The sequence below is a fragment of the Streptomyces sp. NPDC002676 genome, from assembly GCF_053592455.1.
Genome location: NZ_JBSFVT010000025.1, coordinates 1 through 54,152 on the forward strand (window position 1 = coordinate 1; position 54,152 = coordinate 54,152).

A 54,152-nucleotide genomic window follows, 5' to 3' on the forward strand; every position below is an offset into this window, starting at 1 on the left:
AGCGGACGAACCACGCCCATCTCTCCCGCCACGAAAGGGAGTTCATGCCCACCCACCCGAACTAAACGATCACGTTCGGAAAGCGGATGGCATCTATCTCAGCGCCGCCCTCTACTACCAAGCCGTAACCATCCGACCTGATCAACCCCAACAAGCTGCACAAGCCATGGCCAACCGCGTCAAGCTCTATGAACGCCTCGCCCAGATCGACCCGGCCAAATACCAGGGCGTGCTCGTACAGGCGATGGCGCAGGCGGCGGAGTTCGGGTCCAGGGCAGGGTGCCCCGGAGTTCCTTGACGCCGTTGATCCAGGCCGAGCGCAGGGGCGGCGCGGGTCCCCGGCCAGTTGTCGTCCATGATGCGTGCGACGAGGAACTCCACAAGATCGTCCATGTGCTCATGTTCGCGTGCCACGCTGCTGCGCAACGATTACCGCCGCTTCGTCGCCGAAACCTCCTGGGGACCCGCCACCGCGGACACCGCCACTGACGTTGCGGGAAGCGGTGGCTGACATCGGCCCGTGACACCGACGCTCCAAGGTGGGCCACCCCGACCCGGGGTGGCCCACCTCGTGTGCGGGACCGCGAGCGCGTACACGGTCCTCCTGAGCTGACCGCCCGACGTGCGAAGGACAGGCCGATGACGACAGACGCGGGGCCTGGCTCGCCCATCTGCGCGGGTCAACTCTCCGGCAACACGAGCGTGCACGTCTCTCCAGGCGCGATGGTCACGGCACGGTCGGCCAGCACCACGCGGATCGGGGTCTCCTCCGAGGCGGGCACACGCATCTCCAACTGCCCGCTCCTGCGCCGTACGCCGATACCCCAGTGGCCGCGGTAGCGGAGGGAGAACCCGTACTCGGAGAGCGCTGGGAGAGGCACTGGGTCCAGCCACAGGGCGTCTTCGCGGGGCTCCAGTCCCGTCAGGCCGCGTTGGACCAGGTCGAGGGTCCCGGCCATGGCTCCGAGATGGATGCCCTCGCCGGTCGTTCCGCCCTGGATGTCGGCGATGTCTGCCTCCAGGGCCTCGTGGACGTACTGCCATGCCTCGGCTCGTCTGGCTCTGGCGAGGACGAGGCCGTGGACGAGTTCGCTGAGTGTGGAGCCGTGGCTGGTGCGCTGGAGGTAGTAGTCGACGGTTCTGCGCCAGATGTCGTCGTCCAGGTCGTAGCCGAGACGCCGGAACAGGTGCCGCAGCTCGGCGGGCGAGAACAGATAGCCGAGCATGAGGACGTCGGCCTGCTTGGACGCCTTGTAGCGGTTGACCGTGTCGCCCTCGGCCTCGAGGATCCGGTCCAGTCGCCGGATGGTGCCGTAGCGCGCACGGTAGGCGTCCCAGTCGAGCTCGACGAGGCTGTCGTAGCCCTCGAACTGGCTGATCACGCCCTGGTGGAAGGGCACCCGCAGCTGCCGGGAGATCTCCTCCCACTTCGGGAGTTCGTCGCTGTCCAGCCGGACGCGTTCGATGAGTTCCTGTCGGCGCCAGACCGGAAGGTGCCGTAGGAGGTCCAGGACGCGGGTGAGGACCCAGGCCGCCATGACGTTGGTGTACGCGTTGTCGTCCAGCCCGGGCTGGACGGCACTGGGGTAGGCGTCGTGGTATTCGTCGGGGCCGACGACGCCGCGGATGCGGTATCGGCCCGTGTCGGCGTCGAAGGCCGCGAGGTTCGCCCAGAAGCGGGCGATCTGCAGCATCATCTCCGCGCCCTTGGTGTGCAGGAACTCGGTGTCCCCGGTGGCTTCGCAGTACTGCCACACGTTGTAGGCGATGGCGGAGCCAACGTGGTGCTGGAGGCGGGAGTAGTCGGGCAGCCAGCGCCCCGAGTGCGGGTTGAGATGCCACTCCTGGGCCTCCTCCCGACCGTCGCTCCCGCTCTGCCACGGGTACATCGCCCCAGCTCGGCCGGTCGCCGCGGCCGCCCGGCAGGCCCGCGGGAGGCGCCGATAGCGATAGTTCAGCAGCGCCCGGGAGACCTCGGGCAAGTGCAGGTTGAGATACGGCAGGACGAACAGCTCGTCCCAGAAGACATGACCCCTATACGCCTCGCCGTGCAGGCCTCGGGCGGGCACACCCACGTCCAGATCCGCGGTGTTCGGTGACAGCGTCTGCAGGACGTGGAAGAGATGGAGGCGCAGGATGCGGCCGGCTCCGCCGGGCACCTGGATGTCCGTGCGCCGCCACAGCCGTTCCCACGCGGAGACATGGGAGTCCAGCAGGGCGAGGAAGTCCGCCGCCGTGGACACCCGGTCGACCGCTTCGCCGAGCGGGTCGCTGATCGCCGTGTCCCGTGAGGTGTGCAGCGCCACCGTCTTCTCCACCGTGACGGGCCGGCCGGGGGAGATCGGGACCACCAGGCGGTGGACCGCGCGGTGACGGGCCGGACGAAGCACCGATGAGGCCGGTGCCCCTTCGGCGACGACCGTCGTCCGGGCAGCCAGGGCGACGGCGATGTCCGATGTGCTGGTCCGGCAGCTCAGCCATACCGTGCTGGGTTCCGCTGCCCCAGTGCGCACATGGGCCACATGGCGGCGGTTCAGGGCGCGGTAACGATGCACATTGCCGTTGATCACCTCCCCGTCGAGGCAGGACTCGATCTCGATCTCTCCCGACCAGTCCTCGGCCGTGAAGACCGTCCGCAGCGCGGCCAGGTGAGGATCCCCCATGTGCACCAGGCGGGTCTGCTCGACGCCGAGCACACCTGCCTCGTCGTCCCGGTGGTGGAACGTCCGGGTGAGCGTGCCGCGGCGCAGATCCAGCGTGTGCCGGTGGTCCAGGAGAGCATGCGTGTCGGGGGAGAACCACGGGCCCCGCTCTCCGTCGGCGCGGCGCCGACGGAAGCGGAGAACCAGCCAGTTCGGGAGGTTGACCAGGTCCTCGGTCACCACCTGCCGCCCGGCCACGGTCGACTCCAGGCGGTTGTAGCACCCGGCCGCGTAGGTTCCCGGGCAGTGCGCCAGGCCCGCCCGGCACTCGGGCACCGCGCCGCGCGTGGCGAAGTAGCCGTTGCCGAGTGTGCAGAGCGCTTCACGCAGTTGTTCGGCTGCGGGGTCATAGCCCGTCCACTCCCATGTCCACTCCGACATCCGCCGCTCCTCCCCCTCCTTCGAAGGCCGCTGGGACCGGGCCCGCGGTGAGTTTCAGACCGGTTGGGGGACGACGGCGACCGGGCATTCCGAGTGGTGCAGCAGGGCGTGGGCGACTCTGCCGAGCTGCAAGCCGAAGTGACCGTGCCGGCGCTGAGCGCCGACGACGATCAGGTCGGCTTCGACCGATGCCTCCAGCAGGACCCGGTGGGCGGGGCCTTCGACCGGTCGGCGCTGGATGTCGACCCGAGGGTGTTCCCGTGCGGCCTCGCACAGCGCGTCGTCGAGGCCGGCCGAGGCCCGCTCCTCGCGCAGGCGGGCGGCGTCGTCAGCAATCAGCATGTGGTCCACGGGCTCTTGGGCCGGGTTGCGCCACGCCCGTACGGCGGTCAGGGCGCAGCCGCGCACCTCGGCTTCGCGGACGGCGAACCGTACGGCGCCCGCGCCACCGGTCGGGTCCCCGACCCCCACCACGACCCGGCCGAAGGTTCCCTGACGGATCGGATCTCCGCTCCGGACCACGATGACCGGACACACGGCGCGAGCCGCCACCGCAAGGCTGACCGACCCCAGCAGCAGCCCCGCGACTTCGCCGCGCCCACGAACGCCCGTGACCAGGGCGAACGCCTCGGGGCCCGCCCGCAGCAACACAGACACGGCATCGTCGGGCAGTACCTCGCCCGACGCCTTCACCTCGGGGTTGCGAAGCCGGGCACGTTCCACGCAGGAAGCGATGATGTGTTGTGCCATGACCGCCTCAGCTGGACGGTTGGCGCTGAAGGACGGTTGGGCGAACTCGTATCGCTCCCACAGGGAGGCGTGGACCAGGCGCAGCGGCAGCCCGTGCCGTGCCGCCTCGTCCACCGCCCAGTCGACCGCCAGCAGACTGGAGTCCGATCCGTCGACGCCCACGACCAGCGGGAGCTCCATCACCGTCACCGCCTTCTCCGTCCGGCTGCCGAGAGACCCCTGTGAATACCGTCGCACCGTCCAAGTACCGCCGCGACACACCGACCGGGTCTGGGATCGGGCGGCCTCCGGCCGGATTGCGGCCCGAGAGGTCGCGGTGATGCTGGAGTCATACGGCCTGACCGACTCCTCCGGCACGCCCCTGCAAGGACGTAGGACATGCCTGACGCTCCGCACATCGTGAGCGATGTGATGACCCTGCCCGTGGTGGCCGTCGGACGCGATGCCCGGTTCAAGGAGATCGTGCGGGCCATGGAACAGCGGCAGGTCAGTGCAGTTCCGGTCCTGGAGGGTGAGGGGCGGGTCGTCGGTGTGGTCTCCGAGGCCGACCTGCTGCCCAAGGAGGAGTTCCGGGACCGCGACCTCACCCGCCCCGAACGGATCCGTCGCCAGTCCGACCTGGCCAAGGCGGAGGCGCTGACCGCCGAGGAGCTCATGAGCACGCCCGCTGTCACGGTCCGCTCCGACGTCACCCTGGCCCAGGCGGCCCGGATCATGGCTGTGAAACACGTCAAACGGCTGCCCGTGGTCGATGACGAGGGCAGGCTGCGGGGCATCGTCAGCCGCGGCGACCTGCTGAAAGTCTTCCTGCGGTCGGACGAGGACATTGAGGAGGAAGTCCGTCGCACCGTGGTGGCCTACCTGTTCCCCACGCTCGGTCACGCCATCCACGTGTCCGTGCAGGACGGGGTCGTCACGCTTCGTGGCCCGGCCCAGGACACCGCGCTCAACTGGGTCACCGAGCGCCTTGTTCGTGCCCTGGAGGGCGTGGTGGGCGTCGAGTCCCTGCTTGGCGGCGAGGATGCCGGCTCGGACGGAGCCGAGACCACGCGGTGACCCGCACACGCGCGGCGCCTGCGGCGGTCCCCGGGCGGGGCAGGGCTGGACGGCGAGTACTTCCGCCTTCGTAAGGATTCGGCGACCTTCAAGCGCAACAAGGCGGCACCGCAGCCGAGGCGATGAGTGCCGCCCCGAACCATCCACACTGGAAGCGCCGAGGCTGCGCGCTGTGCATCGACGGGGCGGCCGCAGCGTCATGGGCCAGGGCCGCGCCCGCTCGTCGGAAGGTATGCGCCACCAGACTCCGCTCGCGGGTCGGCGGCACCCTGGGGAGCGGTGTCTCTTCGGAGGCCCGTGGCCGCCTACCGATCGGCCGGGGTTATGCGACGGCCCGTGAGGCTCGTGGGCCGGATCGACACCCACATCTCGCGTTCACCGCCCGCCCATGGCGTGGTGTGGGCACGTTGGGCGAGCCTGCGCACGGCCTCGGGATCAGTCACGACGCTCGCGGGGCCGACGGCGAGCACGCTCCAGCCCTGGCTCAGAGCCTCGTCCACGTGATCGACCTCGAAGGCGACGTCCGTTTCCGCGGCCGCTGCGGCCACGGAGTCGGGCGCGGTCCGGAAGACGATGGCGTCATCGACGACCTCGTAGTTGACCGGGACGACCGCCGGGCGGCCGTCGGACGTCGTCACCGCGATGCGCCCCACCCCATGCGTGGAGAGCAGGGAGCGGCACTCCTCCGGGTCGAGGTCCCGCAGTTGAGGGTGTAGCAGTGCGTGGCCCTGACCGGGTGGGAGATCCATGCCGCCGCCGCGCAGAGCGGTGACCGTGGTGCCCAGCGCGTCGGCCAGCCTGATGAGAGTCGCCAGCGTGGGTTCGGCGGGCCGTTCCTCCAGGTACGCAAGGTAGTCGGGCGATATCCGGGCGCGGCGGGCGGTTTCCTCCCGGCTGATCCCCTGTCTCCGGCGTTCGACGGCCACGCGTCGGCCGATGTCGCCGGGATCGGGTGTCCGGGTAGGTGGGGCAGCTGCGGACACGGCGTCCGCCTCGCCCATGTCCGGTTGTGACTCGTGGGTGGTCCCGGGCCGGCCGTGCTCGAGATGGCGGATGTGTGCGTCGGGCCCTGGGAACACGAGCGTGACTTCGTCCGTGTCTGACCAGCGCACGTCGTACGGAGGTGTTCCGTCCTCGTGGTGGAGTCCGATGATCTCGCCGTCGCGCCTGGCGGTGCCGGTCCTCGGACTTTCGATGACCAGTTGGTCGCCGAGGTGAGCTCGCATGATCGCCGCCCTCTCCTCAGAATGGTGCTGTATCCAACCTGCCACGCGGGACAGACCGCCGCATGAGGGCGAGAGCCCCGTGCCCGCGAGGCGGGCGGCCCGTCTACGGGAGGCACCATGCACCACCGAACGGTCGAGGAGCTCATGACCCGGGACGTCGTCCGGGCACGGCGTGACACACCGTTCAAGGAGCTCGTCAGGCTGATGGCGGAGAACGACGTCACCGCCGTACCCGTGGTGGACGATCTGGACCGGCCCATCGGTGTGGTGTCCGAGGCCGACCTGCTGCGCAAGAGCGCCGACCAGGCCGATCCGTCTGGCAGGGCTCCGGTCCCGAACCTGGAGGACTGGGAGCGGGCCAAGGCGGAAGGTTCCCGAGCCGAGGAACTGATGTCGGCTCCTGCTGTGTGCGCGCGTCCGGAGTGGACTGTGGTCGAGGCCGCGCGCCTCATGGAGGCCCAGCACGTCAAGCGGCTGCCCGTGGTGGACGAGGCGGACCGGCTCCTGGGCATCGTCAGCCGTGGTGACCTGCTGCGGATCTTCCTGCGCCGTGACGATGCCATCCGTGAGGAGATCACGGGGGACGTGTTGCGACGCACAATGGGCCTCGAACCGTCGGATGTGACGGTTGAGGTGCGCGACGGGCGGGTCGCCCTCGGTGGTTCCGTGGAGTACAGGAGCCTGATCCCCGTCATCGAGCAGCTGTGCCGTGGCGTCGACGGCGTGGTCTCGGTCGCCGCTGACATCGCGTACCGAACGGACGACGCCCGCCGTTCCCCCACCGGGCCCGGCACCTGACCGGGACCGCCGACGCGGCTGCTGGGAGGCGCGAGGAAGCCCTGGTTCCATCGGCCCTCGATACGAGCCTGCTCCAAGGGGTGGTCAGAACCCATCTCTGAACCTCTGGCGATCTCGTTCTCGCGCCTCGTTGGACGGCCTGGTGCGCATCGGCCCCTCCAGACAGTGGGGTCTCAGCGGTGTGGCAGAGGGCTTTGCGGAGAGCTTTCCGATGCTCCACGCGCCGTGGTGGCACGCCTTTCGGGTGGGGGATGGCGGGCGGATTCTGCCCAGTAACCGGGCGGGCCGGAGTTCCCCTTTTACGGCCACGGATACCAGTTCACCGCCGACCCGGATGACCTGGAGGCCTACGAGACAGCCCGGGTGCACGTGCTGCTCACCGAGGTCCGCCGCCTGATCACCGGCACCATCGCCCCGCACGCCGCCCTGGCCCCGGACGACAAACGCCTGCGCCACATCGTCGCCCAGCTCAACCCCGTCGAGTCCACCCTCGACCTGATCGCCTGACGCAACGGGGGAGGCAGACTGCAATGCGGCAGCGCCGCTACCCCTCGGACACCACCGATCTCGAATGGGCTCTCATCGAGCCGCTGCTGCCGGTACCGGCCTGCCAGACACCGCGCGGGAGGCCGCCCGGAGGCACATCCCCGACGCGAGATCGTCGACGCCCTGCGCTACATCGTCGACGCCGGCTGCAAGTGGAGCGCCCTGCCGCAGGACTACCCGCCCTTCAAGACCGTGTTCGGGTTCTTCACCCGCTGGTCCGCGGCCGGGGTCTTCAACCTCATCCGCGACCAGTTGCGGCGCCGGATCCGGCGGACCATGGGGACGTCCCCGCACCCGGTGGCAGTGGTGATCGACTCCCAGTCCGGTCAAGGTCGCCGCCACCGTCCCGCGCTCCACGTCCGGGTATGACGCAGGGAAGAAGATCCCGGGGAGGAAGCGCCATATTGTCGTGGACATCCACCTGACGATCAAGACCGTGAGCAGGCCCAAGGACGCGAAGGGATTCGTGCTCCTACCACGCAGGTGGGTGGTGGAGAGGTCGCTCGCATGGCTGCTTCCCGTCCGCCGGAACGCGCGGGACTACGAGACGCTGCCGCAGCACTCCGAGGCGATGCTCACCCTCGCGGCCATCACCCTGATGACCCGCCGGCTCACCCGGCACCCCGTCCACCCCAATGCCGCGGCGCCACGTCCAGAGACCGCACTTCGAGCCGCTTGACCCCGTAACCCTCACCATGCCAACGACGAGGGGTCCTGCCGCGTCACCACCCCCGCTCACCACGCCATTTCACTCTCGCGGCACAGGACGGAGCTACGCCGGGAATCCCCGACCAGAACCGCACGATCTTCTCCACGCCGACCGCCTGAATGTGGCTCTCCACGCCTCTGCCCTCTTGCAGACGAGACGAAGCCCCGTCGGAAGCATGGGCCCGACGGGGGCTCCTCTCACGCTGCGAGACGTTCCAGGACCCAGGTGACCGCTAGAGACGCCAGCTCCTGCGCCTGCTCCTCACCGAAGTTCTCCGGCAGCGGCTCCCGCTCGTCGGCGACGTCGCCGATCTCGAATGCCGTCTCCCAGCGTCGGCCGACCGCCGAGAAAGCGACCTGGATCGGCCAGCAGGTTCCATCGGCCTCGACGTCGGTGACGATGACAACGCCCCACGTCGGATCGACCACACTGCGGCCTTCCAGGGCGACGGCAGTACGCCGGGCTGCGTCCGCGCTGGAGAACGTCATGCTTCGTGATCGGGGTCGAGCACCACCATGAACCTGTTGCCTTCCGGATCCGCCATCAGGGCGTGCATGCAATCGTGAGGTTCCACCAGAGAGGCGCCTTTGCCGATCAGTAGCTGAACCTGTTCGGCGATCGTTCCGACAAGGACGGTGACGACCGGCAGCACGGCCGGAGATTCCGCTTGGCCGACGCTGTACGCACCATGACCCGGGATGTTGCCCCAGAACCTGATCATTTTCTCTGTGTCTACTGCTTCAAAATGAACGTGCACGCTGTTGTCCCACTTTCATCTGTACGACAGAAACCGAAAACGGCCTGCCGAGTCCATCCGGCAGGCCGTTACGGGTGAACGGACTTCAGCAGTCGATCACGGTGTTGTGCGTGTCTGCGATGCCAGGCGTGCTGAAACGTCCGTGGTACTCGACCTGCAACGTCACCTGCGTGTTGTACGTCTCCTGGTGCCCATCATGCACGCAGCTGAGCGGCGGAGTGGTGTAGTGCCCGCTGCACTTCGTCCAGCCGCTGTCCTTGTGCTTCACCGCGTGCCAGTGCCCGTCGTACGCTTCGAGCCGCTGAAGATCGACCTGAGCCCGGCACCTGTCGGGCGCCGGAGTCGAGCAACCCGTGTAGTGGCCCTGGGCGAACAGCGGGCCGTTATGGGTGACCTGGAACGGCTTCTCGCCCTGTGGGGGCGGCTACCGAGCTTGGAGTACGCCTGCGTCGGGAGCGATGTCCCGCGCGACCTGGGCGAGGAGCATGCCGCCCTGGAAGGCAGCGAGGAGCAGATTGGCCAGTTGCGAGGGATCTGCCTCAGCGCTGAGGCGGCCGAGTTGCTGCATGCGCTCGATTCCCTCGCGGAAGATGTTCCTCCACTGCTCGAACGCGGCCGCGAGCTGTCCGTGGACGTCGAGGTCGGTCTTGATGATCTCGTTCGCGAGGGAGCCGAGGGTGCAGCCTTCCTGGTAGGCGCGCTCGTAGGCGACGTAGTAATCCGCCCGCTCCCGCAACGCGTGGAGGCTGTCGAAGCGGGCGAACCGCTCGCTTCGATGGAACGCGAGGACACGGTCGGCCTGCCACGCGATGACGGCCAGGACGAGACTCTCCTTGTTCGGGAAACAGTGGTTGAGCTGCGACCCGCTGACACCGGCGGCGCGGCGCAGCTGCTCGTTGTTCGTCGCGTGGACGCCCTTCGTGTAAATCAGCTCAGCGGCCTGCTCCAGGATGCGGGCACGCGTCGCCTGCCCTTTGGACGTGAGCTTGTCGGGCGCCGGGGCTGCCGCGGTGGTGGTCATGCTCCAGGGCCACGAGCCCGGCCCGGACCCGACACCCACCCACTGGAGGCTGATCCGCCATGTCGCGACTGAACGTTCCCGCTGCCGACGATGTCCCCGCCGCCGCGCAGAGCACCCTCGACACCATCGGCGCGCAGCTCGGCTTCGTCCCGAACATGTTCAAGACCCTCGCATCGAACCCGGCCGTCCTCGACGTCGTGACCGGCCTGCAGACCGCCCTGAGCCCCAGCGCAGGAACCTCAGCAGTTGCTGAAGGGTTTCCTCCGGAATGGTCTTGCTTGGGTCGAAGTACCTGGTGAGGTGCTTGTTCAAGAGCTTGTCGAGGTCCATGGCGGTCTGCTTTCTGCTTGCGGTCGGCGGGTGAGGAGCGGTGGTTGGCGGGCGGCGGTCAGCCGAGCGTGCCCGCCGGGCTGTCGCCAGGGATGTCGATGTCCGTCTGGTTGACGTTGTTGATGTAGTTGGTGAGCAGGAACTGCACGGTGACGGTGACGATGGCCAGGATCTGCGGGTCGGTGTACCCGGCGCCTCGCACGGCCGCGGCGCGCTGGGGTCGGTGGAGCTGCCGGTGCGGGCCAGGTCGATGTCGTCGTGTGACATGCTGCCGAGTTCGGACGACACGTAGGTGTGCATGGCCAGGCAGTAGCTGCAGCCGTTGGTCTGCGACACGGCGAGCGCGATGGTGTGTCCTCGCCACGGACGGAGGCAAAGGGCGGCTCGCGGCCAACCCGGGCGAACGATTCAAGGACAACGGCGAGAAGATCCTGAGCGCATCGCACGTCATCATCCTCACCACCCGGGCAGACGTGCCGGACAGCCACCTCGAGGCGGTGTTCACGAAGGAGAGGGCCGACGGCCGCTTCCCCGACCCGTCCAAGCAGCAGCTGTGGGAATCCATGACCCGCGACTTCCTCAACCTGCGCACCTACAGCCACAAGGACCTGAACCACTGAATGGAGAAGCAGACCTACCTGGCAGTGGGCCTGCCCATGATGGCCGCCGCCGAACTCGGCGTCGAGGCCACGCCGCTCGAGGGATTCGACCCCACCGGCGTCGACAATGCATTCAAGATCCGCGAGACCGGACACAGCACAACGCTGCTGCTGGCCCTCGGCTACCCCGACCCGGACAAGCAGTACACCAGCCCGATCTCACGATTCGACGCCGACCAGCTGTTCACCTACGCCTGAACACCCACTCGGAAACCAAAACCCACAACACATACGAGGAAGTGGACAATCTCCATGAGAGCCATTGTGGTAACCGACCAGGCCGCGGGAACGGCCGGGATGACGCTGACGGAGCGGCCTGCGCCGGCCGCAGCGATCAACGACGTCATCGTTCAGATTCATGCATCGGGCTTCGTCCCGACTGAGATGGAGTGGCCATCGACCTGGACCGATCGCGCCGGCCGTGACAAGACACCGTCGATCCCCGGCCACGAGCTGGCCGGAGTGGTCACCGCCCTCGGCTACGGCACGACGGGGCTGTCGGTCGGGCAGCGGGTGTTCGGCCTCGCCGACTGGCACCGCGACGGCACTCTGGCGGAGTACGTGGCGATCGAAGCACGCAACCTCGCACCGCTGCCCGGCGACGTCGACTTCACGGTAGGCGCGTCCCTGCCCATCTCAGGACTGACCGCGTGGCAGGGGCTGTTCCAGCACGGCCGCCTTCAGGCCGGCCAGACCGTCCTCGCCCATGGCGCGGCCGGGGCAGTCGGGACGATGGTGACCCAGCTCGCACGTGAGGCCGGCGCTTACGTCATCGGCACCGGACGCGCCGCCGACCGTGCGAAGGCACTCGACTTCGGCGCGCATGAGTTCGTCGACCTCGAGAACGACGCGCTGAAAGACGTCGGCGGCGTCGATCTGGTCTTCGATGTCATCGGTGGCGACGTTCAGAAGCGGTCCGCCGCCCTGATCAGGGCCGGAGGAACGCTGGTGTCCATCGTCGGCCCGGTCGAGGCCCGGCCCGCTGATGGCCTGGCGGTGGACTTCGTTGTCGAGGCCGACCGTGCCGAACTGGGTGAGATCGTGCAGCGGGTGCGGGACGGACGGCTACGGACAAACATCGGTGACATCGCGAGCCTCGACGATGCCGTCGATGCCCTCAACCCGACCACGCGACGCAGCGGGAAGACAGTCATCCGCGTACGCCCGTAGGGAGTGACAGCCACAGCCCGGCCGGCGGGGTCGAACAGCGGGTCACGCGGTTCGTCGAGGCAAGCACCGTCGGGTCTGCTGTCCGAACGGGTGCACTCACCCGCCGGAACCGGGGCTGCGGTGGCCGAGGCGGCGCAGGGTCGGCTCAACGCCGCGCCTTGCGCCCGTTCACCGGAGGTCACAAGGCGCGAGGATGCAGGTTCGCCGTCGCGTCAGCGAGGCGAGCCAGATCCGCGAGGTCGCCAGTCCGATCCTCCCGACCGTGTCGTCAGCGTCCTCCGACCGTGACGACACGGTCTTGTGGGAGGTTCAAAGATGGTTTCTCAGATCTGGGGAACGACCGCGACGGGGCATGGCGCGTGATGCAGTACCGCGTGATTGATCAGGCCCAGTTGCAGACCTCGATGCATGAGGCGCGGGCGGGCGCCGACGACCAGAAGGTCCGCCCCTGACGCGGCCTTCAGCAGTGCCTGGCGTGCCGGTGCCTCGATCGGGCGCAGCTCGACGAGGGTGTCGCGGTACCGCTCGGGCAGGCCGCGCAGGGCGTCGTCGAGTACCTGCGCCGGCGGGCGCTGGTGGGCCTGAGGGGGCCACGACGGGGCCTGAGATGTGGCAAAAGCTCCGAACGGCGCGCTCCAGGCGTGCACTGCCATCAGCCGGCACCGTCGCACGTGGGCCTCGCGGAACGCGAACTGCAGGGCCGTGCCACTGCTCTCTTCGTCCTCGACGCCGACGACGATGGTTCCAAACCGGGCGTCCCGGTGCTCTGCTGTGCCGCGGACCACGACGACCGGGCAGTCGGCTCGTGCCGCCACGGCGAGGCTGACCGACCCCAGGAGCATCTCGGCAAGGTCTCCGAGCCCTCTCGCCCCGAGCACCAGCGCGAAGGCGTTGCGCCCCTTGGCGACCAGGGCGGAGGCCGCGTCCTCATGCACCACCTCGCTCGACAGTCGCACGGTGGCAGCGCCCTTTGTGGCGCGTGCCGAGGCAGCGCTGATGACGTCGGAGGTTTCATGGTCCCCACCCGCCGCGTGCAGGACGTGGAGCGGTACCCCGTGCCGGACCGCCTCGGCGACGGCCCAGTCGACCGCCTCCAGGCTCGCCTCGGATCCGTCCACGCCGACCACCAGGGGAATCGTCACCGCCCCCGTCTCCTCTCGTATCTCGTGCCGGATTCCCGTTCCGGGCGCTCCTCCGCAGGTCCACATGCGACGCAGAGGGGCTCGGGTGATCCTCGAATGAGAGAACGCACCGCGTTCGGCATGCAGTGCGACGTCCGGACCATTCACTCGATCGGACTCGTCCGCCGTCGATTCCAGCTTCTTACGAGACGGAGGCCGCCGCCATGCAACCAGTCGTCACCGTCGGCATCGACGGCTCGCCCGAGAGTCTCAGCGCTGCCCAATGGGCTACCGACGGGGCCGAGAAACGCAGGCTCACCCTGCGCCTGCTGCACGCGTGGCCGCTGCCGGCACCAGAACCGGCCCGTGGGCGCTGCGCTGTCGCCGCCGTTTCCCATGACTGAGCCCGAGCCCCGGGGGACATCCGTGCTGCGGTCGGCGCCTCAGGAGGACGCGTCCGCGCTCCGGTCCAGTTCCCGGCGCGGCGGCGAGCCGCTGCCGCGCGCAGAGGTGTGCGAGACCCACACGGCCACACTGTTCTTCGTCGGCGACCGCGTCTACAAGGTCAAGAAGCCGGTCGACCTGGGGTTCCTGGACTACACCACCGTGACGTCTCGCCAGGCCGCCTGCGAGCGCGAAGTCACCCTCAACCGCCGGTTCGCCCCCGACGTCTACCTGGGTGTGGGCGAGTTCCGCAGCCCTGACGCGAAGTCGCCTGAACCACTCGTGGTGATGCGCCGTATGCCGGAGGGCCGCCGCCTCTCCCGCCTGGTCCGAGCAGGGGCCGCCGTCGACGACGTCCTCCGGGCCGTCGCCCGGCACCTCGCCGCGTGGCACGCGGACGCGCCCCGCGGCCGCGACGTGGCAGAGCAGGGCACGCGGGACGCGCTGTCAACGCGGTGGGAGGCTGGCTTCGGGCAGGTCCACGCGCTGGCTGCCGACGGCTTCGTGCTCGACGGGGTGACGGAGGCCGAGCGGCTGGTGCGCCGCTATCTCGCCGGCCGCAAGCCGTTGTTCGACGCCCGCATCGAGCAGGGACGGGTGGTCGACGGTCACGGCGATCTGCTCGCCGACGACATCTTCTGCCTCGACGACGGCCCCCGCGTCTTGGACTGCCTGGAGTTCGACGACCATCTCCGCTACGTCGACGGCCTGGACGATGCGGCCTTCCTCGCCATGGACCTGGAACAGCTCGGCGCCCCGGAGGTCGCGGCGTACTTCCTCGCCCAGTACGGCGAGTATTCCGGCGATCCAGCGCCCCCGTCCCTGTGGCACCACTACATCGCCTACCGCGCGTTCGTCCGCGCCAAGGTCTCCCTGATCCAGGCCCGCCAGGGCGCGCCCGGATCCGAGGCGGCGGCGCGGCGGCTTGGTTCTGCGGCACTGCGTCACCTGCGTACCGCCGCTGTCTGTCTCACCCTCGTCGGCGGACTGCCGGGCAGCGGGAAGTCCACCCTCTCCGGAGCGCTGGCCGACCGGCTGGGGGTCACCCTGCTCAGCAGCGACCGCCTCCGCAAGGAGCTGGCGGGCATCCCCGCGGAGCAGTCCGCTGTGGCCCGCTACGGCGAGGGCCTGTACACACCCGAGTGGACGGCCAGAACCTATGGCGCCCTGCTCGATCGCGCAGCCGCCCTGCTGTCGGCCGGCGAGTCCGTCGTCCTGGACGCCACCTGGTCCGATGCGGGACAGCGTCAGGCGGCCTTGCGCGTGGCCGACCGCACCAGCGCCGACCTGGTGGCCCTGCACTGCCACGTGCCGGGCGACGTCTCAGCAGCCCGACTGAGCACGCGCGCTCCCGGCGCATCCGACGCCGGCCCCGAGATCGCCGCCGCCATGGCGGCTACGGAACCCCCGTGGCCCGACGCCGTCGCGGTCGACACCAGTGGTTCGTTGGAGTCCGCGGTCGCCCAGGCGCTGGCAGCCGTACGGCCATGGGGCGTCGGCCAGGCCCCGGTCTTCCGCCGCCCGTACATGGAGCCGGACTGAGGTGCGCGGGCGGCCATGTTGCCAGGGAGCCCTGCGCGGGTGACCGTGGGGGACCGAGGGAGTGAGTACCGTGCGAGTGCTCGTCTACCACGGCCCGGCGTGATCGTGTCGTCCGTCTCGGCCTGTGGCCACTGGCGGGCGTGCCGTGACGCCAAGTATGGACAGTGCGGCGAGGGCGGCGGATGGGCCCTGGGGAAGCTGATCAACGGAACCCTGGCCGAGTTGGTGCGGGTACCCTTCGCCGAATACTCCACCACCCGACGCCTCTTCGACCTTCCGCTCGACGACGCTGTGCTGCTTGCAGAGCTACTGCCGACCGTCTACGAGGTCGGGGTGCGGAACGGACATGTGTGCCCGGGAGACATCGCCGTGGTGGTGGGCGTGGGTCCGTGCGTTGTCTCGGTAGCGGTTCCCGCCTCGGCGATTGCTTGGTAGAGCGAGGCGGTGGATGGGTGCTTGCCGACGTCGGTCCGGTCCTTGGGTGGTGGGGGTCGAGGACCGGAGCGACGCCCTGTGGTGGGCCGCGGCGGTGTGGAAGCCGGGGTGGGGTCCACTTGTGATGTGATCCTCGAAGTGGACGGCCTGGCGGGCAGAGGCGGTCACAGCCGTGGCGGGCGGCGCAGGGCGAGGGTGAGTTCGCCGAACTTGGCTTTGCCTTCGGCCTCATTGGCGCGGACCGCGTCGTGGCCGCGGTGCCGCATGTGGTCGTCGAGCAGACCGAGTGCGACTTCGTGCAGGGCGTGGGTGGCGGCGCTGATCTGGGTGAGGATGTCGATGCAGTACCCGTCGTCGCCGACCATGCGGGTGATACCGCGTACTTGGCCTTCGACTTTGTGCAGCCGGGCAGGCGGTCGTCCTTGTGCCCGGCGTACCTGTGCGGGGCGGCGCTCGGTGCCGGGTCCGGGGTGTTGGCGTGGTCGGGCATGGCGGTCATCTGCTCTGCCCTTCCTCATGTGTCCCGCCTGCCGCTGGTGCGGGGTAGCGGTCCGGGTGGGCGTCGAAGGTGGCTGCGCACTGCGCGGAACAGAAGAAGAAATTGCCGACGTCGGTGACGCGCCGTTCGGCGGCGGTTGCCGGGTCCAGGCGCATGCCACACACCGGGTCCCATGCCCTGTCCTCGGCACGGGACCGGAGCCCAGCACTCGCGTCGGTACTCGAGCCGGACCCGGGCGAGTGGTGAGGCCGCTGCCCGTCACCATCCGGAGCGGCCTGGGCCCGGGCCCGGTCGGCTGCGGAGTCAATCTGGGGTTCGACGGATTCCGTCGTGGCGGGCGGCAGCGGGCTGGTGTGCCAGCGGCGCAGGCGGGATGCGTTGGTGACCACGGACAGGGAGGACAGGGCCATGGCGGCAGCGGCGATGATCGGGCTGAGGCGGATGCCCCACAGGGGGTAGAAGGCGCCGGCGGCGACGGGGACGCCGACGGCGTTGTAGATCAGGGCGAAGAACAGGTTCTGCCGGATGTTGCGCATGGTGGCGCGGGAGAGCCGGATGGCGGTGACGACGCCGGTCAAGGAGCCGGAGATGAGGGTGATGTCGGCGGCCTCGATGGCCACGTCGGTGCCGGTGCCGATCGCCAGTCCGACGTCGGCGGCGGCCAGGGCGGGGGCGTCGTTGATGCCGTCGCCGACCATGCCCACCGTGCGGCCTTCGGCCTGCAGACGGCGGATCTCGTCCGCTTTGTGCTCGGGCAGCACCTCGGCTAGCACGCGGTGCACTCCGACCTGGGGGGCGATGGCGGCGGCGGTGCGCGCGTTGTCGCCGGTGATGATGACCGTCTCGATGCCGAGCCGGTGCAGGGCGGCGATGGCAGATGCGGAGTCGTCCTTGACGGTGTCGGCGACGGCCAGTACCCCGGCGGGCCGCCCGTCGACCGCGGCGAGGACCGGGGTCTTGCCCTCGGCCGAGAAGCCGGCCGCGACCGGGTCGAGCGCACCGGTGTCGATGTCGACATCGCCGAGTAGGCGTGTGGTCCCGACCAGGACCGTGTGGCCGTCCACTCGGGCCTGCACGCCCTTGCCGGTGACCGAGTCGAAGCCACTTGCCGCAGGCCACGCCAGGTCGCGGCCACGGGCCCCGGAGACGATCGCGCCCGCGAGCGGGTGCTCGCTGTCGGCCTCGGCTGCCGCCACCAGGGCCAGCAGCTCGTTGTCCTGGAAGCCGTCGGCTGAGTAGACGTCGGTGAGCTGGGGCTTGCCTGCGGTGACGGTGCCGGTCTTGTCCAGCACGACGGTGTCCAGCTTGTGGGCGGTCTCCAACGCCTCGGCGGAGCGGATGAGGATGCCCGCCTGGGCGCCCTTGCCGGTGCCGATCATGACCGACAGCGGGGTGGCCAGCCCAAGCGCGCACGGGCAGGCGATGATCAGCACCGCGACGGCGGAGACCAGGGCGAACGTCAGGGCCGGAGCCGGTCCGAAGGTGTACCAGAGGGCGAAGGTGGCGATCGCGATGGCGATGACGGCGGGCACGAAGTAGGCGGAGACCGCGTCGGCGAGCCGCTGGATGGGAGCCTTGGACGCTGGGCCTGCTGCACCAGGCGGATGATCTGCGCGAGCATCGTGTCGGCCCCGACCCTGTTGGCCCGGACCCGGAGCGAGCCTGTGCCGTTGACGGTGGCACCGATGACCGTGTCCCCGGCCCGCTTGCTGACCGGCATCGGCTCGCCGGTGACCATCGACTCGTCCACCGCCGAAGCCCCCGAGAGCACCACGGCGTCGACCGGCACCTTCTCCCCGGGCCGGATCACCACCTCATCCCCGACCGCGACGTCCTCCACCGGGATCTCCGTCTCGGCCCCGTCACGCACGACGCGGGCGGTGCGGGCCTGCAGACCCAGCAGGGCGCGGATGGCCTCGCCGGTGCCGGCCTTGGCGCGGGCCTCAAGCAGACGGCCCAGCAGGATCAGGGTGAGGATGACCCCGACCGCCTCGAAGTACACGCCCCGTACGTCCTGCGGAAACAGGCCGGGGGCGAGGGTGACCAGCAGGCTGTAGCCGTAGGCGGCCGTCGTCCCGAGTGTGATCAGGGAGTTCATGTCCGCGCCACGGTGCGTGAGAGTCAGCCAGCCGGTGGAGTGGATCGGCCAGCCGGTGTAGAGCATCACCGGCGTGATCAGCGCCAGTTGCAGCCAGTGGTTCAGCAGCCAGCCCGGCACCCAGCCTGCGTTGAACAGCGAGTCGGCCATGACGGCGAAGAGCACCGGGAGCGTGAGTACCGCGCCGACGGCGACCCGGCTGGTCAGATCAGCGATCTCCTGCCTCCGTTCGGCGGCCTCCGCCGCCTCAGCCTCGGCCCCTGCGGCCCCCACGCCGCCCGCGGCCCCCGCGGCAGTGGCGGCAGCACCCTCCCGCCCGCCGTCCGGGGTGACCTCCGTGGCACTGGAGCCGTCCGCTGGTTCGACCAGCAGCGTGCCGTGGATCATGTTCATCCCGCAGGCGAAACCGAAGGAACCGGCCTGACCCGGTCGAAGGCGCACAGTGGTGCGTGCGTACGCCGGCAGCCCGGCGCTGACCCGCAGGTCGGGGAACACAACCCGGGAGGTGCACTCCCCGCTCTCCTGCCGGTCGAAGACCAGCTCCACCGGTACCCCCTGGCGGACCTTGATGACGCTGGGGCTGTAGCCGCCGTGCACCGTCACCTCGACCCGCTGCACCCCGCCCTCCAGCCGCGCCATGCGGGCCCGGCGCGGGCCGAAGAAGAACCAGACCAGCGCGGCGATCAATAGCGCGGCGAAGACCACCACGACGACATCGGCGACACCCATGGCAATACGCCCTCCCTGTGTGTTCGCTCTCCTCCAGCCTTCCTCGGGCTACCCGTACCAGGTAGGGGCCGAGCGGCCCAAGGACCCGGGATCAGTGGACCCTGCGCCCCCGTCCGGGATCGAGTGACCATGGCAGCGACACGACAACCGAGCCGGGCAGCGGGCGCGCACCGACTACGGCATGCGCCACCGCGGCCAGACCCCGACCCGGATCTCCCCGGCACAGGCCCAGGACCGCGCCCGGCAGCGGCTGCGCGAGAGGGGCAGCGACCTCACCGTCGGCGAGGCTGAGGCGTACCCCGGCTACTACACCCTGCACACCCTGCGCTCCGGGAAGATCACCGGCATGCTCTCGGTCAACGCCTCCACCGGCACCGTATGGGACCACACCTGGCACGGCCGCTACATCGCCACCAGCCAGAGGTGACCAGCAGCATGGAACACAGCCCTCGCTCCCCGCAGCCAGACCCGGACACCCCCACGCTCGCTGGCGTCGCTGCCGCGGCGCGCCAGCCGGGCACTTGGCCGTGGCGAGGGCACGCTGCACGCACAACAGCCACAGTCCGGATGGGGCCGTGCCGGTAGAACGTTCATACGCCGCGCGGGATCGGCCCAAGCACCGGCGAACACCCCGCCGTCCCTACTAGATGGATGAGCCCAAGGGATCCAGGAGGGCCGCAACGAGGTTGACTGCGCCTGCTCAGTTCAGGCGCCGCCGGTAGTAGGAGATCGTGACGACCATGAGCAGTGGTCCCCACAGCAGCAGTGGTGCGTAACAGGCGTCCATCACGACGAGCGCCGGCCCGGTCGGGGCTCCCTGGGCCCCTCCGAAGCCGCCCGCCCGGGGGATCGTCAACAGCATCACAACGGCCGCGCCGAGCAACGCCGGAATCACTGCCGCCAGCGGCGCGACACGCTTCCCTCCGATCAGCGGAATCCAGCCCGGCACCACCTCGCCCCAGGGCTTGACCAGCCCAAGTGTGAGCAACGCGAGCCCTTCGGTAGCCAAGCTCATCGCGATGCACATGGCGCTGAACCAGCCGGGGATGTCCAGTCCTGTGGTGTTGAATCCCACCGGTATGCCGGTCCCCATCGCGATCCGCCAGATCCCGGACGGCACAGCAGTGAGTGCCGCAACGTGCGCGACTCGGACCACCCAACGGGCAGGGGGCTGACTCTCGGAGACGGCAGCGGCTGTCGGTGTCCCAAACGTGATCATGGCTCCATGCTGTCTCGCAGTCCGCTCCGCCGAATCATGCTCCAGGTCCAACTCGACTACCCCGCACGGGGGATGGAGACCTTCGGCCTCAACCCGACAGTTGTTGACACCCGACTGCCCGTACGTTAATTGAGTCCAAGAGATCGCCTGCGGACGTGGCGCGAGGGCGTCCAATGTCGGTGTGTGAAGACAGAATTGGACACCCTCTCAACGGCGCTCTACGTCAGGATCGACGACCAGTTGAAGGCTTCGCCGCATCTGGCTCCGCGGCGCCCGACGGTCGGGATCGCGCCCACGCTCAGTGACGCCGAGCTGGTCACCCTCGCGGTGATGTCGGCGCTGCTCGGCTACACCTCGGAGCGGCGGTGGCTACGGCGCGCGAACCGGGACTTCCACCGCCTGTTCCCATACCTGCCCCAGCAGTCCGGGTACAACAAGCGGCTCCGCAACGCATCCGAGCTGATCAAGCACATGATCAGGATGCTGGCACAGGACACCTCGCTGTGGAGCGACGACGTCTGGGTGGTCGATTCCACCCCGGTCGGCTGTGGCTGCTCACGTGAAACCGCCAAACGCTCCGACCTCGCCGGCTGGGCCGAGTACGGCTATTGCGCGTCGCACTCCCGATACTTCTGGGGCCTGCGCCTGCACTTGGTCTGCACGCTGGGCGGGCTGCCTGTCCTGTTCGCGCTCACCGGCGCGAAGGCCGACGAACGCGAGACCCTGCTCGGCATGCTTGATGCCGCACCCGACGTCGCCGCCGCCCATCCGAGGCAGACGATCATCGGCGACAGGAACTACTACGGCCGCGACTTCGAGCGCGACCTCACAGAGCATCACCTGGAGTTGCTGCGCCCGGCTCGAAAGGGCGAACCCGAACGGGCCGGGGCACATCTGTTCAAGCCCCTACGGCAGGTCATCGAGTCGATCAACGAGACCTTCAAAGGGCAGCTCGACTTGGAACGACATGGCGGGCGAACACCAGCCGGAGCGATCGTCCGGGTACTGATGCGGATCTTGGCGCTCACCGCCGCAATCTGGTTCAACGACAAGACGGACCAACCCGTTAAGCGATCCCTGATCGCCTTCGATCCCTGATCGCGACGGCATCCCTTGGAGTCATTCATCTAGTCCCCGCCCATGACGCCGGGCTGGGGCGCCTCCTGTCCGTTCCGCCTGCAGTGGGCTGACGATCGAGGGGCGACCCGCTCGGCTGTTGGGGGGACACCAGGGCGCGGCGGCACGCGGGCCAAGTCGGCGGTGGTGAAGGCTTCAACTGGGTGCCACCGGTGGTCAGGGCCTGGTGCCCGGCTGGCGAGCGGGCGGTCCCGGGTATCTCAGCCACACGGACCCCGGACGTCCGAGCGACGCGGGCCAACCCTTCGCCACAGGGAGGTGGGTGTCATGACGCCTGGCGGAGGGGCGAGGCTCTCGTGCCGCGCCGTGCGTGCGCGCGGGGTCCGCGGGGGCTTGGTGGCGTTGCTCGCGGCGGTCGTGTTGCTGGCGGTGACGTCTCCTGGGCCGACGTGGGCGCATGGGGAGGAGAGCAAGCAGGCGAGGGTGCTCGTCGAGCAGGCCATTGCACTGATTGCCAACCAGGCAGGGGATGATCGGGTCGGCGAGCGCATCCACGACGCGGTGGAAGCGCCGGACCAGATGGGCGTCGATCAGGCCAAGGTCCGCGGCGCGCTGGCACTCATCGACCAACCGGGGGAGAACGCTCAGGCCACCGCGCAGGCGCGCACGCTGCTGCTGGCCGCGATCGGCCGAAAGCTGCCCAGCGCCCCGACGGCGGGGCCTGCGGTGGGCACCGAAACCGGCACCAGCGTCATCCTGGACGAGTTCCGGCCCGCCCGGGGAGTGAGCGACGGAGGTGACGTGGCGCTGCTGGTCCTGGCCGTGGCCGCGATCGCGGCCGGGCTGTACCTGGCGCGACGGTGGAGGCCTCCGCACACCATCCACGAACTTGAGCGCGGCGCTGCCTCGAAGGGGATCCGATGACCACCCGGCCCGTATCCCAGGACGGCCCCGCTTCGCGGCCGGAGCGGCCCGGATGGTGGCGGCGAGCGATCGACGCGGTGGATGAGCGCATGGGTATCAAGGCGCTGGCCTACCCGGTCCCTGAGCATGCCAACAACCTCGGTTGGAGCCTGGGAGGCCTGACCGCGGTGGCGTTCGTGACGCTGTTGGTCACCGGGGTCTACGTCACGCAGTTCTACTCGCCGGTCCCGGAGTCGGCCAACCAGTCGGTACGCGATCTGGTGACCCACGTGTGGCTGGGCTCCTTCGCCAGGGGCTTGCACTACTGGGCGGCACAGGCGATGTTCGTCCTGGCCCTGCTGCATCTGTTGCGGGTGTTCCTGCACGCCTCGTACAAGGAGCCCCGCGAGGGCAACTGGGTGGTCGGCTCCGCCATGTTCCTGCTGACCTTCCTGGCCGTGTTCACCGGCACCGTCCTGAAGTGGGACCAGGAGGGCTACGAGGCGCTCGCCCACAACCTGGACGTCGCCAAGCTCCTCGGCGGCCTGGGGATCTGGTTCACCCCCGAGTTGACGAACAAGGTACCCATCCTGTTGCGGCTGTACTCGGCACATGTGACGCTCATTCCCGGGCTGATCCTGGTGCTGTTCATGCTGCACGCGCTGCTGATCAAGCGCCACAAGATCTCCCCCCACCCACAGATCCCCGCTCCCGAGGAGGAGACCCCCGAGCCGTTCACCGCACACCTCAAGCGTGCCGCGGCCTTCGGTCTGGTCCTGCTCGGTGCGCTGGCCGTCCTCGCCGTGCTCGTCCCGCCGGTGATCGGTCCAACCCCGGTGGAGGGTATCGAGATCACCCGACCGCCGTGGATGTTCTGGTGGTTCTTCCCGCTCGAGGAGTGGTTCGGGGTCGCCTCCATCGGCATTGTCATCGCCATCGTGTTCGGCCTGATCTTCCTCGTGCCATTCCTTGACCGCAGCCCCCGCCGCCGCTGGCAGGAGCGCAAACTCGCCGTGGGCGCCGCGCTGCTCCTCCTGCTTGCGCTGATCGCGATCACCATCGAGGTGTGGATCAACAATCCGAAGGGGCACTGATGAATGGGGCTGGTCGGGCCGAAGTCCGGCGCGCCCGGCGCTGGTTCTGGACGCTGACCGTGGTTGCCGTCCTGGCCATGGGCACGCTGTCCCACGGTCTGCGCGCTGCCGCCGGTCCCGGTACCGGCCTGCTCGTCGGCGCCAGCGCCCTGGTCCTGGCAGCCTCGAGCATTCAAGCCGCACGGATCTGGCTGCTCCTGGCAGGCCCGCCCCGGCTGCTGGCCCAGCGGACGCCGCACCAGGGACGCCGCTCGGGCCAGTGAACCCGACCACGCCGATGTTCGATGGAGGCTGGACGGCCGGCCCGCCGCAGCCACGTTGGTCTGCGATGTCGCCGGGTGCCGGGGTCTGCGGCGGAAGAGGCCCGGCACGAACCGACCAGCGCCGCCGGAACTGCCGGATGCCCCCGGCTGGCCGAAGGCCCGCTCGCCCCCACGTCGGGGTTGATCACAGCGGCCTGCGGCACGTTTCCGGAGTATTCCTGTGGCCTCGCGACAAGCCTCAAGTCATGCTGTTCGGCGACATCATGAGTAATGAATTCCGCATCATGACGGTCGTCCGACCAGGCGACACCTGAGCCTCTTCCTGCCTATCAGTACGGGAAGGCGGTGAGCATGTGAGCGACACCGAGCAGGAGCCCACTGCGGCCGAAGGGACAGAGGCGGAGACCACCCCCGAGGAGACACCGGCCACCGAGGCCGTGCCTGCGGAGGGCGAAGAGCGGACCCCCGAGGCGGCGGAGACGGAAGCAGAAGAACCCGCCCCCGCCGCAGCCAGGAAACCGAGGCTGAAGAGCCCGCGACCCCCGCGGTCGAGGAGACCGGGACCGAAGAACCGGCCACCACCGCAGCCGAGGAGACCGGGGCCGAAGAACCCGCCACAGAGGAATAGGAGAATGGCTGTGCGCGACCGTCGTCGCGCACAGCCACGACGGCAGTCTCGAAAAGCAGCCTGAGGACGCCCCGCAAGCGGACTCCCCGGCATTCGACTTGATGACGTCGTCGGCGCGCCCAACAAACCAGTTAGTACTCCAGCTGTAGATCGTGATCTTGCTGGTCGGGGCCGGTGGGTAGAGGGGTGCGGCCGTCGTTGATCATCGTGACTTGTGTGGACTAACGACGAGACGGTAGCCGCAGGTCACAGCACAGATCCCGCCCGATGGCGGGAAGCATTCGAGGCGGCTATGGGCCGGATCGCGGGCCGGTTCGCCCGGGTCGAACCACGGCTGCGGGCCGGGGAGGCCAGCCCGCACGGCATGCAGCACCTGCTGTCCCGGGCCTCCTGGGATGCCGATGCCGTCCGCGACGACGTACGCGAATACGTTGTCGAGCACCTCCACGACGATGCAGCGGTGCTGGTCGTGGATGAGACCGGCGACGTGAAGAAGGGCACCCACACCGTCGCCGTCCAGCGTCAGTACACCGGCACCGCGGGGCGGATCGAGAACTCTCAAGTCGCGGTCTACCTCGTCTACGCCGGCGCCCGGGGACACGCGGCGGTGGACCGGGAGCTGTACATCCTGCGCTCCTGGACATGCGACCCGGATCGCTGCCGGGCGGCGGGACTCGGCGAAGACGCCGCCTTCGCTACCAAGCCGGAACTGGCCCGCACGATGATCGAACGGTTCCTTACCGCCGGACACCGCGTCGGATGGGTCACGGGTGATGAGGTCTACGGCGGCAACCCGAAACTGCGGACGGCTCTGGAGGAACGCGGCATCGGCTATGTCCTCGCGGTGGCCTGCTCGGCCGAAATGACCACCGGTGCGGGCACCTTCCGTGTCGACGCCCTGGCCGCGAAGATACCCGAGCGGGCCTGGCAGAAGCTCTCGGCCGGGCCCGGCGCGAAGGGGCACCGGTTCTACGACTGGGCCGTCATCGACCTCGCCGAGCCGGAAGCGGGCCGCCACCAGCTCCTGGTCCGACGCAACCGCATCACCGGCGAACTCGCCTACTACTGCTGTCATTTCACCGAGTCCACACCCCTGGCCGTCCTGGTTCGCGTCGCCGGCTCCAGGTGGCGGGTGGAAGAGACCTTCCAGAGCGAGAAGGCGCTGGCGGGACTCGACGAGCACCAGGTCCGCCGCTACCCCTCCTGGACCCGCTGGGTGACCCTCGCGATGCTCGCCCACGCCTTTCTCGCGGTCCTCCGCGCCGACGAACACGCCCGCAACCCCGCCCCGGACGGGCTGGTCCCGCTGTCCTGCAACGAGATCCAGCGCCTATTCATCACGGTCGCCGTTCAGCCTCTCCACGACATGGCCCACCGACTCGGCTGGTCCGACTGGCGCCGCCGCCATCAGCAGCGATCACGCGCCAGCCATTACCGGCGACAAGCCGCGTCCCAGACATGAAGATCACCGGCCAGAATGGCGATGACTGAGCAGATCTCCGGGTTGGCAGTCCAGCACTTCGCAGAGCCGGGTGAGCGTGGTGAAGCGGATGGCCTTGGCTCGCCCGTTCTTGAGGATGGACAGATTGACGTTGGTGACGCCGACTCGGACCGCGAGTTCGGCGAGGGTCATGCCGCGTTCTTCCAGGAGCCGGTCGAGGTGGACCTGGATGGCATGGCCTTCATGCGCTTCGGTGGACATCAGACGGTCCCGGCGAGGTCTTCACGCATGGTGACGCCTACACGCATGATCCGGGCGAACGTGATCAGCCCCAGCGCGGTGAGGACCGCCAGGTATGGCGTCGCCCACATGCCCAGCCAGGCTCCGGCAGAGAGCGTGATGTCCGTGGTGAGGGTGGCGAGCAGTGCGGTCTTCGCGTTGGCTTCGATGAGTTCGGCCGCCAGGCTGCCCAGCAGGAGCCACCACCCCAGCAGCCTCAGTCTCGATGCGGTCTGCGTGGTGTAGACGCCGTCTCGGGCGGCTGCCCGCAACAGGCTGTTGAGTACGAACAGCCCACCGATCAGCAGAATGAAGGACGGCAGCTCGCCCAGCGTTGCGAGGACCTTCTGGTAGGTGCTGGGGTGGGAGGCGCAGTACTGGGGGATCGCATCGACGTGTGCGCCAGCCTTCGCGTTGAACAGCGCATCGGTGTCGGTGGCGCTTCCCGAGATCGAGTCGGCGCTGACGCAAGGGTTTCCCCAGCCGACGTGGATGTGGCCGTCGAACAGGCTCAGGACGAAGCCGAGTACGAGGGTCCCGATCAGTAGCCGCAGTACAAATGACACCACGGTGGACAGCGGTTCGAGCAGCTTGGAGTCCTCGGTCACAACATCCCCCGGTTATCGTTTATCGATGTTATCGAAAGGCGATACGTGATGGCTGTGGTGAGGTGAACCTCCTGCGGCGCAGGAGCATCAATCGCACGGCGGTGCCTCCATTTCGGTGTCCGCTTCCACGGTCACCCACCCGGCGACCGCCGCCCCATCGCGCTCGACCGGCCGGCGCTTGCCGAGCTGCATGCAATCGGGAGGGACACGCCCCAGGTCGAGGCCAACCGGGTTTGGTCGGGCGCTGGTGTGGCCACCCGCTAGGGTTCGATCGTGGATGCCGTCGGCCTCGACCATCGTCACCGCATTTACCAGGGGTGGATACCGCCTCCTGTGGCATCTTTGCTCGTCGAACACGGTCATTTCGACATCCCCCTTCACAGCCCGACCTACCGGCTCCGCTGGTCCGGCTGGCGACGCCGCCACCAGGCGCGATCACTCACCAGGCACATCACTCTGGCCATGCTCGCGCACGCCTTCCTGGCCGCCACGGCACATCAGGTCCGGGAAAAGGGGGCGGCGCCGGTGGGACAGCCGGGGCAATCGAGTTCACAGTGGCGGAGGTTCGGCGACTCCTGGCAGCTTGTCGTCCCCGACCGCCGCACCTTCGTGGCCGCCGAGGACGGCACCACGCGCTGAGCTGGTCGAACTGGCGCCGACGACGCCAAGCGGTCGCCCGCCGCTGTCACTATCTGCGGCGCTGTCGCACGATCGAGGGGCGGCCTGCCGAAGGCCACCCCTGACCACTCCGTGGCCCGCTACACTCCAGCCGCCCGGCGAAACCCGCAGGTCAGACAGCGAAATCCTGCTGGAGTATTAGTACCAGCCGTCCGCGTCGCGCCGTACCAGGTCGCTGGTGAGGTACCAGCCGTCGGCGAAGGCCGCCGTAGTGCGTGGCTCGTCGTGCAGATAGCCGCGGAACATGGACCAATGGACCCCGCACGCTTGCCCGCATGGCACTGTCGGCGAGCCGCCGTACCGGAAATGCTGCGATCGTGGTGAAAGGGACGGTAAGGCCCCATGTGCCGTCCCGAGTGCTGAAGGAGGTCGGTCATGAGTGCCGACGCCGATGTGAACGGCTCCCCGGCCCCCGCGTCTGACGGGCACGTGATGGGCAAGGACGGTATGGCCGAGCTCGTGGACGTGCTGATCCGGCGCGGTTTCACCGTGGTCGGCCCCACGGTGCGGGACGGTGCGATCTTGTTGGCGGAGCTGCGGTCGGCCGACGAGTTGCCGTACGGATGGGGTGTGGAGCTGGAGGCCGGGCGGTATCGGCTTCGGGAGCGGTCGGACGGCGCGGCCTTCGCGAACGCGGCGGGACCCCAGTCGTGGAAATCGTTCCTGCATCCGTCCCGGGTGCGGCAGTGGAGTGCAGACCGGGTGGAGGGCGACCTAGTCCTCAAGGCACACCAGGCCGCGCCGCCTCGATACGCCTTCCTGGGCGTGCGCCCCTGCGATCTGCGGGCCATCGCCATCCAGGACCGGGTACTGACCGGTGGGGCGTACCGCGATCCCGTCTACGAGGGGCGGCGCTCCGGGGCTCTGCTGATCGTGGTCGAGTGCACGGAGCCCGGCGCCACGTGCTTCTGTGTCTCGATGGGCACCGGACCGGCTGCCGGTCCCGGCTACGACCTGGTGATGACCGAAGTGGTCGATGAGGACGGGCACCGCTTCTGGGTCCGCAGTGGCAGTCAGGAGGGCGCGGAGATCCTGGCCGAACTGCCCGCCCGTCCGGCCGACCCCGAAACCCGGGAGACAGCTCGCGCAGACGTCACTGCGGCCGCGGACCGCATGGGCCGGACCATGCCCGAAGCGGACCTGCGGGAGCTGATGGCCGGAACGCTCGATGCGCCCCGCTGGGACGACGTCGCCGGGCGGTGCCTGACCTGCGGCAACTGCACCATGGTGTGCCCCACCTGCTTCTGCACCACCACCGAGGACGTCACGGACCTCACCGGTGACCACGCGGAGCGGTGGCGGCTGTGGGACTCGTGCTTCGACCTGGACTTCTCCCAACTGCACGGCGGCCCGGTCCGCGCCTCCTCGCGCAGTCGCTACCGGCAGTGGATGACCCACAAGCTCGGCACCTGGTACGACCAGTTCGGCTCGTCGGGGTGCGTGGGCTGCGGACGCTGCATCGTGTGGTGCCCGGTCGGCATCGACATCACCGAGGAAGCCGCCGCTCTGCACGACTGGACACAGCCCGGGGCAGCGGAGGAGGAATGCGGGTCACCATGAGCACCATGGCGCCTCCGCTGCCGTACCGCGTCGCCGACGCCTGGGCGGAGACCGCCGACACCCGGTCGATCGAACTGGTACCGACCGGACGGGGACTCCCGCCGTTCGCACCGGGCCAGTTCGCGATGATCTACGCCTTCGGCGTCGGCGAAGTACCCATCTCGGCCAGCGCCCTGCGCGGCCGCCACGGAGGTCTCGTGCACACCGTGCGCGCGGTGGGCGCGGTCTCGACCGCGCTGTACCGGCTGCGCCCGGCTGACACCGTCGGGCTCAGCGGACCGTACGGGACCGGCTGGGACCTCGATGCGGCGGTCGGCCACGACGTACTGGTGATCGCCGGCGGCATCGGGCTGGCCCCGTTGCGGCCGGTCGTACACGAGGTCCTGGACCGGCCGGCAGTGTACGGTCGGCTCGCGATCCTGGTGGGTGCCCGTACCCCTGCCGACCTTGTCTACCAGGACGAGATCGAGAGCTGGCGCGGCCCGGCCCGGGTGGAGGTGACCGTCGACCGTCCCGGCCCGGGTTGGGACGGTGCGGTGGGTGTGGTCACCACGCTCCTTGACCGCCTGGACCTGCGGCCCGAACGGAGTGTCGCGCTGGTGTGCGGGCCCGAGGTGATGATGCGTCACACCGCACGCGCCCTCTTGCTCAAGGGCCTGGTGCCGCAGCGCGTTCAGGTGTCCTTGGAACGGAACATGCACTGCGCCACAGGCCATTGCGGCCACTGCCAGCTCGGCCCGCTCCTGCTGTGCCGCGACGGGCCGGTCGTCGGCTACGACCGCGTCGCAGACCTGCTCCTCGTAAGGGAGTTGTGACATGGCCACCGAGCCCGGACCCGCCGCCGACCCACGGCCGGCGCTCGCCGTGTGGAAGTTCGCCTCCTGCGACGGCTGCCAGCTGACCCTGCTCGACTGCGAGGACGAACTCCTCGGCCTCACCGAGCGGGTACGGGTCGACCACTTCGTGGAGATGACCGCGGTCGAGGGGGGCGGCGGGGAGCGTGCGCGATTGGACGGCCGGGGGCCGTACGACCTCTCCCTGGTCGAAGGGTCGATCACCACCGCCGAGGACGCCGAGCGGATCCAGCACGTCCGCCGCATCTCCCGGTATCTGGTGACCATCGGAGCGTGCGCCACCGCGGGCGGTATCCAGGCACTGCGCAACTTCGCCGACGTCGACGAGTTCGTCGCCGCGGTCTACGCCCAGCCGGAGTACATCGCCACGCTGGAGACCTCGACACCGATCTCGGCCCACGTCCCGGTCGACTTCGAACTGCGCGGCTGCCCGATCGACCGCCGCCAGCTCCTCGAAGTCATCACCGCCTACCTGGCCGGACGTAAACCCCAGATCTCCAGCCACAGCGTCTGCTTCGAGTGCAAGAGGCGTGGCACCACCTGCATCACCGTGGCCCACGGCACCCCCTGTCTGGGCCCGGTCACGCATGCTGGGTGCGGCGCCATCTGCCCCGCCTACGGACGCGGCTGCTACGGCTGCTTCGGACCGATGAGGCGGCCCAACCTGCGCTCGATGGTCGCGCAGTTGCGCCACGACGGGATGAGCGAGCAGGACATCCAGCGTGTCTTCCGCACCTTCAACGCCGCGTCGCCGGAATATGCCTCCGTACCCGACCTCGTGGCCGAGGAGCAGCAGAGCCCTCGGGCCTGACAGAACCGCGACAGAAACCCGCCCGGAAAGGCCCGCATGAACCATCCCGGAACCCGTGTCCTGCGACTGGACGCGCTGGCCAGGGTGGAAGGCGAAGCGGCTCTCCACCTGCGCGTCCAGGAAGACACGGTCACCGAGACGCGGCTGCGCATCTACGAACCGCCACGCTTTTTCGAGGCCTTCCTGACCGGCCGGAGCCACACCGAACCCCCCGACATCACGGCTCGCATCTGTGGCATCTGCCCGGTCGCCTACCAGATGAGCGCATGCCAGGCGATCGAGAACGCCTGCGGAGTCACGGTGGACGGCCCCCTCGCCGAACTGCGCCGTCTGCTGTACTGCGGCGAGTGGATCGAGAGCCACACCCTGCACATCTACCTGCTGCACGCCCCGGACTTCCTCGGGCGTGCGGACGTCGTCGAACTCGCCCGCGACCAACGAGCCGCAGTCGAGCGTGGCCTGAGAACCAAGCAGACCGGCAACGCGATTCTCGAACAGCTCGGTGGCCGCCCCATCCACCCGGTCAACGTCCGGGTCGGCGGCTTCTACCGGACGCCGGCACCGGACGAACTCCGTCCGCTGGCGGAACAGCTGCGTCGGGCCTGGGAGGACGCGCTGGAGACCGTCCGGTGGGTGGCGGCGTTCGACTTCCCCGATGTCCTGTGCGAGCACGACCTGTTCGCACTGCGCGACCCTGGCCGCTACGCCATCGACTCCGGAACACCGGCGGTCATGGCTGCCCATGGTCAGGGTCTGGCGCTGCGCGAGTTCTCCCTGTCCGACTTCGAACAGCACGTCCAGGAAGGGCAGGTACCCCACTCCACCGCCCTGACGGCCACGCTCGACGACCGCCGCTACCTGACCGGCCCGCTGGCCCGTTATGCGATCAACGGCCGGTGGCTGCACCCCGTGGCCGCCGAGGCGGCGCGGGACGCCGGGCTGGGCGACCCGGTGACCGGCGCGGTCTGCGACAACCCGTTCCGGAGCATCGTGGTACGCGCCGTGGAAGTGGTCCAGGCCATCGAGGAAGCCCTGCGGATCATCGACGGATACGAACCACCTCCGCGGCCAGCCGTCGAGGTCCCGCCGCGCCAGGGAGCTGGCACCGGGGCCACCGAGGCCCCCCGGGGGCTGCTGTACCACCGCTACGCCCTCACCGAGGACGGCACGGTCACCGAGGCTCGCATCGTCCCGCCCACGGCCCAGAACCAGACGGCCATCGAGGAGGACGTGCGCAGGGCGGTCCAGGCACGCCTGGACACGGCCGGCCCCGCCGCCGACGACGAGGAGCTCACCCACCTCTGCGAACGGGCCATCCGCAATCACGATCCCTGCATCTCCTGCGCCGCCCACTTCCTCGACCTGACCGTGGAGCGCACATGAGCGGCCGGGTCGTGGTGATCGGTGTGGGCAATTCTTTGCGTGGTGACGACGGGGTCGGCCCGGCGGTGGTGGAGGAACTGCGGGGCCGTGTTCCCGACGACACCGTCCTGGTGGCCAGTGACGGTGAGCCCGCACGCATGCTCGACCTGTGGCGCGGCGCGGACACCGTGGTCGTCGTGGAAGCCCTCCGTGGCCGGCCGGGCCGGCCGGGCGAGCTGCACACCCTGACAGCGGCTGAAGCGGCCGGCCACTCACGGGGTACGGCGAGCACGCATGCCTTCGGCCTGGGGGAGTGCCTAGCCCTGGCGGAAGCCCTCGACCAGCTGCCGCCACGGCTCGTGGTGCATGCCGTGGAGGTGGCCGACGTCCAACTCGGCACGGGTCTGAGCGAAGCGGTGCGGTCGGCCCTGCCCGCATTGACCGACCGCACCGCCACCTCCGTACGACAGGCATACGAACGGAATCACGGGCCGTAGGGGGACGAAGGTCCCATGGCGCGGGCGAAGCGCCTCTCGCAACTCCGAGGGCCCCGATGCAACGGTGAAGGTCACGCCATGCGCTGCACGGCGTGACAGCCCCATGAAAGGTGGTGGGGAAGATGGCACTTCCTCTGGTGGTGGGCGTCGATGGATCGGACTCGTGTCTGCTCGCGGTCGACTGGGCCGTGGACGAAGCAGTCCGCCACGGTCTTCCGCTCAGGCTGGTGCACGCCTCCCTCTGGGAGCGCTACGAGGGCGGACTCCCCTCGTTGGGCCAGGAGCGCCCCTCCGAACGGGTGCTGGCCGAGCACATCGTGGCCTCCGCTGCCGACCGCGCCAAGCGGCGCAACCCGGATGTGAAGGTCACCACCGACATCGTTCTCGAGGACGCCGTGGTCGCTCTCGTGCGCGACGGCAACGATGCCTTCGCCCTGGTGACCGGGTCGCGCGGGCGTGGCCAGCTCAAAGGACTGCTTCTCGGCTCGGTCGGTCTGGCGGTCGCTGCCCGCGCGCAGTGCCCGGTGGTTGTGGTGCGGGGTGATCGGGCGGGCCTGGCGGGTACGCACGAGCGGATCCTGCTCGGCCTGGGGGACGCCGACACGAGCACGGAGGCCGTGCGGTTCGCCTTCCGCGAGGCCGAGGTGCGCGGCTGCATCCTGGACGTGGTGCGTGCCTGGCGCCGGCCCGCCTACGACCGAAGTGGCGATTGGCTACCGGCCACAGAACCGGCAGGCACCTACGAGGAACGAGCCTCCGCCCTCGTGGACGCGTTGCTCAAAGCAGCGATCGCCGAGCATCCGCACGTGCGAGCACGCCGGGCGACGCTTGAGGGCCCCGCAGGCAAGATGCTCGTGGATCGGTCGGCGGCCGCGGATCTCGTGATCATCGGGGCACGGCGCAGGACGGGCCACTCCGGGCTCCAGCTCGGCCGGGTGGGCCACAGACTGCTTCACCACGCCCAGTGCCCGGTCGCGGTGGTGTCACAGAGGCAGTGACGGCTTCGAGGCGACGACCGGCGGCACTGCCGAGAAGACGGGGACGACGCGGCCCCACCGCACACTCGTGGCCCGGCTTGCGTGTCTTGCTGTCAGCCGAGCAGATTCCGCACCCGAATGGTTTCGACGCGCCGCCATATGCCGCCGGGGAGCAGCATCCAGTCGCCGACCGCGCCGCGGGCACGCAGGCGGACGGAGCCGGCCGTCGACCGTGCGGTCCGCAGCCGCGCCGTACTGGTCGACGGCAACGGGGCACCGCAGCGGGAGTGGGATTGAATCCTTGCCGGGGGTGCCCGACGCTGCCGTGCGGTGCTGTTTTGCCTGATCAGCGCCACGCGGCTTCGTACTCGATCCCGCTCGTTACACCTCGTGCCAGCCCGTCCGCTCACGCATGAGGGGTGCGCGGCCCGATGCCGGGCCCCCCGGACCGTGCCATGTCGCTCATGCAGCGATTGGGAACTGGAGCGCTCGCCGAAGCGCCCACCTGCGACAAGCTCGAACCTGCGACACCCACTTTAGGGAGCGCGCGGCTCGCCGGTCGACTCAGGCGCGCCTGCTCATCGTCCCTCCGTGCACATGCCAGGAAGCCGCGGCAGCACAGGCAGTCAGCCTGTTCTCCATGCCAAGACGGTTGGCACACACTTCAGCATCACTCCCGAGGCAGCCCGCCCCGGTGGGGCTGAACGGCACTCACGAGGACCGTGGGGACCCATACCCGGCGAACCTGTGATGAGGGACGGGGGGAGGGTACAGGGAACTGACGATCCAGCGCGGAAGGCCGTGCCATGCGGACACCGCAACTTCCCGGCCACCGGCCCGCCTCCGGCCCGCCCGCTAAGCGGCCTCCGTGTGCGCCCGACGGCGCCCGGAGCCCGCTGGAAGGGGCCAGTGGACCGGTTGGAGCACCGATCCGTGGAGGCCGTCGCCATCGTGGCGCTGCCGCTCGGGGGCCACCCCGACGGTATGGCTGCCCGCGGTGCCATTGCCGCGCCGCCGGAGGCCTGGGACCGCGCAGCGACCGCCGGTGTGGCGGTGGCTTTCGCGACCGGGTTCGGCGGCGGAGTCACCGCCTACGGTGTGTAGTGGGCCGTCGGCAGAAGCATCGACCGCCGCCGCCTCTCCCAGTGGACTCGCGAGTGGGAACACGTGGAGCCTGGCTGGGTGACGCGCTACGGCCGCTGACGGCAGCATTGTCCGTCATGCCGTCGAAGGCCCTTCTCTGGCGGCGTAGCCATGTGTCCCGCAGCGTGGAGAAAAGAGCCGGATCCACGGCCGGGTGTGCACACATCGAAGGAGAGGTGGGACGCATGGACAGCGATGCAACCGAGCCGAAGGTGGTGGTCGGCGTCGACGGCTCGCCGTCCTCGTACGAGGCCCTGCGCTGGGCCGTGCGTTACGCGAGCCTGGTCGGCGGCGGAACCGTGGACGCGGTCGCGGTGTGGGAGCTGCCGGGTCTGTACGGGTGGTCGGCGCCCGCCGTGGACATGGACGTCGACGAAGACGAGACCCGGCAGCGGATGCGGAAGGAGCTGACGGACGTGCTCGGCGCGGAGGCGGCCGGCTCGGTCCGGACCCATGTGGTGCACGGCAACCCCGCCGATGTCCTGCTGCGGGCTGCCGAAGATGCCGAGGTCCTGGTCGTGGGCAGCCGGGGCAGGGGCGGGTTCGCGCGCGCCCTGCTCGGCTCCGTCAGCCAGCATGTGTCGCAGCATGCGAGCTGTCCGGTCGTCATCGTGCGCTCCGAGCAGAAGTGACCCGAGGCCCCGGTAAGCAGTGATTCGCGGGCCGGGTCCGGTGCCGGGTGCCCACTACTGGAAGGCCGCGTGGATCTCTTGCTCGGTCGCCTCGTGCGACACGAGCAAGAGTTCGTCGCCCGGCAGCAGCCGCACCTCGGGGCCGGGAACCGTGGGTCGGCCGTCGCGGACGACGGTGGCGACGACGGTGCCGGCCGGCAGGGGAATCTCGCCCAAGGCGCGCCCAGCGGCCCGGGACCGTTCCGTGATCGCGGTCTCGATGACCTCGACGCCCGCCTTGCTCAGCCGCAGCAGCGCCACCGTGTCCGTGGCCCCGGTGGCCTCCTCGATGAGGGAGATGAGCGGCGTGGCGGAGGGGACCGCGACGTCCACACCCCACCGCTGGTCGAAGAGCCAGGCGTTCTCCGCCTCGTTGATGCGTGCGGCGACCCGTCCCACTCCGAACTGTCGCTTGGCGATCAGGCTGATGACCAGGTTGTCCTCGTCCCGTCCCGTGGCGGAGATGACAAGGTCGCAGGTCAATGCCCCGGCGTGCTCCAGGAGAGCCGGGTCGCAGGCGTCACCGGCGACCAGGCGGACGCGGGGCAGGGCCGCGAGCTCGGCCACTCGGCCGTCGTCCTGCTCGACGAGGATCACGTCGTTGTGCGCGGCGGAGAGCACCTGGGCGATCTGGGTGCCGAGTCGGCCGGCGCCGCCGATCAGGACCTTCACGTTCCCAGCTCCTTGTCGAGGAAGCCGCGCAGCCGGCCGAGCGCGGTCGCGGCGACGGCGAACGTGACCAGGTCCGCGGGCTCGGCGCAGACACCGTGAGCGGGCAGCAGTGAGCGGCCGGCGCGGGTGATCTCCACGACTCGGATCTCGCCGTCGACGTCGAACTCGGCCAGCCGTCGGCCGGTGAGATAGGCCGGCAGCTGAGAACGGACCAGCAGGGTCTCGCCGTTGCCGAAGGTGAGTTCGGAGGTGAGGTGGCGATGCAACACCATCTGGTGGATGCGGCTGACGGCCCAGCGGACGCTGGAGATGGTCGGGATGCCCAACTCCCGGCAGATGTCGCCGCGGCGGGGATCGTTGATCCGGGCGAGGACGATCGGAACCCGATAGGTCTCCTTCGCGGTTCGCGCGCTGACGATGTTGCTGTTGTCCCCGGAGGTGACCGCGACGAAGGCGTCCGCGTGGCCGATTCCGGCCGCCTCCAGCACGGAACGGCTGAAGCCGTTGCCCACGAGGAAGCCGCCGGGAAAGCCCGCCGGCAGCAGCCTGCGCGCCTTGGGGTCACAGTCCACGAGACGCGTGTCGTGGCCCTCGGTGACCAGCTGCGCGGCGAGGGTGGAACCGACCCGGCCGCAGCCCACGATGATCGCTCTCATCGTTTTCCTCCCTTCGGGAGCGTCCTGCGGTGTCGCAGCACCCACTTGCGGGATTCCTCGGCTGCCAGCAGCAGCACACCGAACCCGGTCAGAACCGCCCAGTCGGCGGGGGCCAGGGGTGCGGTGTTGAAAACCGCCTGGAGTGGCGGCGCGTAACTGATGGCGGCCATCAGCGCGATGCCGAAGCACCCTGCGCCGATCAGCCAGGGGTTGCTCAGAAGTCCGGCCCGGAAGACGCTCTGCCGGTCGGTACGCACCGCGAGCGCGTTGAAGAACTGGCTGACGACGATGCCGGCCTGGACGATGGTGATCGCCTCCCGGTAGACGGGATCGCTCTTCGTGAAGTGCGCGTACGGGATGCCCGAAGCGTGGATGTGCCAGAAGAAGACGGCGCACACGCCGAGGGCCTGGATCCCACCCAGGAAGAGGATCCGGCCCATGACGGCGGTCGAGAACAGTCGTTCCCGGCGCGGTCGTGGTGGGCGGTCCATGACGTCCTTCTCCATCGGCTCGGCACCGAGCGCGAGGGCCGGCAGCACGTCCGAGCCGAGGTCGATGGCCAGGATCTGCACCGCCGTGATCGGCACCAGCGGGAACCCGACGAACGTCGCGGCGAGAATCGGCACGAGTTCGGCGATGTTGTGACTGAACAGGTAGATCAGGAACTTGCGGATGTTGCGGTACACCGAACGGCCCAGTCCCACAGCCGTGGTGATGGAGGCGAAGGAGTCGTCCAGCAGCACCATGACCGCGGCCTCACGGGCGACGTCGGTGCCGGAGGCGCCCATGGCGACACCGATGTCCGCGTGCTTGAGGGCAGGCGCGTCGTTGGCGCCGTCCCCGGTGACCGCGACGACCTCGCCGCGCCGCTGCAATGCCGTGACCACCCGCATCTTGTGCTCGGGACTGACCCGGCACAGCAGCAGCTCCGCAGAGCCGGCCAGCAGCGCGTCCAGTCCGCCGTCGTCCAGCGCGTCCAGCGCGGCCCCCGTCACGACGGTCGGATCAGGGCCGCGCACGATCCCGACGCGGCGGGCGACGGCCTCCGCGGTCAGCGGGTGGTCGCCGGTGACCATGACGATCCGGATCCCCGCCCGCCGGCACGCGTCCACCGCGTCCCGTACCTCCGGCCGGGGCGGATCGTACATTCCGGCGAGTCCCAGCAGGGTCAGTTGCGACTCGACGTCTTCCAGTGGTGGTCGCGGACCGGCGACCCGGCGGCGAGCCACGGCCAGCACCCGCAGGCCCTGCCCCGCCAGGTCGTCGGCGGCAGCGACGACTTCGGCGCGGGAGGCCTCCGTCAGAGGTACCGGCGTTCCGGTCCGGTCGACGGCGTCGCACCGGGCGAGGAGCTCCAGCGGCGCGCCCTTGACGTAGGCGGCATACGTCCCGTCCGGATCGTGGTGGACCGTGGACATCAGCTTGCGGACGGAGTCGAAGGGGTGTTCCGCCACCCGGGGCGTACGGGCCTCTTCCGCCGCCGTGTCCAGGCCCGCCTTCGCCGCGGCCACCAGCAGCGCGCCTTCGGTGCTGTCACCGAGCACGCGCCACCCGTGCGGGCCGGACGGTGGCACGAGCCGGGCATCGCAGCACAGCGCTGCCGCCCGCAGCATTTCCCGTACCGGCCCGGCATCCGTGACCTCGCCGACAGGCGTGTATCCCACGCCGGCCACGGCGTGCGACATGCCCTCGGCCCACAGTTGTACGACGGTCATCTCGGCCTGGGTGAGCGTGCCCGTCTTGTCGGTGCACACCACGCTGGTCGACCCCAGCGCCTCCACGGCCAGCAACTGTTTGACGAGCGCGTGTCTGCGGGCCATCCGACGGACGCCGATCGCCAAGGACACGGAGAGCGTCGCCGGCAGGCCCTCCGGTACGAGGGCGACCATCACGCCGAGCGAGAAGACGAACGTGTCGACGAACGGCTGCCCGCTGGGCACGCGCACCGCAAACAGGATGGCTCCGGTCGCCAGCGCGACGCCCGCCACCCGGCGCGCCATGGCGGCGACCTGCCGCTGCAGCGGGGTCTTCTGCCGCGGTGCGGCCGCGGTGAGCCGGAAGATACGCCCGAACTCGGTGGCCGCCCCGGTGGCGAAAACGACTGCCTTGCCCGTGCCCGCGACCACGTCGGTGCCCATGAACACACAGTTGCGGGCTTCAAGCAGCGGTCCCTGCGTTACGGGATCGGCGACCCGCGCGACAGCGTCACTCTCGCCGGTCAGGGCCGCGTTGTTGACGGCGACCTCCTGCGCTTCCACCAGTCGGCAGTCGGCCGGCACGGCGTCCCCGGCCTCCAGGACAACGACATCGCCGGGCACCAGGTCCCGCGCGGGCAGCTCCTGACGTTCACCGTTCCGTAGCACCCTGCAGGCGTGCGGCACCATCGCCTGCAGGGACTGTGCCGTGCGCTCGGCGGAGTACTCCTGGGCGAAACCGATGCCCGCGTTCAGCAGCACCACCCCGAGGATGGCGAAGGCCAGCTGGAGCGTCGCCGGATCCCGGGGCTGCTCCAGCGCGTAGGCGAGGAAGGTGATGGCCGAGGCGACGAGCAGCACCACCGCGAAGAGATCGGTGAACTGTGCCGCCAGCCGCGGCCACAGGCGCACCCGCCCGACGGCGGGAAGGTCGTTGGGGCCGTAGCGGGCCTGCCGTGCGGCGGCCTCGGCCGATGTCAGACCGCGCGGAGAGCTGTCCAGGGTGGCGATGACTTCCGGGACCGGCAGAGACGGGACGACTGAAGCGGAGGCGTTCGGTCGGGCTCGGGCCGGCTCGCCGAGTTCCGCGGCCGGGCCAGACGTCGGCGCGCTGCCCTCGTGCAGGGCGGCCGATCCTCGATGGGCCGGTTCAGGGCTCATACGAGCCTCCACCTGCCAGGGGAGGCCCCGGCGGCTCCTGCAGCACACTCCAGGCGACCGGTCCCAGCAGGTCGGCCAGCCGCCGGAAGACATCGAGGAAGAGGTCGTCGATCGTGAGCACACCCAACGCCTCGCCCTCGTGCAGCACGGGAAGTCGGCGCACCCCCGAGCGGCGGAACGTCCCGTAGGCCACCTGAAGATCGTCGTCCACATCGACGGTGACCACCGGCGCCGACATCACCGCGTCCACCCGTGCCTCCCGGTCCAGGCCCCCGCCCAAGCCACGTACGGCGAGGTCGCGGTCGGTGACGATGCCGCGCAGCGCTCCCTCCTCGACGACGAGGAGGGAGCCGACGGCGGACCGAGCCATCAGCCGGGTCGCCTCGGCCAGGGAGTCGTCGGGTGCGACGCAGACCGGCGGAGCAGTCATCACCTCGGAAACCCTCATGCGATCCTCCTCGGCATCGAGTCCCGGCCGCGCATGCTTCAGACGATGTCGAGCACCTCGGCCGCCGGTCGCCGCGGGCTCGCGTGGCCTTCCGGGCCGTAGCCGAGCCGGAGCACCATCTGCACGTGGGCCATGTCGGAGAGGGGATCGCGGACCGCCCATCGGATTTCCGCCCATTCCAGGGGCTGAGAGGTCACCGAGGCGACGAGTCCGTCCATGGTGGCCTGCAGCAGGACCCGCTGCAGTGCCTGGCCAGCGCACAACCAGTCCGCAGGCCCGTCGTGAGCCGTACCCAGCAGGGCGATGTGCGGGTTCTTCTCGAAGGACGCCCAGCCACGCCGCGGCATCCGACGGCCGGCGGCGAAGTCGCGCACGGGGGCTGCGGTCATGCGCTGGCCGGGGCCGAACGCCTCGGCGGGGATTCCGTCGGCCGCCTCTCCGGCCCCCGACGACTCCGTGCGCGTCCATTGCACCGTTTCACCGCGCACCCCCGGGTCGAGTGCTTCGCGGCCCTCGGCGTCCCGCACCAGCTCCAGGATCGACTGCAGGTGCCAGGCGCCCGGGAACAGCAACTGTGCGCCCTCGGCGCGTGCCGCGTCGCACAGCCGCTCCCGCACCCCGGCGGGGATGTCCTCGTCGCGGAAGGGATGGCGGCTGCAGTGACGGCGTTGGATCGCCGGGTGCAACCTGGCGAGCGTTTTGTCGGGGCGCACGGTGCCGTACAGGTACACCTCGGCGAGGAGGTCCGAGTCGTCCCGGTCGGGGAGCAGCTTGATGTCAGATCCCAGCCCCGCCGCGGCGGCGGCCACGCGCAGGTTGAACAGCGCGGCGCCGCAGCCCAGGTGCAGGCCTCGTCCATCCGGATCGGTGCGCGGCAGGGTGCGTGCCGGGTCGGTGTACAGACGCAGGACGCCGATGCTGCGAAGGTATAGGAAGGCCCAGGGTTGCGCGTTGTGCAGTGAGGGCGCCGCGGCGGCGTCCGCCACGAGCGCCGTGACGGTGTTCGTGTCGATGGTTTGTGCGGTCACGGCGGCTTCCCTTCGCTGCCGGGGTGAGGACGGCTCACACACGTGTCGGAACGGCGATGACAGGGCAGCGGGCAAGGTGCAGGACACCCTGGCTGACCGACCCCAGAAGCATGCCGGTGAAGCCTCCGCGCCCTCGGGTGCCCACCACCAGGCCCAGCGCGTGGGTCGAGGCCTCGGTGAGGACCTGCACGGGATGGCCGACGACCAGTTCGTGGCGCAGATCCACCTCCGGGTAGCGGGCCTGGCGGCCGGCCACGGTTTCGGAGAGCAGCCGACGGCACTCCTGCTGGGCCGCGTGTTCGTCGAAGATCCTCAGCGGTCCGGGCTGCCAGACGTACAGGGCGCGCAGCTCCGCACCGCGCAGGGCGGCCTCCTCGAAGGCCAGGTCGACCGCGGCGGCCGAATGTTCACTACCGTCGACGCCGACGACGTAGTACTCGGGCTCCTGGGTGACATGCTCCGGTTCCGGCACGACGACCACCGGGCAGTGGGCGTGCGCCATGACGGGCAGGGCTACGGACGCGGAGCTGTACACCTCCTGGGCCCGGCTCAGGTGCTGCGAGCCCAGCACGACGACCGTGGCATGGCGGCTCTGCTCGCGCAGCACCCACACGGGTTCGCCTTCGGCGAGCACGGCGTCCACCTCGACCTCGGGATGCCGGGCCGCGACGAAGTCCACGACGTCTGCTAGGACCTGCTTACCGCCGCGGTGGAGCTCCTCGTTCCACTCCTCCCAGGACGGAGGGACCTCCCGTCCCCGGTAGCCCCGGGTCGGTACGCCTTCGACGCGGACCGGGCGCAGCGGAAGGTGTCGGCGCGCTGCCTCATCGGCCGCCCAGGCCAGCGCCATCCGCCTGGTCGGGTCGGCCTCGATGCCGACGACGATCGGTCGCCGGTCACTCTGCGTGGACATGGTCGCCTCCAGACTCCGGCCCACTGGGCGCCGAGAGCGCCTCAGGCGCCGCGTCCGCCGGAACCGACTGGTGCGCCAGGTGCCGGACGTAGGCGTCCGGCCCGGGGAAGTACAGGCTGACTCGGCTGTTGTCGGCCCAGCGCACGTCATAGGGCGGGCTGCCGTCGGGATGGTGGACGCCGACGACTTCACCATCTCGGGTCACGACGCCGACCGTAGTGCCGCGTACGACGATCTTATCGCCCACGCGGGCATACATCAGGGCGCCGCTCTCCCCGGAACCGACCCTCGGCGCGAGCCGGTCGCTGCGCCGGGTCGGCGTGGGCGTGGTCATGATCCTCGCCTCCTCGCTGCGGTGGCGCGGAGAACACTGCCGCGATCCCATTGCAAGTCCCGGTTCGAACGAGGTGCCAGGGGCCATTGGTCCCGGGGTCAGGCCCGTCGGGCCCACCGTCGACGTGTGCTCGGCGAAGGTCACGAGGAGCGCGAGGGGGCCTGGGACCGAATGGCTCGGACCGGTACGGGGTCCTCGATCCGGCGTGCCGAGGCTGGCAGGTCGGCGACGCCGCCAGCCTGGCCGAGGCGCGGATCGTGGCCAGCGGCGGACTCGACGAGTACGGCGTGACCAGGCTGATGCGCGCCGGCGCCCCGATCGACGTGTACGCCGTGGGCACCCGCGTGGGTGTGGCGGCGGACGCCCCCTACCTGGACTCGGCGTACAAGCTCGTGGAGTATGACGGCCGCCCCGTGATGAAATTGTCCTCGGCGAAAGTCACGGCCCTGGGCCGCAAGCAGATCCACCGGCGCGCCGGACACCCGGACGTCATCGCCCTGGCCGGTGAAGAACCCCCGGAGTCGGCACGGCGCCTGCTGCACACGGTGATGCGCGGCGGCCGGCGGACGGGGCCGCCGCACAACTGGCAGGACGCGCGCGAGCGGTTCCGCGAGGACACCAGAATGGCGCGCGACCGTCGCGCGAGGGCATCAAGGTCGCCGCTGTCCAGGCGGATCGCGCAGCCGGGGCCGCGCCGCAGATCGCTCAGGACATGCGCCGCGACCCGTACGCCCGCCTCGGTGTCATAGGAGTCCACGAGGAAGGTGACCGGGCGGAGATGGCAGCGCGCGAAGGCGCGGAACGCTTCCTCCTCGCCAGGGAACGTCTCGATGTAGGAGTGCGCCATGGTTCCCGAGGCCGGGAAGCCCAGGGCCGTCGCGGCGGCGATGTTGCTGGTGCCGGCGAAACCCGCGAGTGCGCCCAGGCGTGCCGCCTGGAAGCCCGCCTGCGGGCCGTGCGTGCGGCGCAGCGAGAAGTCCACCATCGGGTGCCCGGCGGCGGCCAGCACGCAGCGCGCCGCCTTGGATGCCACCACCGTCTGGTGACAAACCTGGTTCAGCAGGTATGTCTCGACGAGCTGGGCTTGCGGCAACGGGGCGGTCACCTCCAGCAACGGCTCGTAGGCGAACACCGCGTGCCCCTCTGGTACGGCCCGTACCTCGCCCTCGAAGGAGAGGCCGAGGAGCGGTTCGAGGTCCCTTACCGGGCGGTGCAGGGCGTCCGCGAACTCCTCGACGTCCTCGCGTTCGACCCGGTATTCGGCGAGGAAGTCCAGGACGGGCTCCAGGCCCGCGGCGACCAGGAAACCCCGGCCGGGCGGCAGGTCGCGGACGAAAAGGCTGAAGGTGGCCGGTGCCCGCATGTCCTCGCGCAGGTAGGACAGGGCCATGGTCACTTCGTAGAGGTCGGCGGTGGTGACGTCGGACATGGATCGCCGTCGGGATTGTGTTCCCTTCCCCCCCCCAGTCTGACCGCGAACGTGCGGGAGGAAACGGACTTCGGGGACCCGGACATGGGCTGTTCGGCCTCAGCGCGGGTTCGAGACCATTCCCAGCCGGTTCACGATGCCCGTGCTGCGTATCGAGGACTACATGGAGGACGATCGCTACGTCATGCGCGCCGAACTTCCGGGCATGTCCCCCGAGGACATCGACGTCGTGATCGGCGACGGGGTGCTGACGGTTCGGGCCGGACGCACCGAACGGGAAGTGGACAAGAATCACGGCGAACTCCGGTACGGCGAGATGAGCCGCAGCGTGACGCTGCCGCCCGGCGCCGACGAGGACGACGTCAAGGTCGATTACACCGACGGCATGCTGACCGTCAGCGTGGGTCTGGGCGCCGAGAAGGAGGAGGCCAAGCACGTCGAGATCCGCCACGGCACCTGACGGAACGACGTCCATCTCCGGCGGGCCCAGGCGGGCCCGCCGTCGCCTGCAAGTTCCCGCCGCTGTCACCGAGCGCCGCGGGAAACGGCCCAGCGGCGCCGTACCGCCTCCTCGTGCTCGGCTTCCTCCAGCGCCAGTTCCACCGCCGCAAGGTCGCGCCGCAGCCGGGGGATCCAGTGCCGGCGCAGGGCGCGGACCCGTTGCCGGGTCCGTACGGCCTCCGCGGCGAGCACCTCTGCGGCGGCCCGGTGAACGGCGTGCTCCGCGGCGGCACGGACCGCCGCGCGGTATGTCTTCTCGGCGTGCGCCAGTGCGGTGTTCGGCGGCGTCGTCTCTCCGGGAGAACGGACGGGATCCGTCCACGACACGGCCGCCGGGTGCCGTACGCCCATCAATGTCGCCCACCCGACATCGACACGGGCACGGTCGGTCGGTACCGCCTCGGTCAGCGCCCCTTCGCCGCCGAGCAGCACTCCGCGCACCAGCCAGGTGTCCGCCTCGGTCAGCCGCTCCCGCCACACCCGGCCGGCCTCCTCCGCCGCCCGGCGTGCCGTGCGCTCCCGGTCCAGCAGCAGCCTGAGTTTGCGTTCCAGCAGGTCCGCTCCGCGGAGCGCGGTGGCGAGGTTGCGGCGCAGTCGCAGGCGTCCGGCCCGTCCGGCCGGTACTCGGCTTGTGCGCCCGCTCATGGCGCCGTCGCCCGCCCGTCCATGTCGGCTCGGGGCGAGGCCTGGTGGGCGTCCAGCAGGTCTGCCGGGATCATGCCGAGCTGGCTGCGCGGCAACGTCAGCAGCACCTCCCACGCCCGGTCCAGGGAGTCGTCCAGCGAGCGGTTCTCGTCGGTGGACTGGGCGAGAAACCGCTGCCGGAAGGCGTCCTCCAGATCCAGATGGCGCAGGTCGGTCGGGCTGAGCGCCGGCCGTCCGATCAGGTCGGCGAGTTCCCGCACCTGCCGGGACCGGGCCAGAGCGCCGATCAGCTGCGCAGCCACGTCCGGATGATCGGCGCGGGTCCGGCCCGCCCCGGCTCCCTTGCGCATCAGACGGGACAGTGAGGCCAGTGGGTCGACCGGCGGATACGTCCCGGCTGCATACACCTCGGCGGACAGCACGATCTGCCCCTCCGTGATGTAGCCGGTGAGGTCGGGGACGGGGTGGGTGATGTCACCCGCCGGCATGGTGAGCACCGGAAGGACGGTCACCGACCCCGGTCGGCCTCTGATCCTGCCGCAGCGTTCGTAGAGCGAGGCCAGATCGCTGTACAGGTAGCCGGGATAGGCGCGGCGGGCGGGGATCTCGCCTCGTGCGGCGGACACTTCGCGCAGTGCCTCGGAGTAGGCCGTCATGTCCGTCATCACGACGAGGACATGGCGGCCCTCCGTGAAGGCCAGGTGCTCTGCGACCGTCAGGGCGAGCCTCGGGGTGAGCAGCCGTTCGATGACCGGGTCGTCGGCGGTGTTGAGCAGCAGGACCAGTTCCCGCGCCGCGGAGCGCTCCGCCAGCCCGGCGCGGACGAACGCCGCGTCGGCGTGGGTGAGTCCCATGCCGGCGAAGACGACGGCGAACGCCTCGCCGCCGCACGTGGCCTGGGCCGCGATCTGCACGGCCAGTTCCAGATGCGGCAGCCCGGCCGCGGAGAACAGCGGGAGTTTCTGGCCCCGTACGAGTGTGGTGAGCACGTCCACGGCAGATACGCCGGTCAGAACAGGTTCGTTCGGGGGTTCCCGGCGGACGGGGTTGATCGGGGCGCCACCCACCGCCGCATCCGTTCCGCCCAGCACCGGCGGCCCGCCGTCGGCCGGATCGCCACGCCCGTTGCACACGCGCCCCAGCCACCCGGTGCCGACCGGGATGTGCAGAGGAGTGCCCGAGAAGGCGACCCGGGTGCCCGTCCGGTGCATGCCGGCCGTGCCCTGAAGCACCTGCACCACGGCGAGATCCCGGTCCACTTCCAGAACCAGCCCGTGCCGCTGTTCACCCGAGTCGAGAGCGATCGTCGCGAACTCGTCCCAGCCCACCCCGCTCACGCCCTCCACGACCACCAGCGGGCCGCGCAGTTCGCGCGCCCCCGTGTACTCGACGTCCGCGAAACGGCTCATGCCCCCACCTCCGCAAGCCGGCCCAGCACGGTGTCGCGGGCTGCCGCCACCGGAGCGGTCTCCGCCGGGCCCGCGCTCTCACGGGCCCGCAGCAGCGGAGTGAAGTCGACCGCCTCGACGGCGTCCGCCCCCGTACCGGACTCCGCCAGTTCCAAGCAGCGGTCGATCACCGCCAGCGTGGCCTCCACCAGGGCCGCCGTCTTCTCGGGCGCGCTGTAGGCGTCCGTCGGCGACAGGGCGCTCTGCTGGATCACGGCCTCGCGCAGCAGCCGCCCGGCGAGCACGCTGATCCGCTCGCGCGGCGGGAGTGCTGTGATGCCGACCAGTTCGACCAGGTCGGCCAGCCGGTCCGCCTCGGCGAGCAGCCGGGCCACCCGGCCCCGCCTTCTCGCCCAGTCCGGGTCACCGGCCTGCGCATGCGCGGCGGCCAGCACGGAGGCGTCCCGGGAGAAGGAATCCACCCAGGAGACAGCCGGGTAGTGGCGTGCGTAGGCGAGGTCGCGGTCCAGGCTCCACAGGCATCGCACGAACCGTTCGGTGTGCGCGGTGACCGGCTCGGTGCGGTCGCCACCCGGCGGGGATACGGCGCCGATCACCGTGACGGATCCGGTCGCACCGCCGAGGGTGCGCACCGCTGCGGCCCGCTCGTAGAACGCGGCCAGCTCCGAGGCCAGGCCCGCGGGATAGCCCTCCTCCGCAGGGAGTTCGCCCATGCGGGACGCGAACTCGCGCAGCGCCTCCGCCCAGCGGGAGGTCGAGTCGGCGATGACGACGACGTCGAGGCCCATGTCGCGGAAGTACTCCGCGACCGTGGCACCCGTGTGCACGCTCGCCTCGCGGGCCATCATCGGCATGTTGGAGGTGTTCGCGATCGTCACCGTGCGCTCCGACAGGCGCCCACCGGTGCGCGGGTCGGCCAGCTCGGAGAGCTCCTCGATGACGTCCGCCATCTCGTTGCCGCGCTCGCCGCAACCGACGTAGACGATCACGTCGGCGTCGCACCACTTGGCGATCTGCTGCAGCAGCATGGTCTTGCCGGTGCCGAATCCGCCAGGGACGGCGACCGTGCTGCCGCGGGCCACCGGGAAGAGCAGATCGACGGCCCGCTGCCCGGTGTGCAGTGGCACGTCGGCGCGCAGGCGCTCGGCAACCGGGCGCGGCCTGCGCACCGGCCAGGTCTGCGCCATGCGCACCTCGTGCCCGCCCACCTTCGCGAGCACCGTGCCGGAGGCGTACTCGCCCGCCGCGGCGACCCGCGCCACCTCTCCCGAGCAATCAGGCGGGACAAGCAGCCGCAGGCGTACGCTCGCCCCGATCTCGCCGAGGACGTCACCGGCCGCCACCTGCGTCCCCTCGGCCACCCGTGGGGTGAAAGGCCAGGTACGCCCGTCCGGCGCGCCGCCCCCGCCGCCGGCCAGGAGGAGGTCGCCGGCGCCGGACAGGGAACGCAGCAGGCCGTCGAAAACACCCCCGAGCAGCGCGGGGCCCAACGACACCGACAGCGGCCGACCCTGGGGTTCGGCGGGATGCCCCGGTGCCAGCCCGCCCGTGTACTCGTAGGCCTGGACGGTGGCCATGTCGCCGTGGATGGCGACCACTTCGCCCGGTAGCCGGGCGGCTCCCAGCAGAACCAGGTCGTGCATGGCTACCGAGGCCGGGCACTCCATCTCCACCAGCGGCCCGGCTACCCGCAGGATCCGCAGACTGGAGAGGCCGTCCGGTTGGCTGGTTGCGGAGGTGCTGACTGCGGCCGCGGTCGTTGGGACGGGCGTGCGGTCCGGTCGGGCGGTTGCCGAGGCGCCGGACGCGGCCGTGTCCGGCGGGCGGGGCGGGGCCTTGGGCTGGTCGGTTGTCCGGGTGTCGGGTGCGACTGCGCTGCCCCTGGGGGTCCCGCTGCCGGGCGGGTCGGGCGCAGCGCCCTGGGGGCCGGTCACGGATGCCCCCAGAGGCTCTCGACCTGGGCGCCCATCTGTTCGAGGGCGCGGTCTGCGAGAGTGTCCGCGGACAGGTCGACGTGGCGTCCGGGCACGTCGGCGGTCACACCGCCGCTCGGTGCGGCGGACACCCGCGCGTCGGCCCCCAGCAGGGCCCGCGCCGTCTCCGAGAGCCGCTCCATCGGGACAGTCCCCCCAGCCAGTGCCTTCCGCACACCCGCATGGACCCTGGCCTGAAGGTCCGCGTAGACCTCGGCGCGGGCGGCGAGTTCCACGCTCCAAGCGTCCTCGACCGCGCGGACCCGCTCCCGGGCGGCTGCGGTGCGCCCGTCCGCGGCACCGAGGTCCCGGGCCTCTGCCAGCACCCGCTCCGCGGTGCCGCGAGCGAGGCGAAGGGTCTCCTCGGCGTCGGCCCGCGCACGGTCCAGGAGAGCCTCGGCCTCTGCCCGGGCCGCTCGCAGCAGTTCGGCGCGCACGGGGTCCAGCGCGTCCATGGATGCCGTCATCAGGGCATCACCACCGTCAGCGGCCGTGACGGGTCCGGCTCTGTGACTGCGGTTCCGAGCGCCTGAGCGGCCGACGCCGTCAGGATCACCAGACCGACGGTGCCGGGAAGGTCCTGCCAGGCCCGGCGGACGGCTTCCGGGTCCTCCGCCACCAGCACGTCGACCCCTGCCAGCGCCAGCCCGCTCACGCTGGTCCATGCGCCGATCGCGGCCACGGTCCTCATGGTCATGCCTTTCCGATCAACAGGATCGCGACCACCAGCCCGTACACGGCGATGCCCTCCGCCAGGCCGACGATCACCATCGCCCGCCCGAACATCTCCGGGCGTTCGCTCAGCGCGGCGAGCGCGGCGGCCCCCGTGTAGGCGACCGCGATGGCGGCCCCGATCGAGGCCCCCGCCACCGCGATGGCGGCCCCGATCAGGGCGGAGCCGTTGACGCCGCCCGCGGCTGCGGCCTGGGCCGAGGCCTGCGCGGGCCCCGCGAGTGCCGTGGCCAGGACGACGCAGGCGCCCGCCAGCAGGGCGAGGTTCGTCGCCAGGAGCCAGCGGAACGCGTATCTGGTACGGCGCCGCCGCAGCAGCCGTACGGCACCGAGCACCGCCACGAGGACCGGCAGGACGATCAGCCAGGTGAGCATGGGATCACCTTCGTAGGAGTGCGTCGGCAGGTTCCGCCGGAGGAACGTGCCAGGGACGGAACGGACGGCCCTCCGTCTCGAAGAGCCGGGAGAAGAGCTCGTAGAACTCCAGCCGCAGGGCCTGCACCCCGGCCACCAGGGCCTCCAGGCCGAAGGAGAGGGCCGTCCCCGCGGCGAACAGCACCACGGCGCCGACCACCCAGGCCGCTCCGCGTGCAGCCAGGCCCGTCGTACCGCGCCACACAAGGTCGGCGAGGGCTGCGTGGGTGAGGCCGAAGGCCGCGAGCCGTGCGAACGACAGGGTGTTGGTGCCCGTGCGCACGACGACGTCGAAAAGCCGCACCACCGTCTCGGCGAGTCCTGCGCCGCCTCCCGCGGTGGCGCGAAACAGGCCGAGCGCCACCAGCGAAAGCCCGGCGAACGCGAGCACCGCCCCGGCCACCGCAGGAGGGGGCACGTGCAGAACCAGGCCGGCGGCGGCCAGCGCCAGCCCCAGATAGAACAGCAGCCCGGCGTAGCCGGACGCCGCGTACAACCCCGAGCCCCAGCCGCTCTCCCGCACACGGTTGACGGCGCCGGCGGCATGCGCGAGCGCCAGCAGCCCCGCCCCGAAGACCACCGCGGCGGCCAGCAGGCGGGCAGGGGCGTCCAGCGGGGCCAGCCACAGCACCGGCAGCAGGCCCGTCGGCCCGAAGAACTCCCCGTAGGCGGCGCCCGCGAGCACGGAGGCCAGCCCGGCGCCCGCGAGGAACGGCCACAGCCGGCGCAGTGGGGCAAGCCGCCGGGGCCGTCCGAGGCGCAGCGCCAGCGCTCCAAGGAGCAGCAGCGCCCCATGGCCGACGTCACCGAACATGATCCCGAACATCGCGACGTACGCGAGGCCCGCCGGCCACGACGGGTCAAGGTCCGTGTACGGCGGTGTGCCGTACGTCGTCACCAGCGGCGTGAACGAGACCGCCCCGGCGGGCCGCAGCAGCGTCGGAGGATCGGTGCCGCGCGGGGACGGCAGCGGCATCAGCGCGCCGCCCGCCGCTGCCAGCCGCTCCGCGACGCGGGGCACCTCCGCCGCCGGGCACCATCCCGCGAGCGCCGCCACCTCCCCTCGTCGTACGGCGCCCTCGGCACGCTCCTCCAGCTGGGCCTCGCCGGCCAACAGGCTCACGTCCTGCTGGTTTTCGAGCTGATCCAGATCGGGGGCGTAGACGGCCAGGACGGCCGTGCCACGGGTCCGCGGCCCTGCCGGCTCGGCGCGCCCCTGAACGCGGCGCAGCCGCAGTGCCGCAGGGCCCGGGGCCGTCTCCTCGGCGCGGTCCAGTTCCACACAGCCCGCCTGGGCGATCCGCACCAGCGCGTCCCGCAGCGCCGCCCGCGGTACGACCACCGCCACACGGCACATCCGGACCGGTGTCATCGCCTCAGGCCAGGGCATCGAACACCGCCCCGAGCCGCCCGCCCCGGGCCGCCGACTCCAGGGCCGCGCGCACCCTCCAGGCGTCCACGGACAGCACCGCGACCGCGCCGACGACCACGCGGGGTCCGTACCGGCCGTCGTGCAGCATGGCGGCGCCGTCGTCCCGGACCGCGCGCCACCAGTGCGTCTCCGCCCGCCACAGTCCGTCCGGTTCCTCGACGTCCGCCAGGAGCCGACGGGCCGGAGACGGCAGGCGTTCGCGGAACTCCTGGTACGAGGCGGCAGCCGGCGCGCGTGCCCCGAGGAGCCGGGCCGCGTCGCGCCGCACCGGTTCCGGCAGGGAGCGGCCGTGTACGAACAGTTCACGTGCCGTCAGCAGAGCGGCGCGTCCGACGGCCCAGTCGCGGGCCTGCGGTACGGCGACGGCGGTGCGCCGTGCGGCAGCCATCCGCATGCCGGTGACCAGGGCCCATGGTGTGTCGCCGCCCGGATCGCCCCATGGGGAGGCGTCGAGCACGGCGCGCATCTCCGCCGCAGTCCCGGCCTCGTCCAGGCGCCGCCAAGCGGTCTCCAGCGCCCCCAGCCGGTACGGCTCCGGGACGCCCGTGCCGCGACCGTGCGGCGCGGAGAGCCGGGCGGCCACGTTGGCAACCTCAAATCCCGAGGCGAGCGCAACAAGCAGGCGTGCTCCGCCCCGAGGCAGCCAGCCCGCCAGCACTCTCAGATGCCACAGCAGCGTGGCGGACACCGCCCGCTGGGCCTCGCCCAGTCCGGCTGTCGCTCGCGCGTACTTTACGTACGGCGTCGCGGCCAGCCGCTGCAGGGCCTCGTCGAGGCTCGCGCATGCCGCGATCTCCCGCGCTCCGGCGGCACCCGGGTACCGGTTGGCCAGGGCCCGTGCCCGGACTGCTCCGGCCACCCATCCCGCGCTCATGGCGCCGCGCCCGCCCCGGTCGCCAGGCGCAGGGCGTCGGCCACCACGCGTTCCACCAGATCGGGCATACACTCCTGGGCCCGCTCCCGAACCGCCGCAGCGCCCCGGTCACCGGCGGCGCGGATGGCGTCTGCCTCCCGGAGCGCGTCTCGCAGGCCAGGTACCGCGGCCTTACGTCGTACTTCGGGAGCTTGCTCCCGGGCAACTGCCACGATGCTCGCCGCCTCGTGCGAGGCGTCCTGCCTGATCGTCTCGGCCGCCTCGTCCGCGGCGGCCCGGATGCGGGCGGCCTCCTGCTGAACGGCCGCCAGTTGTCCGAGGGCGGGCTCCAGTTCCGCGGCACGCTCCGCTGCCCGGTCGGCGGGTACGCCGGTGGAGGCTGCTCCCGCCGTGCCGGTCGGACGGAAACGCTCCAGGAAGTCCCGCAGGCTCATCGGCCAGCCTCCTGCCGGTCGGCTGCTCCTTCAGTTTCACCGTCCCCGTCCCGCCGCGCACCGGATAGGGCCGTCACGTCGTCCCACCAGGGCCGTTCGGCTCTAGGCGGCGAGCATCAGAGCGGAAGACTGGAACGGTAGGCAACCCGACAGAGTCCGGAGGCCGCCGTGAACCAGCACCAGAACTTTTCCACGGGGGCAGACGCCCGACGATCCCTGCCCTCCCGACCCTGGAGCCCCGGCGAGACCGCACGGCAGGACAGGCTGGTGCGCTACCTGGGTGCCGTCGCTGCCGCCGCGACCAAGCAAGCGGGGATGAGCGAGCAGCCGCCGTCGGCACCGGTGAGTGATACGTCCTCGCGCCAGGCACCGCAGGCCGCACCGTCCTCGCGACAGTCTGGCTCAGTGCCCGACGCCGGGTTGCCGCTGGTGCGGGACGTGATGGACGTGCCCGCCACCTCACTGCGGGACGACCTGCCGTACCGGGAGATCGCCCGCCTGCTCGCGCGCGAGCAGGTCGGTGCCGTCCCGGTCGTGGACGCGGAGGACCGCGTGGTGGGAGTTGTCTCGGAGTCGGATCTGCTGGCGAAGGTCGCGTTCGAAGCCTCCGGTCACCGTCCTGGGCGTGTCGGCAGGCTGCGGGAGCGGCGCTTGCACGGCAAGGCGCGGGGCGAGACGGCGGCCGATCTGATGACCAGCCCCGCGATCACGGTGCTGCCGGGCGCGACGGTCGCCGAGGCCGCCTGGCTCGCCGCGCTGTCCCGCCTGAAGCGGATTCCGGTCACCGACCACGAGGGCCGCTTGGTCGGCGTCGTTGGCCGCGATGCGCTGCTTCAGGCCCTGATCAGGGACGACGCCGGGATACAGGCGGAGGTCGAGGACAGGATCCGGGCCGTCTGCTCGCCGGGCGACCTGAAGGCCGTCGAGGTGACTGTGCACGACGGCATCGTCGAACTGGCGGGGCGAGTGCCGTCGGAGACCGGGGCCCGGCTGGTCGCCGAGGTCGCGGAGATCGCCGACGTGGTCGAGGTGAAGAACCTTCTCACCGCCGCCTGACCCCCGGTACCGCGCCCTCAGCGGTCCGAGCGCTCCCCGGAGTCGTGAGGCTCCAGGTGGGACGCGAGGACCGCCGCCTGGACCCGGCGCTGGACGCCCAGTTTGGCCAGCAGCCGCGAGATGCGGTTCTTGACGGTCTTCTCGGACAGGTACAGCTTCCTGCCGATCTCGCGGTTGGTGAGGCCGTCGCCGATCAGGGCAAGGATGTCTCGTTCGCGGGGTGACAGGCTGGCCAGCTCGGGCGGCAGTGAGGGAGTTGTGGCCGGGGCGGCCCGCAGGGATCGCACGGCTGGGCGGTCGTCGCGGGGAGGTCAGCATCAGACACGCCAGTTCCGGCATCCGGTCGCGCAGTTCGCGGCAGACCGTGATGCCGTCGCCGTCGGGCAGGCGGACGTCGAGTATGGCGACGTCGGGGCGCGCTGCGGGGCCGCGGGCGAGGGCGTGCTCGGCAGTGTCCGCGTCACCGACCACGGTGATGTCCGGTTCGGCGTCGAGTAGGTTGGTCAAGCCACGTCGTACGACCTCGTGGTCGTCCAGCAGGAACACGCGGATCGGGTCCTGCTCCGTGAACGTGCGTGGCTCGGCTATGTGGCCCTCTCGTCTCCGCGCGACGACAGCCTGCTGACTGTCCATAGGGCCGATCATCACCTGTCGGCCCCGCACGCATTAGGGCCGACCGGCCCCACTCACTCCGTGGTCGTGGTGTGCCAGGTCGAACTGCACGTCCACCACCCCTTCGACGGCCCGCACCAGGCGCGCGGCCACGGGGACCAGCGCGGTGTCACGGACGCGGCCCGTCAGTGTGGCGACTCCGTCGTGCACCTCCACCTGGATGGCCGAGGCCGGCGGAGGGAAGAGGTGGGACACGATCTCGCGCCGGACCTCCTCGGCGATGTCCTCGTCGTCGCGCAGGAAGACCTTGAGCAGGTCGGCACGGCTGATGACTCCCTCCAGCAGCCCGGTCTCGTCGACGACGGGCAGCCGTTTGACCCCGCCCCGTGCCATGATCCGTGCGGCCTCGGCGAGGGTGGCGTTCGCCCGTACGGTGAGGGCGGGGGAGGACATCAGATCGCCCGCGGTGGCCGCTTCGGCCTTCGCCACGTCGACCGGCTGACGCAGTTGGAGATAGCGCGCATCGGGGTTGTCCCGGAGCTCCTCCTTGGGCAGCAGGTCGGCCTCGGAGACCACGCCGACCACCCGGCCCTCGCCCTCGATCACAGGCAGGGCGCTGACCCGCCAGTCCTGCATCAGCCGCACGATCTCCTTGAACGGGGCCCGCTGGCCGACGGCGACCACCGTGTGGGTCATG

59 protein-coding genes and 5 pseudogenes (1 of these 64 running past the window's edge) are annotated in these 54,152 nt (G+C 70.5%); 29 read left to right on the forward strand and 35 right to left on the reverse strand.

Annotated features, from left to right (window positions below):
* Positions 1–298: hypothetical protein (locus ACWD3E_RS37860; protein ID WP_451392041.1), on the forward strand; the 298-nt coding region annotated here is incomplete at its 5' end.
* A 382-nt stretch (positions 299–680) separates the two neighbouring features.
* Here ACWD3E_RS37860 and ACWD3E_RS37865 read toward each other — a convergent pair.
* Complete coding sequence (locus tag ACWD3E_RS37865) at positions 681–3,083, reverse strand: glycoside hydrolase family 65 protein (protein WP_451392042.1); 2,403 nt, start codon at positions 3,081–3,083, stop codon at positions 681–683.
* A 54-nt stretch (positions 3,084–3,137) separates the two neighbouring features.
* Positions 3,138–4,013, reverse strand: coding sequence for a universal stress protein (locus ACWD3E_RS37870; RefSeq protein ID WP_451392113.1), 876 nt, complete (start codon positions 4,011–4,013; stop codon positions 3,138–3,140).
* 198 nt (positions 4,014–4,211) lie between these two features.
* Between ACWD3E_RS37870 and ACWD3E_RS37875 the strand changes: the two genes are divergently transcribed.
* Positions 4,212–4,889: a CBS domain-containing protein gene (locus tag ACWD3E_RS37875; protein ID WP_451392043.1), complete on the forward strand. Its 678-nt coding sequence runs from the start codon at positions 4,212–4,214 to the stop codon at positions 4,887–4,889.
* A 305-nt stretch (positions 4,890–5,194) separates the two neighbouring features.
* On the opposite strand, the gene ACWD3E_RS37880 is transcribed toward ACWD3E_RS37875, so the two are convergent.
* Complete coding sequence (locus tag ACWD3E_RS37880) at positions 5,195–6,115, reverse strand: pyridoxamine 5'-phosphate oxidase family protein (RefSeq protein ID WP_451392044.1); 921 nt, start codon at positions 6,113–6,115, stop codon at positions 5,195–5,197.
* A 117-nt stretch (positions 6,116–6,232) separates the two neighbouring features.
* Between ACWD3E_RS37880 and ACWD3E_RS37885 the strand changes: the two genes are divergently transcribed.
* The 3 genes and pseudogenes from ACWD3E_RS37885 (at position 6,233) to ACWD3E_RS37895 (ending at position 8,138) form a co-directional block, all read left to right on the forward strand.
* Positions 6,233–6,913, forward strand: a complete 681-nt coding sequence (locus ACWD3E_RS37885; protein ID WP_451392045.1) for a CBS domain-containing protein — start codon at positions 6,233–6,235, stop codon at positions 6,911–6,913.
* Between the two features lie 363 nt (positions 6,914–7,276).
* Positions 7,277–7,420 carry a hypothetical protein gene (locus tag ACWD3E_RS37890; RefSeq protein ID WP_451392046.1) on the forward strand — a complete coding sequence of 48 codons (144 nt, stop codon included), beginning with the start codon at positions 7,277–7,279 and terminating at the stop codon, positions 7,418–7,420.
* 23 nt (positions 7,421–7,443) lie between these two features.
* Positions 7,444–8,138 (forward strand): annotated as a pseudogene (locus tag ACWD3E_RS37895) (transposase).
* A 227-nt stretch (positions 8,139–8,365) separates the two neighbouring features.
* Here ACWD3E_RS37895 and ACWD3E_RS37900 read toward each other — a convergent pair.
* From ACWD3E_RS37900 to ACWD3E_RS37915, 4 genes are all read right to left on the reverse strand, one after another.
* A complete protein-coding gene (locus ACWD3E_RS37900) occupies positions 8,366–8,656 on the reverse strand; it encodes a hypothetical protein (protein ID WP_451392047.1) in 291 nt (96 codons plus the stop codon).
* A complete protein-coding gene (locus ACWD3E_RS37905) occupies positions 8,653–8,889 on the reverse strand; it encodes a hypothetical protein (protein WP_451392048.1) in 237 nt (78 codons plus the stop codon). Before ACWD3E_RS37905 ends, ACWD3E_RS37900 begins: the two co-directional genes overlap by 4 nt.
* Positions 8,890–9,010: 121 nt before the next feature.
* Positions 9,011–9,193, reverse strand: a complete 183-nt coding sequence (locus ACWD3E_RS37910) for a hypothetical protein (protein ID WP_451392049.1) — start codon at positions 9,191–9,193, stop codon at positions 9,011–9,013.
* A gap of 156 nt (positions 9,194–9,349) precedes the next feature.
* A complete protein-coding gene (locus tag ACWD3E_RS37915) occupies positions 9,350–9,946 on the reverse strand; it encodes a TetR/AcrR family transcriptional regulator (RefSeq protein WP_451392050.1) in 597 nt (198 codons plus the stop codon).
* A 59-nt stretch (positions 9,947–10,005) separates the two neighbouring features.
* Here ACWD3E_RS37915 and ACWD3E_RS37920 point away from each other — a divergent pair, with 59 nt between their 5' ends.
* The gene (locus ACWD3E_RS37920) at positions 10,006–10,245 is read left to right on the forward strand and encodes a hypothetical protein (protein WP_451392119.1); all 240 of its coding nucleotides are present in this window, start codon (positions 10,006–10,008) and stop codon (positions 10,243–10,245) included.
* Positions 10,246–10,334: 89 nt separating this feature from the next.
* Here ACWD3E_RS37920 and ACWD3E_RS37925 read toward each other — a convergent pair whose 3' ends face one another.
* Positions 10,335–10,478, reverse strand: a complete 144-nt coding sequence (locus ACWD3E_RS37925; RefSeq protein ID WP_451392120.1) for a hypothetical protein — start codon at positions 10,476–10,478, stop codon at positions 10,335–10,337.
* A gap of 271 nt (positions 10,479–10,749) precedes the next feature.
* On the opposite strand from ACWD3E_RS37925, the gene ACWD3E_RS37930 reads away from it, so the two are divergent.
* The 3 genes from ACWD3E_RS37930 to ACWD3E_RS37940 are packed head-to-tail and all read left to right on the forward strand — an operon-like array spanning position 10,750 to position 12,105.
* A complete protein-coding gene (locus ACWD3E_RS37930; RefSeq protein WP_451392051.1) occupies positions 10,750–10,896 on the forward strand; it encodes a hypothetical protein in 147 nt (48 codons plus the stop codon).
* Positions 10,897–11,133, forward strand: a complete 237-nt coding sequence (locus ACWD3E_RS37935) for a hypothetical protein (RefSeq protein ID WP_451392052.1) — start codon at positions 10,897–10,899, stop codon at positions 11,131–11,133. It abuts the gene before it with no gap.
* Between the two features lie 54 nt (positions 11,134–11,187).
* Positions 11,188–12,105, forward strand: a complete 918-nt coding sequence (locus tag ACWD3E_RS37940; protein ID WP_451392053.1) for an NADP-dependent oxidoreductase — start codon at positions 11,188–11,190, stop codon at positions 12,103–12,105.
* A 323-nt stretch (positions 12,106–12,428) separates the two neighbouring features.
* On the opposite strand, the gene ACWD3E_RS37945 is transcribed toward ACWD3E_RS37940, so the two are convergent.
* On the reverse strand, positions 12,429–13,247 hold the full coding sequence (locus ACWD3E_RS37945) for a universal stress protein (RefSeq protein WP_451392054.1): 819 nt from the start codon (positions 13,245–13,247) through the stop codon (positions 12,429–12,431).
* A gap of 203 nt (positions 13,248–13,450) precedes the next feature.
* On the opposite strand from ACWD3E_RS37945, the pseudogene ACWD3E_RS37950 reads away from it, so the two are divergent.
* The 3 genes and pseudogenes from ACWD3E_RS37950 to ACWD3E_RS37960 all read left to right on the forward strand — a co-directional run.
* Positions 13,451–13,594: pseudogene (locus tag ACWD3E_RS37950) on the forward strand (universal stress protein); the annotation flags it as partial.
* A 142-nt stretch (positions 13,595–13,736) separates the two neighbouring features.
* Positions 13,737–15,212, forward strand: coding sequence for a bifunctional aminoglycoside phosphotransferase/ATP-binding protein (locus tag ACWD3E_RS37955; protein WP_451392114.1), 1,476 nt, complete (start codon positions 13,737–13,739; stop codon positions 15,210–15,212).
* A 99-nt stretch (positions 15,213–15,311) separates the two neighbouring features.
* Entirely contained in the window at positions 15,312–15,647 is a 336-nt protein-coding gene (locus ACWD3E_RS37960; protein ID WP_451392055.1) for a hypothetical protein, read from the forward strand.
* A 164-nt stretch (positions 15,648–15,811) separates the two neighbouring features.
* Here ACWD3E_RS37960 and ACWD3E_RS37965 read toward each other — a convergent pair whose 3' ends face one another.
* Positions 15,812–16,012, reverse strand: a complete 201-nt coding sequence (locus ACWD3E_RS37965; RefSeq protein ID WP_451392056.1) for a metal-sensitive transcriptional regulator — start codon at positions 16,010–16,012, stop codon at positions 15,812–15,814.
* A 130-nt stretch (positions 16,013–16,142) separates the two neighbouring features.
* Positions 16,143–18,973 (reverse strand): annotated as a pseudogene (locus ACWD3E_RS37970) (heavy metal translocating P-type ATPase).
* Positions 18,974–19,154: 181 nt separating this feature from the next.
* Between ACWD3E_RS37970 and ACWD3E_RS37975 the strand changes: the two are divergent.
* Positions 19,155–19,400, forward strand: a complete 246-nt coding sequence (locus ACWD3E_RS37975) for a hypothetical protein (RefSeq protein WP_451392057.1) — start codon at positions 19,155–19,157, stop codon at positions 19,398–19,400.
* A 273-nt stretch (positions 19,401–19,673) separates the two neighbouring features.
* Here ACWD3E_RS37975 and ACWD3E_RS37980 read toward each other — a convergent pair whose 3' ends face one another.
* A complete protein-coding gene (locus tag ACWD3E_RS37980; RefSeq protein ID WP_451392058.1) occupies positions 19,674–20,093 on the reverse strand; it encodes a hypothetical protein in 420 nt (139 codons plus the stop codon).
* 282 nt (positions 20,094–20,375) lie between these two features.
* Here ACWD3E_RS37980 and ACWD3E_RS37985 point away from each other — a divergent pair, with 282 nt between their 5' ends.
* From ACWD3E_RS37985 to ACWD3E_RS38005, 5 genes are all read left to right on the forward strand, one after another.
* Positions 20,376–21,290, forward strand: a complete 915-nt coding sequence (locus ACWD3E_RS37985; RefSeq protein ID WP_451392059.1) for an IS982 family transposase — start codon at positions 20,376–20,378, stop codon at positions 21,288–21,290.
* Positions 21,291–21,752: 462 nt separating this feature from the next.
* Complete coding sequence (locus tag ACWD3E_RS37990; protein ID WP_451392060.1) at positions 21,753–22,193, forward strand: hypothetical protein; 441 nt, start codon at positions 21,753–21,755, stop codon at positions 22,191–22,193.
* On the forward strand, positions 22,190–23,266 hold the full coding sequence (locus tag ACWD3E_RS37995; protein WP_451392061.1) for a cytochrome b N-terminal domain-containing protein: 1,077 nt from the start codon (positions 22,190–22,192) through the stop codon (positions 23,264–23,266). Before ACWD3E_RS37990 ends, ACWD3E_RS37995 begins: the two co-directional genes overlap by 4 nt.
* Positions 23,266–23,529: a hypothetical protein gene (locus ACWD3E_RS38000; protein WP_451392062.1), complete on the forward strand. Its 264-nt coding sequence runs from the start codon at positions 23,266–23,268 to the stop codon at positions 23,527–23,529. Before ACWD3E_RS37995 ends, ACWD3E_RS38000 begins: the two co-directional genes overlap by 1 nt.
* A gap of 920 nt (positions 23,530–24,449) precedes the next feature.
* The gene (locus ACWD3E_RS38005; protein WP_451392063.1) at positions 24,450–25,619 is read left to right on the forward strand and encodes an IS701 family transposase; all 1,170 of its coding nucleotides are present in this window, start codon (positions 24,450–24,452) and stop codon (positions 25,617–25,619) included.
* A 3-nt stretch (positions 25,620–25,622) separates the two neighbouring features.
* On the opposite strand, the gene ACWD3E_RS38010 is transcribed toward ACWD3E_RS38005, so the two are convergent.
* The 3 genes from ACWD3E_RS38010 to ACWD3E_RS38020 form a co-directional block, all read right to left on the reverse strand.
* Positions 25,623–25,859 (reverse strand): helix-turn-helix domain-containing protein, encoded by a 237-nt coding sequence (locus ACWD3E_RS38010; protein ID WP_451392064.1) that lies wholly within the window; start codon positions 25,857–25,859, stop codon positions 25,623–25,625.
* A complete protein-coding gene (locus ACWD3E_RS38015) occupies positions 25,859–26,485 on the reverse strand; it encodes a hypothetical protein (RefSeq protein WP_451392065.1) in 627 nt (208 codons plus the stop codon). The genes ACWD3E_RS38010 and ACWD3E_RS38015 overlap by 1 nt, the downstream gene beginning before the upstream one ends.
* Before the next feature lie 87 nt (positions 26,486–26,572).
* Positions 26,573–26,848 (reverse strand): hypothetical protein, encoded by a 276-nt coding sequence (locus ACWD3E_RS38020; protein WP_451392066.1) that lies wholly within the window; start codon positions 26,846–26,848, stop codon positions 26,573–26,575.
* Positions 26,849–26,947: 99 nt separating this feature from the next.
* On the opposite strand from ACWD3E_RS38020, the gene ACWD3E_RS38025 reads away from it, so the two are divergent.
* The 7 genes from ACWD3E_RS38025 to ACWD3E_RS38055 all read left to right on the forward strand — a co-directional run bounded on the left by ACWD3E_RS38025 (position 26,948) and on the right by ACWD3E_RS38055 (position 33,245).
* The gene (locus ACWD3E_RS38025) at positions 26,948–27,124 is read left to right on the forward strand and encodes a hypothetical protein (RefSeq protein WP_451392067.1); all 177 of its coding nucleotides are present in this window, start codon (positions 26,948–26,950) and stop codon (positions 27,122–27,124) included.
* Positions 27,125–27,538: 414 nt separating this feature from the next.
* A complete protein-coding gene (locus ACWD3E_RS38030; protein ID WP_451392068.1) occupies positions 27,539–28,723 on the forward strand; it encodes a 4Fe-4S dicluster domain-containing protein in 1,185 nt (394 codons plus the stop codon).
* Complete coding sequence (locus tag ACWD3E_RS38035; RefSeq protein WP_451392069.1) at positions 28,720–29,538, forward strand: FAD/NAD(P)-binding protein; 819 nt, start codon at positions 28,720–28,722, stop codon at positions 29,536–29,538. Before ACWD3E_RS38030 ends, ACWD3E_RS38035 begins: the two co-directional genes overlap by 4 nt.
* A gap of 1 nt (position 29,539) precedes the next feature.
* Positions 29,540–30,388 carry an NADH-quinone oxidoreductase subunit B family protein gene (locus tag ACWD3E_RS38040; protein ID WP_451392070.1) on the forward strand — a complete coding sequence of 283 codons (849 nt, stop codon included), beginning with the start codon at positions 29,540–29,542 and terminating at the stop codon, positions 30,386–30,388.
* A gap of 36 nt (positions 30,389–30,424) precedes the next feature.
* Positions 30,425–31,771: a Ni/Fe hydrogenase subunit alpha gene (locus tag ACWD3E_RS38045; protein WP_451392071.1), complete on the forward strand. Its 1,347-nt coding sequence runs from the start codon at positions 30,425–30,427 to the stop codon at positions 31,769–31,771.
* Complete coding sequence (locus ACWD3E_RS38050; RefSeq protein ID WP_451392072.1) at positions 31,768–32,247, forward strand: hydrogenase maturation protease; 480 nt, start codon at positions 31,768–31,770, stop codon at positions 32,245–32,247. The genes ACWD3E_RS38045 and ACWD3E_RS38050 overlap by 4 nt, the downstream gene beginning before the upstream one ends.
* A gap of 122 nt (positions 32,248–32,369) precedes the next feature.
* On the forward strand, positions 32,370–33,245 hold the full coding sequence (locus ACWD3E_RS38055; protein ID WP_451392073.1) for a universal stress protein: 876 nt from the start codon (positions 32,370–32,372) through the stop codon (positions 33,243–33,245).
* A gap of 92 nt (positions 33,246–33,337) precedes the next feature.
* Here the strand turns inward: ACWD3E_RS38055 and ACWD3E_RS38060 are convergent, their stop codons facing one another.
* Positions 33,338–33,493 carry a hypothetical protein gene (locus ACWD3E_RS38060; RefSeq protein WP_451392074.1) on the reverse strand — a complete coding sequence of 52 codons (156 nt, stop codon included), beginning with the start codon at positions 33,491–33,493 and terminating at the stop codon, positions 33,338–33,340.
* Positions 33,494–34,142: 649 nt separating this feature from the next.
* Between ACWD3E_RS38060 and ACWD3E_RS38065 the strand changes: the two genes are divergently transcribed.
* Positions 34,143–34,328 carry a hypothetical protein gene (locus ACWD3E_RS38065; RefSeq protein ID WP_451392075.1) on the forward strand — a complete coding sequence of 62 codons (186 nt, stop codon included), beginning with the start codon at positions 34,143–34,145 and terminating at the stop codon, positions 34,326–34,328.
* A 224-nt stretch (positions 34,329–34,552) separates the two neighbouring features.
* The gene (locus tag ACWD3E_RS38070; protein WP_451392076.1) at positions 34,553–34,999 is read left to right on the forward strand and encodes a universal stress protein; all 447 of its coding nucleotides are present in this window, start codon (positions 34,553–34,555) and stop codon (positions 34,997–34,999) included.
* Between the two features lie 54 nt (positions 35,000–35,053).
* On the opposite strand, the gene ACWD3E_RS38075 is transcribed toward ACWD3E_RS38070, so the two are convergent.
* The 8 genes and pseudogenes from ACWD3E_RS38075 to ACWD3E_RS38110 form a co-directional block, all read right to left on the reverse strand.
* The gene (locus tag ACWD3E_RS38075; RefSeq protein WP_451392077.1) at positions 35,054–35,710 is read right to left on the reverse strand and encodes a potassium channel family protein; all 657 of its coding nucleotides are present in this window, start codon (positions 35,708–35,710) and stop codon (positions 35,054–35,056) included.
* Positions 35,707–36,366, reverse strand: a complete 660-nt coding sequence (locus ACWD3E_RS38080) for a potassium channel family protein (RefSeq protein WP_451392078.1) — start codon at positions 36,364–36,366, stop codon at positions 35,707–35,709. The genes ACWD3E_RS38075 and ACWD3E_RS38080 overlap by 4 nt, the downstream gene beginning before the upstream one ends.
* Positions 36,363–39,221 (reverse strand): cation-translocating P-type ATPase, encoded by a 2,859-nt coding sequence (locus tag ACWD3E_RS38085; protein WP_451392079.1) that lies wholly within the window; start codon positions 39,219–39,221, stop codon positions 36,363–36,365. Before ACWD3E_RS38085 ends, ACWD3E_RS38080 begins: the two co-directional genes overlap by 4 nt.
* The gene (locus ACWD3E_RS38090) at positions 39,211–39,669 is read right to left on the reverse strand and encodes a CBS domain-containing protein (RefSeq protein WP_451392080.1); all 459 of its coding nucleotides are present in this window, start codon (positions 39,667–39,669) and stop codon (positions 39,211–39,213) included. The genes ACWD3E_RS38085 and ACWD3E_RS38090 overlap by 11 nt, the downstream gene beginning before the upstream one ends.
* A gap of 38 nt (positions 39,670–39,707) precedes the next feature.
* Entirely contained in the window at positions 39,708–40,697 is a 990-nt protein-coding gene (locus tag ACWD3E_RS38095) for an Acg family FMN-binding oxidoreductase (RefSeq protein ID WP_451392081.1), read from the reverse strand.
* 34 nt (positions 40,698–40,731) lie between these two features.
* The gene (locus tag ACWD3E_RS38100) at positions 40,732–41,610 is read right to left on the reverse strand and encodes a universal stress protein (RefSeq protein WP_451392082.1); all 879 of its coding nucleotides are present in this window, start codon (positions 41,608–41,610) and stop codon (positions 40,732–40,734) included.
* A complete protein-coding gene (locus tag ACWD3E_RS38105; RefSeq protein WP_451392083.1) occupies positions 41,594–41,944 on the reverse strand; it encodes a DUF1918 domain-containing protein in 351 nt (116 codons plus the stop codon). The genes ACWD3E_RS38100 and ACWD3E_RS38105 overlap by 17 nt, the downstream gene beginning before the upstream one ends.
* Before the next feature lie 619 nt (positions 41,945–42,563).
* A pseudogene (locus ACWD3E_RS38110) lies at positions 42,564–43,373 on the reverse strand (nicotinate phosphoribosyltransferase); the annotation flags it as partial.
* Positions 43,374–43,509: 136 nt separating this feature from the next.
* Between ACWD3E_RS38110 and ACWD3E_RS38115 the strand changes: the two are divergent.
* Positions 43,510–43,833 (forward strand): Hsp20/alpha crystallin family protein, encoded by a 324-nt coding sequence (locus tag ACWD3E_RS38115; RefSeq protein WP_451392084.1) that lies wholly within the window; start codon positions 43,510–43,512, stop codon positions 43,831–43,833.
* Between the two features lie 65 nt (positions 43,834–43,898).
* Here the strand turns inward: ACWD3E_RS38115 and ACWD3E_RS38120 are convergent, their stop codons facing one another.
* The 9 genes from ACWD3E_RS38120 to ACWD3E_RS38160 all read right to left on the reverse strand — a co-directional run bounded on the left by ACWD3E_RS38120 (position 43,899) and on the right by ACWD3E_RS38160 (position 51,787).
* Positions 43,899–44,519, reverse strand: a complete 621-nt coding sequence (locus ACWD3E_RS38120; protein WP_451392085.1) for a V-type ATP synthase subunit D — start codon at positions 44,517–44,519, stop codon at positions 43,899–43,901.
* Entirely contained in the window at positions 44,516–45,928 is a 1,413-nt protein-coding gene (locus tag ACWD3E_RS38125; RefSeq protein ID WP_451392086.1) for a V-type ATP synthase subunit B, read from the reverse strand. The genes ACWD3E_RS38120 and ACWD3E_RS38125 overlap by 4 nt, the downstream gene beginning before the upstream one ends.
* Positions 45,925–47,631: a V-type ATP synthase subunit A gene (locus ACWD3E_RS38130; RefSeq protein ID WP_451392115.1), complete on the reverse strand. Its 1,707-nt coding sequence runs from the start codon at positions 47,629–47,631 to the stop codon at positions 45,925–45,927. The genes ACWD3E_RS38125 and ACWD3E_RS38130 overlap by 4 nt, the downstream gene beginning before the upstream one ends.
* Before the next feature lie 227 nt (positions 47,632–47,858).
* Complete coding sequence (locus ACWD3E_RS38135; RefSeq protein ID WP_451392087.1) at positions 47,859–48,368, reverse strand: hypothetical protein; 510 nt, start codon at positions 48,366–48,368, stop codon at positions 47,859–47,861.
* The gene (locus ACWD3E_RS38140) at positions 48,368–48,592 is read right to left on the reverse strand and encodes a V-type ATP synthase subunit F (protein ID WP_451392116.1); all 225 of its coding nucleotides are present in this window, start codon (positions 48,590–48,592) and stop codon (positions 48,368–48,370) included. Before ACWD3E_RS38140 ends, ACWD3E_RS38135 begins: the two co-directional genes overlap by 1 nt.
* Before the next feature lie 2 nt (positions 48,593–48,594).
* Entirely contained in the window at positions 48,595–49,008 is a 414-nt protein-coding gene (locus ACWD3E_RS38145) for an ATP synthase subunit C (RefSeq protein WP_451392088.1), read from the reverse strand.
* Positions 49,009–49,012: 4 nt separating this feature from the next.
* Entirely contained in the window at positions 49,013–50,419 is a 1,407-nt protein-coding gene (locus ACWD3E_RS38150; protein ID WP_451392089.1) for a V-type ATPase 116kDa subunit family protein, read from the reverse strand.
* Positions 50,420–50,423: 4 nt separating this feature from the next.
* Complete coding sequence (locus ACWD3E_RS38155; protein ID WP_451392090.1) at positions 50,424–51,353, reverse strand: hypothetical protein; 930 nt, start codon at positions 51,351–51,353, stop codon at positions 50,424–50,426.
* Positions 51,350–51,787, reverse strand: a complete 438-nt coding sequence (locus tag ACWD3E_RS38160; protein ID WP_451392091.1) for a hypothetical protein — start codon at positions 51,785–51,787, stop codon at positions 51,350–51,352. Before ACWD3E_RS38160 ends, ACWD3E_RS38155 begins: the two co-directional genes overlap by 4 nt.
* A gap of 405 nt (positions 51,788–52,192) precedes the next feature.
* Between ACWD3E_RS38160 and ACWD3E_RS38165 the strand changes: the two genes are divergently transcribed.
* Positions 52,193–52,843 (forward strand): CBS domain-containing protein, encoded by a 651-nt coding sequence (locus ACWD3E_RS38165; protein WP_451392092.1) that lies wholly within the window; start codon positions 52,193–52,195, stop codon positions 52,841–52,843.
* Positions 52,844–52,860: 17 nt separating this feature from the next.
* Here ACWD3E_RS38165 and ACWD3E_RS38170 read toward each other — a convergent pair.
* Together ACWD3E_RS38170 and ACWD3E_RS38175 are read right to left on the reverse strand one after the other, a co-directional pair.
* A pseudogene (locus ACWD3E_RS38170) lies at positions 52,861–53,431 on the reverse strand (response regulator transcription factor).
* A 78-nt stretch (positions 53,432–53,509) separates the two neighbouring features.
* A protein-coding gene (locus tag ACWD3E_RS38175; protein WP_451392093.1) for a CBS domain-containing protein crosses the window boundary here: on the reverse strand, positions 53,510–54,152 show its 3' portion. It continues 32 nt past the right edge of the window; 643 of the gene's 675 nt are visible here — the last part of the coding sequence; its start codon lies beyond the right edge, outside the window; the stop codon is at positions 53,510–53,512.

What these genes read in the sequence shown, in the direction of transcription:
- ACWD3E_RS38145 (WP_451392088.1), bottom strand. Translation starts at nt 49,008, where the DNA reads ATGCTCACCTGGCTGATCGTCCTGCCGGTCCTCGTGGCGGTGCTCGGT.
- ACWD3E_RS37900 (WP_451392047.1), bottom strand. Translation starts at nt 8,656, where the DNA reads ATGACGTTCTCCAGCGCGGACGCAGCCCGGCGTACTGCCGTCGCCCTG.
- ACWD3E_RS38155 (WP_451392090.1), bottom strand. Translation starts at nt 51,353, where the DNA reads ATGAGCGCGGGATGGGTGGCCGGAGCAGTCCGGGCACGGGCCCTGGCC.
- ACWD3E_RS37875 (WP_451392043.1), top strand. Translation starts at nt 4,212, where the DNA reads ATGCCTGACGCTCCGCACATCGTGAGCGATGTGATGACCCTGCCCGTG.
- ACWD3E_RS38125 (WP_451392086.1), bottom strand. Translation starts at nt 45,928, where the DNA reads ATGAGCCGTTTCGCGGACGTCGAGTACACGGGGGCGCGCGAACTGCGC.
- ACWD3E_RS37965 (WP_451392056.1), bottom strand. Translation starts at nt 16,012, where the DNA reads ATGGTCGGCGACGACGGGTACTGCATCGACATCCTCACCCAGATCAGC.
- ACWD3E_RS37940 (WP_451392053.1), top strand. Translation starts at nt 11,188, where the DNA reads ATGAGAGCCATTGTGGTAACCGACCAGGCCGCGGGAACGGCCGGGATG.
- ACWD3E_RS37915 (WP_451392050.1), bottom strand. Translation starts at nt 9,946, where the DNA reads ATGACCACCACCGCGGCAGCCCCGGCGCCCGACAAGCTCACGTCCAAA.
- ACWD3E_RS37865 (WP_451392042.1), bottom strand. Translation starts at nt 3,083, where the DNA reads ATGTCGGAGTGGACATGGGAGTGGACGGGCTATGACCCCGCAGCCGAA.
- ACWD3E_RS38080 (WP_451392078.1), bottom strand. Translation starts at nt 36,366, where the DNA reads ATGAGAGCGATCATCGTGGGCTGCGGCCGGGTCGGTTCCACCCTCGCC.
- ACWD3E_RS38030 (WP_451392068.1), top strand. Translation starts at nt 27,539, where the DNA reads ATGAGTGCCGACGCCGATGTGAACGGCTCCCCGGCCCCCGCGTCTGAC.
- ACWD3E_RS38135 (WP_451392087.1), bottom strand. Translation starts at nt 48,368, where the DNA reads ATGACGGCATCCATGGACGCGCTGGACCCCGTGCGCGCCGAACTGCTG.
- ACWD3E_RS37905 (WP_451392048.1), bottom strand. Translation starts at nt 8,889, where the DNA reads ATGATCAGGTTCTGGGGCAACATCCCGGGTCATGGTGCGTACAGCGTC.
- ACWD3E_RS38045 (WP_451392071.1), top strand. Translation starts at nt 30,425, where the DNA reads ATGAACCATCCCGGAACCCGTGTCCTGCGACTGGACGCGCTGGCCAGG.
- ACWD3E_RS37975 (WP_451392057.1), top strand. Translation starts at nt 19,155, where the DNA reads ATGCGCCACCGCGGCCAGACCCCGACCCGGATCTCCCCGGCACAGGCC.
- ACWD3E_RS38160 (WP_451392091.1), bottom strand. Translation starts at nt 51,787, where the DNA reads ATGAGCCTGCGGGACTTCCTGGAGCGTTTCCGTCCGACCGGCACGGCG.
- ACWD3E_RS38055 (WP_451392073.1), top strand. Translation starts at nt 32,370, where the DNA reads ATGGCACTTCCTCTGGTGGTGGGCGTCGATGGATCGGACTCGTGTCTG.
- ACWD3E_RS37885 (WP_451392045.1), top strand. Translation starts at nt 6,233, where the DNA reads ATGCACCACCGAACGGTCGAGGAGCTCATGACCCGGGACGTCGTCCGG.
- ACWD3E_RS38140 (WP_451392116.1), bottom strand. Translation starts at nt 48,592, where the DNA reads ATGAGGACCGTGGCCGCGATCGGCGCATGGACCAGCGTGAGCGGGCTG.
- ACWD3E_RS38085 (WP_451392079.1), bottom strand. Translation starts at nt 39,221, where the DNA reads ATGAGCCCTGAACCGGCCCATCGAGGATCGGCCGCCCTGCACGAGGGC.
- ACWD3E_RS37870 (WP_451392113.1), bottom strand. Translation starts at nt 4,013, where the DNA reads ATGGAGCTCCCGCTGGTCGTGGGCGTCGACGGATCGGACTCCAGTCTG.
- ACWD3E_RS38035 (WP_451392069.1), top strand. Translation starts at nt 28,720, where the DNA reads ATGAGCACCATGGCGCCTCCGCTGCCGTACCGCGTCGCCGACGCCTGG.
- ACWD3E_RS38105 (WP_451392083.1), bottom strand. Translation starts at nt 41,944, where the DNA reads ATGACCACGCCCACGCCGACCCGGCGCAGCGACCGGCTCGCGCCGAGG.
- ACWD3E_RS38005 (WP_451392063.1), top strand. Translation starts at nt 24,450, where the DNA reads ATGGGCCGGATCGCGGGCCGGTTCGCCCGGGTCGAACCACGGCTGCGG.
- ACWD3E_RS38040 (WP_451392070.1), top strand. Translation starts at nt 29,540, where the DNA reads ATGGCCACCGAGCCCGGACCCGCCGCCGACCCACGGCCGGCGCTCGCC.
- ACWD3E_RS38070 (WP_451392076.1), top strand. Translation starts at nt 34,553, where the DNA reads ATGGACAGCGATGCAACCGAGCCGAAGGTGGTGGTCGGCGTCGACGGC.
- ACWD3E_RS38050 (WP_451392072.1), top strand. Translation starts at nt 31,768, where the DNA reads ATGAGCGGCCGGGTCGTGGTGATCGGTGTGGGCAATTCTTTGCGTGGT.
- ACWD3E_RS38100 (WP_451392082.1), bottom strand. Translation starts at nt 41,610, where the DNA reads ATGTCCACGCAGAGTGACCGGCGACCGATCGTCGTCGGCATCGAGGCC.
- ACWD3E_RS37880 (WP_451392044.1), bottom strand. Translation starts at nt 6,115, where the DNA reads ATGCGAGCTCACCTCGGCGACCAACTGGTCATCGAAAGTCCGAGGACC.
- ACWD3E_RS38150 (WP_451392089.1), bottom strand. Translation starts at nt 50,419, where the DNA reads ATGACACCGGTCCGGATGTGCCGTGTGGCGGTGGTCGTACCGCGGGCG.
- ACWD3E_RS37935 (WP_451392052.1), top strand. Translation starts at nt 10,897, where the DNA reads ATGGAGAAGCAGACCTACCTGGCAGTGGGCCTGCCCATGATGGCCGCC.
- ACWD3E_RS38090 (WP_451392080.1), bottom strand. Translation starts at nt 39,669, where the DNA reads ATGAGGGTTTCCGAGGTGATGACTGCTCCGCCGGTCTGCGTCGCACCC.
- ACWD3E_RS38115 (WP_451392084.1), top strand. Translation starts at nt 43,510, where the DNA reads ATGCCCGTGCTGCGTATCGAGGACTACATGGAGGACGATCGCTACGTC.
- ACWD3E_RS38020 (WP_451392066.1), bottom strand. Translation starts at nt 26,848, where the DNA reads ATGACCGTGTTCGACGAGCAAAGATGCCACAGGAGGCGGTATCCACCC.
- ACWD3E_RS37995 (WP_451392061.1), top strand. Translation starts at nt 22,190, where the DNA reads ATGACCACCCGGCCCGTATCCCAGGACGGCCCCGCTTCGCGGCCGGAG.
- ACWD3E_RS38010 (WP_451392064.1), bottom strand. Translation starts at nt 25,859, where the DNA reads ATGTCCACCGAAGCGCATGAAGGCCATGCCATCCAGGTCCACCTCGAC.
- ACWD3E_RS38000 (WP_451392062.1), top strand. Translation starts at nt 23,266, where the DNA reads ATGAATGGGGCTGGTCGGGCCGAAGTCCGGCGCGCCCGGCGCTGGTTC.
- ACWD3E_RS37920 (WP_451392119.1), top strand. Translation starts at nt 10,006, where the DNA reads ATGTCGCGACTGAACGTTCCCGCTGCCGACGATGTCCCCGCCGCCGCG.
- ACWD3E_RS38120 (WP_451392085.1), bottom strand. Translation starts at nt 44,519, where the DNA reads ATGAGCGGGCGCACAAGCCGAGTACCGGCCGGACGGGCCGGACGCCTG.
- ACWD3E_RS38025 (WP_451392067.1), top strand. Translation starts at nt 26,948, where the DNA reads ATGCTCGCGCACGCCTTCCTGGCCGCCACGGCACATCAGGTCCGGGAA.